This is a genomic window from Pseudoalteromonas arabiensis, from assembly GCF_001550155.1.
Lineage (GTDB): Bacteria > Pseudomonadota > Gammaproteobacteria > Enterobacterales > Alteromonadaceae > Pseudoalteromonas > Pseudoalteromonas arabiensis.
Genome location: NZ_LRUF01000019.1, coordinates 114,681 through 172,351 on the forward strand (window position 1 = coordinate 114,681; position 57,671 = coordinate 172,351).

Below are 57,671 nucleotides of genomic sequence, written 5' to 3' on the forward strand. Positions count from 1 at the left end.
CGTGAAACCTTAGTCGAGGTTTTTCATGGCAAAGTGTCAGTGACTAGTTTAGATGGATTGCAGCATGTTGAATTAGTGAAAGGACAGCGTGCCCGAGTGAGCGATTCTGCAATACAGGTATCGCAATTTAATGCTTTACAACCTGATTGGCAGCAAGGCTGGTTGGACTTAGATAACGTGTCTATCAATGATGCTCTATTTCAATTAAACCGTTATAGCGAAAAACCTGTCGTGTTAAAAAATGTGTCGGCAGATATACAAGTAAGTGGTCGCTTTGCTGTTAACGATATATTTGGGGCCGCAAAGTTAATTGCTCAGCTAAATACACTCGATGTCAAGCAGTATCCTGATAGCATTGAGTTAAGTAAAAAGGCTCGAAATTGACATGATTTTGTCATAAACCTTTCATCGAAAATAGACACAATGTTTTCCTCTAGTAATGAGGATGCAAGTTAATGGGGCGTATTTTCTGCTTTGCTTTGATGCTGTTTGGTGTGTATGCCAAGCAGCTATATGCTGCACAAAGCACCCTAAAAGCAGCGCTTAATGCACTGGCTGAGCAGTACCAAGTTGCAATCATTTACCCAGATAAGTTAGTGAGTGACGTGGTTTTACCGTCAGCTGAAGTTCCTAAAGCTAACAGTATAGAAGCACGCCTTGATACATTATTACTAAAAAATGGCTTTATTTGGCAGCAAACCCCATCGGGAATTGTGGTTTCAAAGTCTGTTAAAATACAAAGTAAAACTCCATCACAGCTTGTGATGGAAGAAGTGACGGTGACGGGCGATAAGCATAGCAAAGCCTATACACGTCTTTATGACCGAAACTATCAACAAAGTGCAGACTATGCACAGCAACAAAAGCAAAATTACTTAGGTGAAGCTGACTTTGCTAATGGCGCAATGCTTTCTTTATTGCCCGCAGAGAATTTAGCTGAGGCATTGCAGGCTATTCCTGGTATGAGTATTTCCCGAGATCGCGGCGAAGCACTTAATATAAGTGCGATGGGACTTGGACCAGAGTATCAATTAACATTGTTGAATGGTCACAGGTTAGCGAATACTGAAAACGTTCGTAACTCGAATCAATACGGTCAGCAGTACCGTTTTGATACATTTAGCGCCGAACTTTTCTCTAATATTGCGGTATACAAATTGGCTGACTCAAGGTTTCCAAGCGGAGCGGCAGTTAACTTGGTGAGTGATGATCCGCTTTCATTTGATGGTGATCATTTAAAGGTAACTCTGACCAGTGCTGCACTTGCAGGTGAGCGTAACTTTCAACCAAGTTTTGGTTTAACAGCGAATACTCTTTCAGCTGATGAGGAGTTAGCTGCGGTTGTTAAATTTAATTATGAGAACCGATTACAAAGGCAATTTCAATTTGAAACGTGGCACTGGGGCAATAATGAGGGAGCTCCCGCAGCTTATTATTGGCAGGGATTAGAAAGTAATAGCTTAGTACCTACCGATACGCTAGCACTGACCATCGAAAATGAAGACAGGACACGAACGAGTTACTATGCAAACCTAGCTTGGCGACCGCACCCGCAGTTCGAGTTAGATACGCTATGGCTTCGTTCGGATACAGATTTTACTTACGATGAGCATCGTCTCTCGATTAATCCTCTAAGTGAACAGGCTAAAGCCACCTTAGATGAAAAGAACAATAGTGTTCAAAATGTGCAGTTTGGCGCTACGCAAAGTAAATCCTCACGAGAAGAATCCGGTCTTTATTACCGTAATCAGACCTTTCAAATCATACCAACATGGTATGCAAAAGACGGTAGCCACTGGCAAATAAGTCCGTTTTATAGCCATAGTGAATCACTTAGTGCTACTAAAGCCCCTATTACTCGAACTCATGTTGATTTAAAGCCTGTGCCAGCAGTGGTTTCGATTTCAGGCAAAAAATTGGCTCAGTATGAATTTGCTACAAATCTAGCACTGGTTAATAGTTACTCGCAGTTGTCGCAGTTGAGTCGACGTATGATAGAGGTCAATGACCAAGTAACAGAGTGGGGAGTCGATAATACATGGCAAGTTTCATCTAGTTGGGGGTTGTCGAGTGTGCAGTTTGGTGCCGTAAAATCAGCACAATCTCATCAATACCTGCGCCAAGATATTAATTTATCTAAAGCACAATTAGCTGCTTTACCTGATCTTGATGGCCGTTGGTTGGAGCCTCTGAATAAGCCATTTAAAGCTGATTTTCTATCGCAGCCAATGCAAGCTTGGTTGATTCCAAAACGTGATCTTTTGCAGCTTTATGATATTGAGCTGCCCTTTTCTGAGCGACACACCAATGATTACTTGAATAGCTATGAAAACAAATTTACTGCCTATGAAAGCTATATTCACAGTTTATGGCAGATACCAGAACTTGAAAGCTTAACGGCTGCTTTTGGACTTAGGTATAGTGATACAAGGAGTAAAACATTAGGGTATCAGCTCAATGAGAATAACCAATTAGAAGAGCTTTATAAGCAAGTTAAATTCTCTATGTGGTTGCCTTCTTTGAATATTAAATGGCAATTGTCTGACCAATGGCTTGGTCGATTAGGCTATAGCCGAGCAGTGAATCGACCTAATTATTCTGACTTAAACCCAAAGCTTCATGTTAATTCTGGAGGATTAGCTTATGCAGAAGTCGGCAATCCAACTCTAAAACCCGTGCTAGCAGATACGACAAGTCTATCGCTCAATTGGTTAACAGAAGAAAATAACCTGCAACTCATGGCCTTTAATCACCAACTCGATAATTTTATTGTTGAACAAATTAAAGCCATTACCTATCAACAGCAACAGTACCCAGCTTTACAGGCAACCAATGATGGCCAAGCAACAATAAATGGGCTGCAATTAAGTGCTGATTTGAGTTTGCCTATGCTATCAAACTCTTTTTTGCAAAGTCGTATGATAACGAGTGTTAGTCAGTTGCTGGACGCTAAATTAACGGCTAAGCAAATTAACAACCCTGAGATTGAAGGGGTCTCTGAACTAACAGCAAATCTGCGCTTCTTATTTAATGCTAAGAGATGGCAAAGTGCTGTTAACGTTAATTATCGAAGCGAGTTTTTAGAGCAACGAGACTTATCGAATAATGCTGATGTATATATTGATGATTTTACCAGTGTTGATCTCAGCTACAGCTGGTTTTTCTCTGATGCGGTAGCATTGCGTTTTGATATTTTTAATGCCACAGACAAAAGTCTTGTTCGAGAGGTGCAAACAAACGATGCTTCATCTCTTATGAAGGTTGAGCAATTTGGTCGCCGTTTTGTACTTAGCCTTTCATTAACTCTGTAAGAAAACTTTCATTGAATTTCTTGTCCACTAAATGGGAAATGTTTCGTCTAAATAGTGGCACTTAAGTGTCACTCATCAACAGAGAATAAGGAACATAATATGGATAAATTAATGGCATTAACCACGGCAAGCCTTTTAATAACGAATGCTGCTTTTGGGCAAGAATTGCCTCGTTTAGATGAAGCAGTGACTTGGTATAATCAAGCAGCAGTACGTAATTTTGCACCGGTATTTGATTTTGACTCGGACGGCTGTTATCCAGCCACACCTTTTGATAAAAATAATAATTTGGCGCAAAACAAAGGCGAAGATGCGGCATGGAAAACGCCTTGGGGAGGATGTAGAGATACTGGCTGGGAGCTATTCGCGAATACTATGCATCGTCAGTTATGCCACCAAACAGATAACCAAGACCAATACTGTGCGCACTTTTATGAGCTCTATTTTGAAAAGGATCAATCAGTTCACTGGTCATTTGCGGGTGGACATCGTCATGACGTTGAAACGGTGATCGTTTGGACTGTGAAAGAAAGTGGTAATGAGTATATTAGTCACGTAAGCACCAGTGCCCATGGTAATTATGATACGCGAGCGTTTAATGAAGTGCTCCAGCAAAACGGTCATCCTATGGTTGTTTATCATAAAGATGGTATTGGTACTCATGCATTTCGCTATGCAAATCAGCAAGACAAAGAAACAGTCGAATTCTTAGGTAACTGGGGAGTGTTCTATACGCCAGTGATTGTTAGTCATTACCGTGGTACAGATGCATTTTATAGCGACAGTTGGGATCGCTATTGGGCAAATAGAACTTACCGTGAAACACTTGAGGCCAGCGATTTTGGTTCAGCAAGTTTTAAAACACGTCAAGAAAATGTGATGATAGATCAAGCAAATACAGCAAAACCAAACTCAGGTGGATGGCAACAAGTCACTTTCAATGCATTTGATGCAGCGCAAACTCGCCACGCTGAGTTTCAAGCAAACTATGCTGATATTGCGTCGCAAATTAACGAATAATTATTATTGATTAGGAAAGCTCGCAGCATACGCTGCGGGCTTTATATTTTAGTTAAGGTGTATTAAGCCACAATCCCCAGAGGCTTGCCTGTTTGCCAAGCGCCACGGGTAAAGTCTGGAATTGTTTTGCTGTTACTTCTATCTGCAACCGATGCCATACTTTGCGGGAAGATTGATGACCATGCTGCGGCATCGTATACATCTTGATCGAGTGGCTCATTATTACGTAAGCAGTAGATCATCCGCCAAAGCATAATGAAGTCCATACCGCCATGGCCACCGTTACGAACCGCTTCTTCACCCATGCGTTTCCACAGTGGATGATCAAATTCAGCACGCCATTTTTCCATATCTTGATCCCAGCTATGGAAGTTTTGTAAATGTGGCTTACGACCTTGCGAACCCGCTTTTTCCCACGCTGCGAGCTCAGCTTCATATTGCTGTTGATAAATTTTTGCAATCGCTGGTGGCACATCTTCAAGGGCAATACGGTTAGGGAAACCGGCAAATGTTCCATTCGTACCTTGAATTAGGTTATGGCGGCTGTACGGGCGCGGGCTTGTGGTGTCGTGCTGCACCATAATGCTACGACCTTTCACTGTTTTAATAATACTGGTGTTCATGTCGCCAGCAGTAAATTTTAGTGAACGACGTTCGTGGCCTACAGGGAATTCACGCTCTGCATAAGCGGCGCGGCCAAGTGCTGGTGAACTGACTGATGTAACAAAGTCAAAGCGATCCCCTCGGTTGATATTCATATACTGAGATACAGGGCCTAAGCCATGGGTTGGGTATAAGTTACCGTTCACTTTTGTATGCCAGTAAGTGCGCCACGAGCCAGTACTGCGATCAATTTCTTTCATTTGCCAACGCAGGTCATGAATATAAGCGGCTTCACCGTGTAGTAATTCGCCAAATACGCCTTTACGAACCATGTTTAATACCATTAACTCGTCACGGCCGTAGTTAACGTTTTCCATCATCATGCAGTTCTTTTGCGTACGCTCAGCAGTGTTCACTAGTTGCCAACACTCTTCCATCGTAGTTGCTGCAGGTACTTCAACAAAGGCATGTTTACCACTTTCCATGGTCTCAACACTCATCGGTGTGTGCCATTTCCAAGGTGTTGAAATGATCACAATGTCGATGTCATCGCGAGCCAGCATGTCTAAATAGGCTTTGTCAGACCCCGTATAAGCAGTAGGTTTAGGTAAGCCTTTTTCAACAACATAGTTAACAGACTTGTCTAGCATCAGCTGATCTGTATCGCAAATCGCTTTAATTTCAACACCTTCAATGTGGCAAAGGTGTTTTACATGGCCGCTACCACGTTGACCAACCCCAATAAAACCAACACGTACCACATCCATTGCTGGCACAGCTAAGCCCATTACGCTTTTACCTTGTGCTGCAAGTGGGGTGCTCTGATTATCACCTTGTTGGCTTTTCGCACAGCCAGTCACGACTGTCGCGGCGGTAATGGCTGCGGCAGATTTTAAAAAACTACGTCTATCTATTGTCATAACGATACCTAAATCACTGAGATTATTTTAATAGTGTGTTTCAGTTGTTTCTGTTATATCGCAACTCAAAGTTAATTACAATTAAATGCTTTCAAATTCTTTCGTAAATTTGGTTTTTACTATTTCAATCCTTGTAAAATAACGTGCTTAGTGTACTTTAAGCTTACTTTGTGCCTTTCATTTTCTTTCATTGTGTTGTGTGTGGTTTCGCTCTGTGCTACTGTAATTTCAAATCAGATATCTAACCATTAGCGTAAGCTGCTTGGAGAAAACCATGAATGCATTAAAAACGATTATAAATAACAATCGAGTAGGGCAAGCGCAGGGTATTTATTCTGTGTGCTGTGCACACCCGCTCGTTATCGAAGCAGCAATGTTGCAAGCTCTCAATGATGACACCGAAATTTTAATTGAAGCTACAGCGAATCAAGTTAACCAGTTTGGTGGTTACACAGGTATGAAGCCCCATGACTTTGTTGAGTTTGTTCATGCAATAGCCGAAGAAGTAGGGTTAGATACCCAGCGCATTATTTTAGGTGGTGATCATTTAGGCCCAGTTTGTTGGGTGAATGAGCCTGCAGACGTTGCGATGATAAAAGCTGTAGAACTAGTAAAAGCCTATGCAAGTGCTGGTTTTAAGAAAATTCACTTAGATGCCAGTATGCCATGTAGTGATGATGGTACGCGTTTAGCTGATGCTGAAATTGCCAAACGTGCAGCATTGATGTGCCAAGCTGCTGAGTTAGTCTCAAAAGATAACGATATTCTTTATGTAGTGGGTACTGAGGTTCCTCCTCCGGGTGGCGCTACAGAAGAGCATGAAGTTATTGAGGTATCGCATGTTGAGGGGGTACAGCAAACAATCGAATTACATCAGGCTGCGTTTGCTAACTTAAACATGAGTGATGTGTGGTCGCGTGTTATTGCTGTTGTTGTGCAGCCAGGCGTTGAATTTGATAACCATCAAGTTTTTGACTATCAACGTAATGAAGCGAAAAAACTGAAAGAGTTTATTACTACTGTCGATAATCTTGTTTATGAGGCTCACTCTACTGATTATCAGCCAGAACATTGCTACCACGAGTTGGTGCAAGATCACTTTGCCATATTAAAAGTGGGTCCACAGCTTACCTACGCACTACGCGAAGGGTTGTTTGCTTTATCTTATATTGAAGATCAATTAGTTGAACCTGCTAAACGCTCTCATTTGCGGGATGTGTGTGAGCGCATCATGCTAGAAAAGCCACATTACTGGAATAAGTTTTATCCAACAGAAGGTGCTGAAGCTAAGCTGTTTAGAGCTTATAGTTATAGCGACCGTATTCGTTACTACTGGCCTGAAGATGAAATAAAACAAACAGTAGAAACCTTATTTGCCAACTTAGAAGCGCAAACTATTCCACAGACTTTGCTTAGCCAATTTATGCCAGCGCAATACAAGGCATTGAATAATGGCAAAATTAACTCATCACCGCGTGAGTTAGTACTTAATAAAATAATGGAAGTAACGAATACCTATTCGCTTGCTTGCAATCAATAAGTGGTGTTGAGAGAGAATTAATTATGACGCAGTATCTATCATTAAACGAAACAGAACTTAAGCAACAAAGCGCTTATTGGACAGCAAAAGAAATTTCACAACAGCCAAGTTCATGGCGTAATACAGCAAAACTGGTTGATAATAATCGCGCTGAAATTAATGACTTTTTAGTGCCGATTTTAGCATTTAAAAACTTAAAAATAGTTTTAACTGGCGCGGGTACATCAGCCTATGTTGGCGAAGTATTAGCACCTCATTTAACGGCCAAAACTGATTTAAATGTGTGCGCAGTTAGCACTACCGACATTGTGTCTAACCCACATGGGTTTTTACAAAAGAGCACACCAACCTTACTTATTTCTTATGCGCGCTCAGGTAACAGCCCTGAAAGTGTTGCTGCGGTCGATATCGTAGAGCAAGTTGTTGAAAAGTGCTATCACTTAGTCATTACCTGTAATGAAAATGGTGAGTTAGCTAAAAGGGCGGCAGCTAAAAAAAATAGTTTTAGTGTACTAATGCCAAAAGAAACCCTAGATGAAAGCTTTGCTATGACCAGTAGTTTCACCTCGATGCTGCTTTCAACATTATGTATTTTTACCCCTGATGTTAATCAGCTTGCACAAGTTGCTACGCAAACAGAGCACTTACTCGACACTCAATTTGAAGAGATCAAGGACTTTGCGCAAACTGATATTGAACGTTTGGTATTTTTAGGCGCTGGTTCGTTACTTGGCTATGCGAAAGAAGCGGCTTTAAAGTGCTTGGAGCTGACCAATGGGGATTTAATAAGTTACTTTGAAACGCCACTTGGCTTTCGTCATGGTCCTAAAACCATCATTAATGATAAAACCGCAGTGTTGTTAATGGCCTCAAGTGATGCTTATAGCAGTTCGTATGATACTGATTTATTTAATGAACTATTAAATGACCAACAATGTTTAGCGGTTAAAAAGCTGGCTTTAAATACTGAACTGGTCGAGCTAGATGATGTTTGGCAAGGTCTGTATTATATTGTCTATTGTCAGATTTTTGCATTTTATAAATCAATGTCACTCGGATTAACACCTGATAACCCTTGCCCTACGGGCGAAGTTAACCGTGTTGTAAAAGGGGTAACTATTTACCCGTTAACTTTTCGCTAAGTCGTGTTGGGTAAAGTATGGCTGTTTACGGACTCGATATTGGTGGTACAAAAATAGAGACCGCCATTTTTAATGATAATTTAGAGCAACAGCAAAGTTGGCGTATTACTACGCCAACTGATGATTATCGGCAGTTTTTACAGGCAATTTATCAGCAAGTGCTCAAAGCGGATGAACTGACAGGTTGCCAAGGTGTGGTTGGTATAGGTATGCCAGGTATTGTTAATGATGCAGGTAAAGTGTTGTCGGCTAATGTGCCCTGTGCCACAGGTAAAGTAATTGCCAACGATCTACAAGTGTTATTACAGCGCCCTGTTGCGATATTAAATGACACCCGTTGTTTTGCTTTATCTGAAGCAAATGGCGGTGCTGGTGAAGGTTATAGCCGAGTATTCGGTGCCATTGTTGGCACAGGTGCGGCGGGTGGTATGTGCATTGATGGAAGCTTGTTTAACCAAGGTTTAGGTATGTCGGGGGAGTATGGTCATTTACCGCTTTCTGCGTATTTACAACAAAAATACCACTTGCCTATTTTGAAATGTGGCTGCGGTTTAAATGGCTGTGTCGAAAGTTATATCGCAGGGCCTGGCGTACAAACCTTGTACCAGCATATTACGCAATCTCCTAAGTCAGCGATTGAATGGGCGAACGATATCAAGCGCTCTGATGAGCAAGCCTTAAAGGTGCTCGCCTGTTACTTAGATATTCTTGGTGAAACCTTTGCTGCCATTAGTAAAAGTTTGCACCCAGAAGTTATCGTGCTTGGGGGCGGGTTGTCGCTCATCGATGCGATCGTAGAAAAACTCCCTGACGCGATTCAAACTCATTTATTTTCAGGTTTTGCCGTACCAGAGGTGAAACGTGCAAAATTTGGTGATTCAAGTGGCGTAAGAGGCGCTGCAATAATAGGAAGTGTTCATGCTAATTCCAGCGCATCTTAATCGTTATTACTTAAAAGCCGCAAACGTGGTGACTGCTGATGCGGTTTTACTCGATCATGCAGTATTGGTCGAGCAAGGTAAAATTAGTGCTATTACCACGCAAATAGAGCCCGAGATCGAGGTAATAGACTTAGGTGAGCACAGTTTATTTCCGGGCTTTATCGATTTGCATATTCATGGCCGTGAAGGCTGCGATATTATGGATGGCACCCCAGAATCACTAGAAACTATTTCTCGTGCTTTAGCAAAGCATGGCGTAACGGGGTTTGTTGGCACCACGGTGACCGCAGACTGGGACGTATCAATTCAAGCTTATAAAAATATGGCGAGTGCCTATCAAAAAGGCTTAGCGGGTGCGCAGTTGTTGGGGGCTTATAACGAAGGTTTATTCTTTGCAGAAGCGCATAAAGGCGCGCATAACGAGTCATTTTTTTTAGAACTGACTAAACAGCGATTTGATGAAATTTATGCCGCATGTGAAGGTTGCTTAAGCTCCTTTGCATTAGCGCCAGAACTACTTAAATCACCTGACATGATCCGCTATATCACTGATAAAGGTGTACGGGTGATGCTGGGCCACACAGATGCTAATTTTGCGCAAACAACACACGCTCTTGCCCATGGTGCCTGCGGTGGTGTGCATATTTTTAATGGTATGCGCGGTATTCATCATCGTGACCCTGGTTGTACTGGCGCACTGTTGATGGACAACGATGCCATGGTTGAGCTTATCCCTGATGGTATTCATTTGCACCCAAGCATCATGAACATGGTTTACCGCTTAAAAGGGGCAGATAAAATTGCTCTAATTACAGACTGTGTAAGTGCCGGAGGCTTACAAGATGGTCGCTACCGCTTAGGAGAGCTTCCTATTGTGGTTGAGCAAGGGGTTGCAAGAACCGAAAGCGGCTCTTTAGCGGGCAGTACATTAACCATGGAAGTGGGCGTTGAACGTTTTTATAACCTAACTGATGCAAGCCTAGTTGAAGCAACTAAAATGGCCAGTTTAGTACCCGCTGAGTTTTTAAATAAAGCGGAGCAAATAGGCAGTATTGCGGTTGGTAAACACGCTAATTTTGCACTGCTCGATAAAGACTTTTCTGTTCAAGCAACGATATGTGCGGGTAAGCAAATCTTTTAAAAGTTAACGATACGAATGCAGGCAAAAGTATTTGATGCCATTGTTATTGGCAGTGGCATTACAGGCGGCTGGGCTGCCAAAGAACTGACTGAAAAAGGGCTCAATGTACTGCTACTTGAACGTGGCAGGCAGGTTGTGCACGGTTCTGACTATTTCACTGCGTTTAAAGACGATTGGCAACTGCCATTTCGCGGCAGAGCTAGCCTGCTAGAAAAGCGGCATCAAGCTAAACAAGCACGCACTGGCTATGCCACCAAACAGTCAATAAAACACTGGTTTGTGAATGATTTGCAGCACCCTTATCTAGAATCGCAACGTTTTGACTGGATCCGAGGGTATCACCTTGGTGGGCGCTCATTAACTTGGGGGCGGCAATGCTTACGCCTCAGTGATATAGATTTTGCAGCCAACAAACAAGATGGTCACGGCGTTGATTGGCCAGTGCGCTATCAAGATATTGCGCCTTGGTACGATAAAGTCGAAGCCTACATCGGGGTTATTGGCGAAGCGCTAAATTTACCTCAGCTACCTGATGGACCTTACTTGCCTCCCTTCGCGCTTAATGCCGTAGAACAGCAACTTAAACACAGTTTATTAACCCACTACACTAATCGGCACCTAACAATCGGGCGAGTGGCGCATTTAACCAAGGCAAAACCTGAGCAAGGTCGTGCCGCATGCACCAAGCGCAACCGCTGTATGCGTGGTTGCCCAACCGGTAGTTACTTTAGTAGTTTAGCCTCGACCTTGCCTGCTGCAATGCGCACTGGGCGACTTACCATTCAGACTCACTCCATTGCCAAAGAGATTATATACAACCCAGAAACTAGGCAAGCCACAGGTGTGACTGTGATTGATGCTGAATCTAAAAAAGAGCGTATTGAACGAGCGAACATTATTTTTTGCTGTGCATCAACGGTGGCAACAACAGCCTTGTTATTAAATTCAACCTCTGCACGTTTTCCTAATGGCTTAGGGAACGACAGTGGAGAGCTTGGCCATAACCTCATGGATCACCATTTTAGGGTTGGCGCAACGGGTGAGCCTAAAGGCTTTGATAATGATCTCAATGATGGCGATAGACCCGTTGGCTTTCATATCCCGCGTTTTCGAAACCTTAATAATAAAGAGCAGCATAGCTTTATTCGTGGCTATGGCTATCAAGGGTATGCAACACGTAAAGATTGGCGGCGCGGTTTTAAAGAACTTAGCTTTGGTAAGTCTTATCGAGAAGAGCTCGCCAAACCAGGGCCTTGGCAAGTTGCATTGATAGGCTTTGGTGAATGCTTGCCTTATCATCGTAATAAAATGAGCTTAGATCCGGTATTAAAAGATCAATGGGGATTACCTTTAGTTAATTTCGATTGCCAATTTGCTGAAAACGAGCAGCGCATGCGCGAGGATATGAAAGCGCAAGCCGTCGAGATGCTGACCAAAGCAGGTTACCAAAATGTGCAAGCGTACGATAAAGGCTCAGCGCCGGGGCAGGCCATCCACGAAATGGGAACTGCGCGAATGGGGCATGATGCGAGAAGCTCTGTGCTTAATCGCTATAACCAAATTCATAGTGTGCGTAACGTCTATGTTACTGATGGCTCGTTTATGTGCTCGTCGGCTTATCAGAACCCTTCGTTAACCTATATGGCATTTACTGCAAGAGCCGCCGATCATGCTGCACGACATTATCAAAATGGGGTGTTCAATGGCTGATTTACAAAGGCGAAATGCGATTAAATGTTTAGCAGCATTATTCGGTGCGGCTATTACGCCAGTGGCTGCGACTCAGCTATTTGATAAAGTGGATGACAATCATTTTGAGGTGCTTAAAACAGCGGCTCACCGGGATGTGGTCACGCAAATGCAGGCGGTTATTTTGGAACTGGAGCCAAATGAACAGCTGTATTTTAATTTAGTCGCTTTTACAGATTTAATGCTAGCAAATACACAAACTACGACTGAGCGTACGGCATGCTTAAAAGGCGCGGAGCTGATTGCAGAAGGTGCTCTTTCATCGTCGCAATTAGCAGATAAACTCACAGGTTTATTTACTATCTCTTCACTGCAGCAACAGCGCATAATAGCGCAGCAAGCCTTACCTCTTTCAGAAGTGAGCCCTGATAAGCGTGACGAGTATTTAATTTATAAGTGTATTTTTACCGTGCGTGAATTTTTGCTACTGGGCTATTTCACATCAGAAAAATTGCAGGCTAGTTAAATAGTAAAACAACTAAGCCTGCCCATGTCGTTACTTACGCCAACTTGTTAGTTTGTGACCAATCAGTGCGTAATAAAGAATAAACGCATAGCAAGGGATCAACAGATAATAAGCTTGTTGTGCATTGCCTGTATATTCTGCAAATACACCGTATACCAAAGGCAATAGAGCGCCACCAGAAATCCCCATAATCAGTAATGCCGCGCCGGTTTGAGTTTTATCGCCAAGATTTGCAAGGGCCATAGGCCAAATGGTCGGCCATACCAGCGCATTCGATAAGCCAAGTAATGCAACAAATAACACGGTATCTGGAAAACTGTTATCAGCAAGCCAAAAGAGCACTAAATTCGAAATCGCAGTTTGTTGCGGTTCAATCAAAATGATACCAAGTGAAAACACACAACCACTTGACGCAGAAAATATCAGCGCCTGTTGCTGACTAAAAAAACGGGGAATTAACACGATACCTAATACATAACCTAGCACCATAAAGCCCATGGTGTAAGATGTGAGATCAGCAAACTGTAATACCCCTTGTTCTTTACCGTAAAGGCCAATGGTGTCGCCGGCAATGACTTCTGCACCTATGTAAAAGAATAGAGCTATCACGCCTAAAACTAAGTGTGGAAATTGCAGTACTGATTTACTCTCACTGTTGTTGCTGGTTTTTGGTTGCTCAATATTAGGTAACGGAGCCAGCATGATTAACGCCGCTAATATCCCTAACGCAATTGCCATTACAAAGTAAGGAGTAATTAAACGATTAGCCAGTTCTTGTAACTGCAATTGTTTTTGAATGCTGTTTAATTGAGCAAGGGCTTCAGGGCTAAAGCTCGCAATATCACTAAACACCATTGCTGAGAAGAGCAGTGGAGCAACCACACCGGCGCTCTTATTGAGAATACCCATAATGCTAATGCGCACCGCAGCCGTGTCTTTAGAGCCAATGAGTACAATGTAAGGATTCGCAGCGGTTTGTAATAAGGTGAGGCCGCTACCGAGAGTAAATAAGGCAACCAAAAACAACCAATACGCTTGAATTTGTGCTGCAGGAATAAACAGCATTGCACCAAATGCCATGGTGCCTAAACCGAATGACATACCCTGTTTATAGCTGAAGATTTGCAAAATCTTCGCGCTTGGCAGTGCCATCACAGTATAGGCGATATAAAACACCAGTGTCACCATGTAAGCTTCAATATGATTGAGATCGCAGACCATTTGTAAAAATGGGATCAAGGAGCCGTTTAGCCAGGTTATAAAGCCAAATAAAAAAAACAAGCCACCTATAATCATCATAGGCAGTAATTGCGTGCGATTGGTGTGTTCTGTTTGCTCTAACAGTGAGCTTTGTGTTGTCATTTTTGTCACCAAAGAAGTTTATTGTGAAATAATCATAAAACATATTCCGTAAGTTTTGAAAGTTTTATTTTATTTCGAAACTAATTTTGGCTTTGGAACTGTAAATTGTGTAATATTGAACTACGAATTTGAAAGCAGCTATTAAAACAACAGGCCAGCTATGTTAACCACAATAGAAAGAAGACAAAAAATCGTTCTGATGACCGAGGAAAATGGCAAAGTAAATGTTAAAGATCTTGCAAAGATCTTTGATATTTCGGAGGTTAGTATTCGCCATGATCTTAACGAGCTCGGTAAACGAGGCTTAGTTGTCCGTTCACGTGGTGGGGCAATTGCCTGCGATAAATTGGCTAAAGAGCTTTCGGTAAAAGATAAGCATAACGAAAACTACGCTGTGAAAGTGTTATTAGCGAAAGCTGTGGCAAGTTTAGTTGATGATGGCGACTCATTAATTATTGATTCTGGCACCACAACAGAAGAAGTTGCTAAAGCATTAACCAATAAACAGGGCCTTACTGTGATGACAAACGGCCTTAATATTGCCCATGTACTGGCTGATATTGATGATGCAAATGTGTTTATGCTGGGTGGACAATTACGAAAGAAATCAATGTCTTTCTACTCAAATGAAGTTGAACAAGCACTCAGTAAGTATAACTTTAAAAAGGTTATTTTAGGGGTTGATGGTATCGACTCAGAAGCAGGGATCACCACCCATTATGAACCCGAGGCAATGTTGAATCGCACTATGTGCACTCGCGCGGATAAAGTCATTGCAGTAACCGATTCAAGTAAATTTGGTAAGCGTGCTTTGTATAATGTATTGCCGCTGAAATCAATTGATGTGCTGGTAACCGATAAAAGTATGCCGGCAGAGTTCGTTGAGTCATTAACAAGCTTAGGTATTGAGGTGATTACCGTTTAATTTTCTAGTTAAATAGGATCATGAAAAGGCAGCGTTAGCTGCCTTTTTTATTATCCTAAAAAACCGTACCAGCTCACTTAAAAGACAACCTTCAAAAAAAATTGTTATCGTAACTTTCGAAATTAAATTCACGTCCATAAAGGCTTTTAAAGCCATTTCTGTCATTTTTAAAACTCATTTCGTAACTATCGAAAGTTTCGGTAGGTGATTTATTGTTGCCAATTTGTTTCGTTTTGTTATAGATTAAATATAAGGCCTTACTCATTACCATTTTAATGGTGAAAAAAACTGAACATTAAAAACAGGAAATCATCATGGCAACAACAACTAGAAAAACATATTTGAGTGTGCTGATAAGCTCGATTCTGGCCTCATCAATCAGTTTTGCTGCAACTGCTCAACAACAAGAAAAAGATAGTAAGGCCGAAGAGGATGTTGAGGTTATTGAAGTTACAGGGATCCGTAGCAGTATTAAAGAATCAAACTTTCGAAAGAAGGAAGCAACGACAGTCGTTGACGTCGTTGTCGCTGATGATATCGGTAAGTTCCCTGATGAAAACTTAGCCGAAGCATTGCAGCGTATACCGGGCATCACCATTACTCGTAATGGCGGTGAAGGGCAAAATATCCTCGTGCGTGGCTTAGGTGGTGGCTACAACATTACCACTTTGAATGGTCGTAAACTGGCGTCTGAAAACTCAGGCCGCGACTTTAACTTTGACACAATTGCCTCAGAATTAGTAGGAGCGCTTCAGGTTTATAAGTCGCCAGAAGCACGTTTAATTGAAGGGGGCATTGGTGCGGTTGTTGATATTGAAACTCGCAAACCATTAGACCAAGACGGCTTTACTTTGAGCGCTTCTGCAAAAGGAATTTATGAATCACGAACAGGCGATGTACATCCGCATGCTTCATTCATCATTGGTGACAACTTTAATGATGATACCTTTGGTGTACTTTTCTCGGGTGCTTATTCAAAGAAAACCTTACGTGCAGACACATACTCTGCTAGCGGCTTTTTTGACGAAGAAGAAGGTTGGGGGGCAGACAGCGCAGGTGTGCCAGTCGATATGAATGGCAACGGAGAAATTGATGGGCAAAGTGAAATATTTGCCTCAAAAATTCCGAGTTACATGTATTTTGCGAACGCGCAGGATGTGCGTGAGCGCGTCGGTGCGACGTTAGCAATGCAATGGCGTCCAACAGATACCCTAGATATAAACTTTGATGCTCTTTATTCACGTTACAATACTGATGGTCATCGCTATCAAATCGGTTTTGTAAACTATGATGAAAGCTGGACGCCAGGCACGCCAGTGTTTACTGATGCAGAATTTGATGACACAGGCCGTGTAGTATCAATGACGCAAACCGGTAATACCATGGTGGAGTTACTCAACTTAACCAACCCTCGTAAAACCGACACTTATCAGTTTGCCCTTAATGCCAAATGGTATCCAATGGATGGTCTAACATTGGCTGTGGATGTTGCACACTCAAAAGCGAAAAACGAAAACGGTGGTGATAATCGCTTCGTGGTAGCGCGTGGTTTTATTGACTCGATTGGTATCGATTACACCACAGGTAATATGCTACCAGATGTGACTTTATCGCCAGGCTTAACTGCGGATCAATCTTACGGTGCTCACTATAGCCGTAACACAGGTACCGGTGTTGAAGACACGGTTAATGACTTTAAGTTTACCGGTACGTTTGTGCCGGAAAGTGATTTAGTTACCCGTGTTGATTTTGGTTTAACTTATCTTGAACAAACTAAGAGTCAACTTGAATATGCATCAAAAAATGCCAGCCAATTTAGCAATGGTGGTCAATACTTAGAGCGTGATGGTTATGAATTTGATGACAGCACCGTGGTGAATGTCGGTGACTTTAACCTATTTGAAATCCCAAGCGATGTGTTCGTTGAGGCCAATTTCGATAACTTCTTAGAAGGCGAAAGCAGCATTACACCTGAGCCTTGGCCAAGTTTTGATTACGATAAGTTACTTGCTTATTATCGTTCAATTAATGCTGAAGCAACTGATAAAAGTATCGTTGCATCGCTTAATTCATCGGGCACTTATGAGGTAACCGAAGAGGTTCTTACTGCGTATGCGCAAGTGACGCTCGAAAGTACCCTTGCAAAAATGCCGTACATGTTAAACGTCGGTATTCGCGGTTCGCAAACGGAAGTGAGCTCTAAAGGGTCGGTGTATGATTTATCGTTAATTGATTTACAAGATGATGGTAAACCACTCGAAAATGGTTGGCGCGATACCGTTGAGCAATCATTTAAAGGTGATTACAGCAATATTTTACCTAGCATGAACTTTAAACTGAGTATTACAGATGATTTTATTTATCGTTTTTCAGCCGCTAAAGTCATTAGCCGCCCATCTTTAGCTTATTTACGCCCATGGCTTGCGCCAAACTTTGATACTTATCGTGAAGGTTTACCACAACTTTCGATGGGGGATTCATCGTTAACACCAGAAGAAGCTAATCAAGCCGACATGACCTTAGAGTGGTACTTTGAAGACAGCAGCTCGTTGAGTGGTGGGGTGTTTGTAAAAGACCTGAAATCATTTATCGATTACGTCGAAAGCCCAGTTGAAATCGAAGGCGTTCGTTACTTTGCATCTTACCCTGGTAAGAGTGAATATGGTGCAACTATTAAAGGAGCTGAGTTTGCTTATCAGCAATCGCTTGAGAACTTATTACCTGAACCCTTCAATGGCTTAGGTTTTCAGCTTAACTACACTTATGTTGACAGCAGCTACGAGGAGCCAGAGCTGAAAGAGTCAGGCTTGCCATTTAGAGGTATGTCGAAAAACTCATACAACGCCGTGGTTTACTATGAGCAATATGGTTTCCAAGCGCGTTTAGCGTATAACTGGCGTAGCAAATTCTTGTCGGATCCTGATGCATGGGGTGGTCCATATTGGATCTCTGATTATGGTCAGTTAGATGCCAGCATGAGCTATAACATCAGTGACCAATTCACTGTGTTTGCCGAAGCAACGAACTTAACAAATGAGCGTTATTGGGGTTACACAAAGCGTACTGACCAAGTGAGTTATCTTGAGCGTTTTGGTACTCAAGTTGCCTTGGGTGTTCGAGCTAGTTTCTAATTTTAGTATTCCTAATGTTAGTGTTGTACAAGCGCCTGCAAGGGCGCTTTTAATTTAAAAAAGGTCGTTATGGCAGGAATTAGTGTTTGGCAATTAGTCATTATTGCCGCAATTGTGGTGCTTTTATTTGGCACAAAAAAACTATCTCGAATAGGTGGCGATTTAGGGACGTCAGTCAAAGGGTTTAAACGCGCTATGCAAGATAAACCTAATGATGAAGCCTAGTTCGCAATTACTTTAAATTATATTACTCCCCTGTTCAGGGTCACGAGATTGATCTGCCTGTTCGCGAATATCATCGGCGTCACTGCTAACGTCATCAAGGCTGTGGTCGTCGAGTGATTTTGTTGCTTTTACAGGCGCACTTTCGGTGTTGCTTGGTTGATCGGTATCGCTATTTAAAATAATTCGCTCGCGAGCATCATCAGGCATGCTTATTTGCTCGGCTAAGTAAGTATTGACCAGCTCTCGCATTAATTGTGAGGCGACTTTTACAGTGCTATGCTCGTTGCTGTTCACCCAAAAATATATTGTTAAGTTGAGAGTGGCAGAGCCAAGCGATTCAATCAAGACCTGACTCGGTGGATCATTAATAACAGCAGGGTTTTGATTAACCACTTTCATCGCTAGTTGCTGAGCGTAGCGAATGTCATTGTCGTAACCAATGCCAACAGTAAAATGGCCTCGCATTTTGGGGTTGGCTGTGAGGTTTTTAATCACGTTTTTATACACGGTCGCATTGGGTATTTGAATGTGATTACCATCAAAATCAACCAAGGTAGTAGCGCGAGCCGTAACCTTTTTAACGACCCCTAAACGACCATCCACTTCGATAACATCATCAATACGAAAAGGGCGTTGTACACTGAGCAGCATGCTTGAGATAAAGTTTTCGGCAATATCGCGAAAGGCAAAACCTAAAATAAGCCCGACTAATCCTGTACCGCTCATAATGGCTACAGCAAAACTGGTGAGCCCTGCAAGACGCAAAAATAAGTACACGCCAAACAAGATTATAATGATGCTAAAAAAACGCCGTGTCACCACATGTAATAGTTTACTTTCACTTACAAAACCAAGCGGCTTTATCAATAGATACGATAAAGGGCGAGCTAATAAGTAGCAGATAATGATGGCTGTAATACCGAGTGTCAGTGCGGGTAACATTTGCCATGCAGTGTGTAAGAACTGCGTAACTTGTGAGTTTAAATCTTGCCAAGATAAACTATCTACGACCGCCTTTGGTACTATAGGTGTGTTCGATATAAGTAGATTAGCTAATTGATTTTTAAAGATTAAATAATAACTCATTGCACCGTTCCCTGGATAATTGCTTTACTCTTATAAGCTTAGCTCAATGCAAATTAGGCGCCATTACGATTGGCAAGTTGTTTGCACCTTTATAATCATCTAAGCAATTTTTTAGGTCACATATGACTAAAGACAATCGCGGTTTTCAGGCTCACTCGCCGGTGGAAATTCCAATGCGAGGTTGGTGGGATATTAGCAAGCGGGTGTACCATAATTTATCACAAGATAACTTATCATTTGTAGCGGCTGGTGTGGCATTTTATGCGTTGTTAGCTATTTTTCCTGCTTTGGCTGCGATTGTATCTGTTTATGCTTACTTTGCCTCACCAACCGATATTCATGATCAGCTTGATAAAGTGATTGCCATTTTACCTGCTAGTAGTCGCGATATTATTCTGATGCAAGTCAGTGAGGTGACACAGCAGTCGCAAAAAGTGTTAAGTATGAGTGCAATAGGTACTTTGTTATTGACTGTTTGGAGTAGCAGTAAAGGCTGCCAAGCGCTAATCACAGCTTGTAACATTACCTATCATCAATATAACAAACGACAGTTTTTTGTGGCATTACTGGTACGTTTTCTATTTTCACTTGGCGCGATAGTTGTTGCGCTGGTGGCATTATTGATCATTGGTATCTTACCGATAGTGCTTAATTTAGTAGGCTTAACTGAGCTTATTGATTTAATGATTAAACTCATTACTTGGCCGTTGCTAGCTATTATTTTTAACTGCGCACTGGCATTCTTATATCGGTACGCACCTCACCGTACCCCCGCAAAGTGGCGTTGGATTACGCCAGGTTCGATTATTGCCACTTTATTGTGGATCCTCGCATCCATTGGCTTTTCATATTATGTCTCGCAATTTGCAAGTTACAACGAAACGTATGGCTCGTTAGGTGGTGTTGTGATCATGTTGATGTGGCTTTATATCAGTGCTTATTTCATTGTTTTTGGTGCGGCCGTTAATGCCAGTATAGAACAGCAAACACTGGTTGATAGTACTGTAGGGCCAGTAAAAGAAGTCGGCGAGCGCGGAGCAACTGTGGCTGATAGATTAACTAGGCAACAAAATGAGCATTCTAATAAAAAGAATGATTAGCGCGAATTTTACGCATGGTTGTTAGTTAAATTAGCGCCTACAATCATTTCATACAATTTACGGGAGTAAAGTTATGAAAGTGATTCAACAGCTAAATAGCCGTGCCACACAAGATGGCGATGGTGTAAATATTAGCCGTATTCCAGGCTTTGATGGTAAATATTTAGACCCCTTCTTAATGATCGATGAGCTTAAGTCAGATGATCACAGTGATTTTATGGGGGGCTTTCCTGCACATCCTCATCGTGGTATCGAAACCTTTACGTATATCATTAAAGGTGGCTTTGAGCATCAAGATCAAATGGGTAACAAAAAAGCCATCCGTGCAGGCGATGTGCAGTGGATGAGTACCGGCTTTGGTGTCATTCACAGTGAAATGCCATTGGCTGATGCTAAAGAGGGCATGCATGGTTTTCAAATTTGGCTAAATATGCCAAGTGCAGAAAAACTCAGAGCGCCACGCTATCAAGATACTACAGAAGCGCCAGCGCCAACGACTCGCAATGAGCAAGGTGTAGAACTTAAAGCACTTGCTGGGAGCTGGCAATTCGCCGGTGAGCAGCAGGTTTCTAGTCTACAAGACTTAGCAGCTGATGGCATGCTCGCTGATGTAACTTTACCGGCTGGTACACAGTTTTACCATGCGCCGCTTACACAAACCAAGGTGATGCTGTATGTCCACACGGGTGAAATTCATACTGAACAGGGCGGTCCAGTTAAAGCAGGCAGCTTACTGATTTTAGAGCCTGGTAGTGACATTGAATTTAACTCACAAACAGGTGCTGGCGTTTTGATACTTGTAGGCTCGCCACTTAAGCAACCAATCGCCCATATGGGCCCGTTTGTAATGACGACTCAAGCAGAATTACATCAAGCAGTACAAGACTATCAACAAGGTAAATTTGGCACACTATAGGAGGTTATTGTGGGATTACTCGTAAATGGCCAATGGCAAGATAAATGGTACGACACAGACAACAACCAAGGTGAATTTAAGCGAGAGGCAGCCCAGTTACGTAACTGGATCACCGCAGATGGCAGTGCAGGACCAAGTGGTGATGCTGGCTTTAAAGCAGAAAAAGATCGCTACCACCTTTATGTCTCTTTAGCCTGTCCTTGGGCGCATCGCACTTTGATTTTTCGCCATTTAAAAGGCCTTGAAGATTATATCAGTGTGTCGGTTGTAAGCCCTGATATGCTAGAGCACGGCTGGACGTTTGATAAAGACAATCACAGCACCGGTGATGCACTTTTCAATAGTGACTTTATGCATCAAATTTATACGCGTAATAAAGCTGATTATTCAGGCCGTGTTACGGTTCCTGTGCTTTGGGATAAAAAAACGCAGCGCATTGTCAGTAATGAGTCTGCTGAAATTATCAGAATGTTTAATAGTGCGTTTAATGCCCTTACAGGTAATGAGCGAGATTTTTATCCACAGTCGCTACGCTCTGAAATTGATGAAATTAACGAGTTTGTTTATCACAACATCAATAACGGTGTGTATCGTGCGGGTTTTGCAACGACACAAGACGCTTATACAGAAGCCTTTGATGATCTGTTTGCCGCTTTAGATAAAATTGAACAGCGTTTAACTGTTAATCGTTATTTAGTGGGCGAAACACTGACAGAAGCAGATTGGCGTTTATTCACCACCTTGATCCGCTTTGACAGTGTGTATGTGGGGCATTTTAAATGTAACTTACGTACTATCGAGAGCTATCCGGCGATCAGCAACTATTTACGTGAGCTATATCAACTTGAAGGTGTGAGTAAGACCGTTGATTTTTATCATATAAAACGTCATTACTATTTTAGCCACACCATGATTAACCCAACTCAAGTTGTGCCAAAAGGTCCTGAAATAGATTACAACCGAGCACATAATCGTGGCTAATTACAGCACGCAATAGCAGCTATTTCAGCTGCTATTGATAACCCTTCATTACGTCTTGAATGGTGTTGATGCCAAACATCACCTTTTGAATAAATGACTCTGAACTTTTCACTAAGTTAAAATTTGGGTGTTGCGACCAGACGGCTTGAAGTTTGTCGTCAAGTATAATTGCTTGGTTGTCTGATTCATTTCTAACAGGGTTATTTGAGTGGATGCTTTGACCTGATTTAGCCGCGGTTTCGAAAAATATAACAGCGTCGTATTGCGCGAGCTCGGTGTTTAAATCGGTGTTCAGGTATTTGAAAAACTCATCAGGGTTATCGGGCCAATAGGCGAGCCCATCTAAACTGCCACGATCGCAAAGCATTAAACGGTCTGGATGTTTGGTGCGTTGGATATGCTCAAGGTGCTTCTGGAGATTATAAATTGCTTGTTGTTGTGCTTTGATTAGACTAGGCGAATCATTACGCTCTATACCACCACTGAATAGCATAGTTGCGGATTCAGGAACAACTACAATTTGAGTTGAAAACTCACGTCGTAATAAATCAATTGCCGTTGTTTTACCACCACCAGGTCCACCTGTTAACACAATCCGTTTTTTCACAATTTACCTATCCTATTAGCCATAATAGCTTTAAGTTAATAGCATAAAGTGAAAATGAGAAGTAGCAAAATAGATTTAGATGATATAAATCATGATTATAGCAATCTTAGCAACCAAGCAAACTGAGTGACTTGCTTAACAGGACCTTTCGAAGGTTCATCACTTTTCATTGCTTGATAACCCATCCCTGCGGTAAAAGCACTTGCGATACCGGCTTTGCTTACTGCAAAGCGTTTTAAACGATAATTAAAAGCTTGATGATGTTGGCGTTTTAATTCATCAGCCAAATCCATTTGTTCGCTAAGTGAGCGTACATTTTTTTGAGGCTTATTAATAAAATAATCAATAATCATGATTCATCCTTATCGATATTAAGAAGCTGTTTAAAACTACGTACTGATTTATCAAACCCAATCTTGCTGCTGACATACCCTATATTCTTCCAAAGCCATACTAAACAAAGTAATTGCAAAGCGATTAATGAAATCGCTGATAATATTAGCGATTGACTTAGGGTGAATATCGCAATGCCGATTGTGGCGAGTAAACCAGCCCATAACAGCACTAGACCACCTGCGAAACAAACCAGCATAATAATAGTGAGTGCCAACGAGCGTGTTGATAAACGCCACTCAGCGGCTGCTAACTCTTTACATATACCCGCTTGTTTTCGGTAGTCGACGTATAGCTGCTTAGAGTAGTCTGAGAGTTTGGCAAGATGATCTTGCCACTGATCAGCGTTTGACTTTTGATCAGTGGCATCTTGCGTTTTCTCATCTGTAGGTTGAGAAGATTGCATAACAATTACTTACGGCGAATAAGTGCAGTTACTAGCATACCCGCTGCAAACGCAATACCTGCTGTTGCAAGTGGGTTTTCTGAGGCAAGCTGACGTGTTTTGCCGCTGTATTCATTAAATTTAGCACGCGCTATAGCTTGCTTTTCAGAAAGCGTTTTAGCAGAGCTTGACGCACCTTGGCGAACACTGTGCTCGGCACTGGCTGCACGAGTCGATAAAGCATCCACAGCGTGATGTGCTGCTTCAGTTGCTTTATCTGTGAATGGCGCTTCAACTTGAGCCGCTTTTGGATCTACATTGCTGTTGCTTGTTGCAGTTGAGTTCGATTTTGTCGTTGCGGTAGTCATAATCATTCCTTAAATATTGCCATTAGTTGGTAAACAACATGTCGCAACCTTCATACCAAATATAAATATCCTTAATTTTTAATGGTTTATGGTTTTTCGAATTGAATGGTTTTTGTTTTAGCACTGTTTTCTCGTAACTCTTGCAGGGTAACTGAGTAAAAATTACAGTGCGGTAGAAATAGTGTAACTATTCATTGCTCATTCATTCATCATTTTTGCCCAATAGCATGCCAATAAAACAGGTAAAAAAAATTTTTTCTTTGTTTGCCACTTTTTCCCACTTAATTCAGTAGCTTTGCTTGAGGCCTTATTTTTTCTGGCTTTAGAAGGCGAGTATGATGATCAGCTTACTTGACAAAATGGCTTGTCAAGCCCTAAACTGGAGCACTGTGGTAAAAAGTGGTTTTTAGTGGATCAAATTGGATCGGAAATAATCGTCAGCGATTAACAACCTAATTTTAAGGCAAGCTATGTTTCGGGGTGCGAGCTCTCTGAGTTTGGATGATAAAGGACGCTTTGCGGTACCAACCAAGTACCGAGATGCGATCTTGTCTGAAGATCAGGGCACGGTTATTTGCACTGTTGCTTTAAACGAGCCTTGTTTGTGGTTGTATCCATTAGCTGAATGGTTAGAAATTGAATCACGATTATTAAAGATCTCTAACATGAATCCACGCGCACGCCGTATGCAACGAATGTTGCTCGGTAATGCTACAGAATATCAACTCGATAAAAATGGCCGAATCTTGCTTGCGCCGTCGTTACGGGCTCATGCAGAACTTGGAAAAAAAATCATGTTGGTTGGCTTGATGAATAAGTTTGAAATTTGGGATGAAGATCGTTGGCATGAGCAAATGCGCCAAGATACTGAAATTGAACGCCTAGGTGATTTTGAGGCGAACCCTGAGTTCGATAACTTTTCACTCTAACCACAATAATAAAAAGGCAAAAAATAGCTAATGACAGCGCAATTTGAACATGTCTCTGTACTGATGGACGAAACCATAGATGCTTTGGACATTAAACCCGAAGGCATTTACATGGATGGCACATTTGGTCGCGGCGGACATTCAGGTCAAATTCTTGCGCGTCTAAGTGACCAAGGTCGCTTACAAGCAATCGATCAAGATCCGCAAGCGATTAAAGCCGCCGAAAAATTTGCCGACGATACGCGATTTTCAATTGCCCATACCCGTTTTTCAAACTTAAAAACGGTTGCTGAAGATAACAATTTAATCGGCAAGGTTGATGGTATTTTGTTAGATATCGGTGTTTCTTCACCACAGCTAGATGATGCTGAGCGCGGCTTTAGTTTTATGAAAGATGGCCCACTTGATATGCGCATGGATCCAACCAGTGGTCGCAGCGCAGCACAATGGCTAGCTGAAGCTGAACTTGAAGACATCACTCATGTGATCAAAACCTATGGCGAAGAAAAGTTTGGTCGCCGTATTGCTCATAAAATTATTGAGACTCGTGAGCACACTGCGATTACTAGTACCAAGCAGCTTGCTGATTTGGTCGATGAAGCAGTCCCTGTAAAAGATAAACATAAGCACCCTGCAACACGCACATTCCAAGCGATCCGTATTTATATCAACAGTGAACTTGAAGAAATTCAAACTGCACTGCAAGCCGCTGTTGACGTTTTAAAACCAGGTGGGCGTTTAGTCGTTATCTCGTTCCACTCGTTAGAAGATCGCATTGTTAAGCAGTTTATTAAAAAACAGAGTAAGGGAGAGGCGATACCCAGAGGTCTGCCTTTAACGGACGCACAAATAAACAAAAACCTGACGTTAAAGGCAGTGGGTAAAGCCATTAAGCCTAGCAAAACGGAGATTGAAATGAATCCTCGTTCGCGTAGTTCGGTACTAAGGGTTGCGCAGAGATTGTAATGAAAGCTAAAGCGACGCATCGCCAACCAAATTTATTTAAAGAAATTTTTAAAGGCCTAGGAGCGAATAAGCTGACCTTGGCCTTGTTGGTTGTGATCCTTGCATCGAGCTTAGCTGTGGTTCAAGTGACACACTTAGCGCGTCAACAGCTAATTGAACAGGATAAATTATTGCAAGAGCGTGATGAACTCGATTTAGAGTGGCGCTACTTGTTGGTAGAGGAAGAGTTTTACTCACAGCATGCACGCATCGAAGAAGTTGCGACCATGCAGCTTGAAATGAAAAGGCCAACTAGCCAAGATGAACAGGTGGTAGTACTGCAATGAGAAGCAGAGGGAAAAAGCCAACAAATACCTTGATCACATGGCGCTTTACGCTCGTGTGTTCAGTTGTTCTACTCGTCTTTATGACGTTAGTTGCTCGTGCTGCCTATTTGCAAGTGATTGAGCCTGATAAAGCCCGTTCAGAAAGTGATAAACGCACAGTACGGGTTGAAAAACAACATGTACAACGAGGTATGATTTTTGACCGCAATGGTAAAGAACTTGCTGTTAGTGTTCCTGTTGTTAGCGTTTATGCAGATCCAAAAGCACTTCATAAATCTTTAGTAAGCAAAGTACTCCGTCAAGCCCGTAAAAATGGTGAAGACCAAAATGCCCTTGCTGAAAACACCAATGAGCTCAATAAACGTATTGCCACGTACTATAACCACGATTTACGTTGGCGAGAGCTGGCTGATGTGCTTCGTATTGAGCCAAAGAAAATTAATGCACGCCTACGCGATAACCCTAAACGCCGCTTTGTTTATTTAAAGCGTCAAGTGACTCCCGCTGTAGCAAATTATATTGGTGATTTACGTTTACCAGGTATCCATTTACTTGATGAATCAAAACGCTATTACCCTGCCGGTGAAGTGACTGCGCATGTTATTGGTTTTACTAACATTGATGGCCACGGTATTGAAGGCATTGAAAAACTTTACGAAAAACAACTTACAGGTGTCGAAGGGCAACGTACTATCCGTAAAGATGCGCAAGGTCGTGAAGTGGAAGTACTTGATGAGCGTGAGCGTGTTGAACCCGAAAATATTCAACTTAGTATTGATCAACGTATTCAGGCAATCGCCTATAAGGCTGTTAAGTCGGCAGTGTTGACATATAAAGCAACCTCAGGATCAGCGATGGTTGTTGATGTAAAAACAGGTGAAGTGTTAGCGATGGTTAATAGCCCTTCGTTTAACCCCAATAACCTTAACGATGCAGCACCTCATAAGCGTCGTAATCGTGCTATTACAGATTTATTCGAGCCAGGTTCAACTGTTAAGCCGCTAGCCATTTTAGCTGGTTTAGACTACGGCTCGATCCAACCGGATGACATCATTGATACTTACCCAGGCTGGATGCGCGTAGGTGGCAGCTTAGTACAAGACACACGAAACCATGGTGAAATGACTTTAAGAGAAATCTTGAAGTATTCAAGTAATATGGGTGTTACAAAAGTGAGCCAAACCGTACCGAAAGACTACTTTGTTGGTCTTTATCAAAAAGTAGGTTTCGGAAGCGATAGTGGAACAGGCATGGTCGGCGAAAGTAGTGGCTTATTTTACCCTAATCGACGTTGGTCAGATCATGAGATAGCAGCGCTTTCATTTGGCTATAACCTAGCGGTTAGCACAGCACAAATGGCCCGTTTCTACGCCATGCTTGGCTCGGGTGGTGTAATGCGTCCGCTAACAGTTTTAAAGCAAGATTCAATCCCTGAGGGTGAGCGTGTTTTTCAACAAAAAGACGTTGAGGCCGTAGTTCACATGATGGAGAGCGTATTTGAAAAAGATGGTACGGCTAGAAGCGTTAAAGTTGATGGCTATCGTGCAGCGGGTAAAACCGGCACCTCTAAAAAAGCTGCTGTGGGTGGCTATGGTGACGAATATGTCGGTTACTTTGCAGGTGTCGCGCCGGCTAGTAACCCTCGTTTAGCTGTTGTAGTAATGATTAATGAACCCGGTGGAGATGTGTATTATGGCGGTGCGACGGCAGGCCCTGCGTTTGCAGAGATTGTCTCCAATGCCTTAAGAATTTTAAACGTCGCACCGGACAAAGATGCGGTTGCGTACGTAGAAGGCAAAGATAACGATGCGTGATTTAAAACCGATTCTTAATCATATTGATGTTGAAGCTAATAGCTTATTGGTTAACCAACTTCGTCTCGATAGCCGAGACGTAAAACCTGGCGATGTATTTGTCGCAATTAAAGGACACCAACTTGATGGTGGCCAGTTTATAGATAAAGCCATTGAAAACGGTGCTGTGGCAATCATTGCTGACCGTTTATGTCAGTTTGAGAGCCATTTTGAAGTACTTTTTTTAATTACTGATTTAGCTAAAAAATTGCCTGCTTTGGCCGCTGCTTTTTATGGTCAGCCTTCTAAACAGCTCGAATTAGTGGGGGTTACGGGTACCAATGGTAAGTCAACAACCACAGCTATGATTGCGCATTTAGCCCAGCAGTGTTACAAGTCAGCTGCGGTTATAGGCACCTTAGGTTATGGTCATCCTGATAATTTAACGCCGCTGATGAATACTACGCCTTCAAGTGTTGACTTACAGCGTATTTTAGCTGAATTAAAACAACAGCACACTGACATTGTGGCAATGGAAGTTTCATCCCATGGCTTAGTGCAACAACGTGTTGATCATTGCCAGTTTAAGGCGGCAGTATTTACTAATCTTTCACGGGATCATTTAGATTATCATGGCTCAATGGAAGCGTATGGTGACGCTAAATTGATGTTAATGCGTGACCATAATCCTGAACTTGTCGTTCTTAATCAAGATGATGCGCAAGTTGAATTGTGGTTAGAAAAATACGACTTTAATAACCTTGTTTGTTATGGACATAAAAACTTAACACCTGAAAATGCACGTTTTGTCTATTTCAGTGACGTAACCTATGACAACACAGGTATTTCCGCTAAGTTCGAAACCAGTTGGGGCGATGTACATATTACATGCGCTTTATTTGGTGAATTCAATCTTTATAACTTGGCTGCTGCACTCGCAACGCTTCTTGGCTTAGGGTATCCACTTAAATTATTAGCTGATGCGTGTAGTACTTTGCAGCCTATTGCAGGGCGTATGCAGGCATTTAGTGCGCCAGGTCAACCAACCTGTATTGTAGATTACGCTCACACTCCTGATGCGCTGGCACTTGCATTACAAGCATTGCAAAAACATGTTCCGGGTGGCGTGAGTTGTGTTTTTGGCTGCGGCGGTGACCGCGATAAAGGCAAACGCCCAATGATGGCAAAAGCTGCAGAAGGGAATGCAGACCGTATTATTGTCACCAGCGATAATCCACGCAGTGAAGATCCTGATGCGATTATTGCTGATGTGATTGCTGGGCTTGAACACCCAGAGCAAGCGCATAGTGAAGCAGATCGCGCGCGTGCAATCAGCTACGCAATAGAACAAGCAAGTGCTGATGATGTCATTCTTATTGCAGGTAAAGGCCACGAAGATTATCAAATTATTGGCGAGCAACGTATCGATTTTTGTGATCGTCAATATGTACAACAACAATTAAAAGAAAAATCGCAAGGGGCGCAGTTATGATCCCTATGGATTTTGATTGGCTAGCAAAGGTTCTAGCAACCGATTACCAAGGTGGTAATCAACAAGTTAAAAATATAAATACAGATACGCGCACACTCTGTGAGGGAGACGTGTTTTTGGCGCTTCAAGGCCCAAATTTTGATGGCCACAAATTTATAGCACAAGCCAAAGAAAAAGGGGCGATTGCAGTAGTAGTGGCACATCCTGTTAATGTCGATATTGTGCAGTTTGTGGTCACTGATACACGCATTGCGCTAGGTGAAATTGGCTCAGCCGTTATGGCACAAGTTGCACCTAAAACTATTGCGATTACAGGCAGTGTTGGTAAGACAACCGTAAAAGAAATGTGTGCGGCAATTTTGTCAGGGCACGGCGAAGTGCTTTCGACGAAAGGCAACTTTAATAATGACATTGGTGTGCCACTGACTTTATTACGCCTTGAACCACAGCATGAATATGCGGTGATTGAATTGGGTGCGAATCACATCGGTGAGATTGCTTACACCGTTGCAATGACTAAACCCGATGTCGCCGTGGTGTGTAATGTAGCAGCTTCTCACTTAGAAGGTTTTGGCTCATTACAAGGTGTAGCAACAGCAAAGGGCGAAATCTATGATGGCTTAAAGCCAGATGGTGTAGCCGTGGTTAACTGTGACAGCGATTTTGCTGATTTTTGGCTCGCCAAACTAAATGCTCGCAACGTAAAACGTTTTTCTACCAGCAAGCAATTAGATTATTGGGCAGAAGATGTGGTGCTTGATGAACAGGCTCGCGCATCTTTTATGCTGTGTAATCAAGATAAAAAAGTACCTGTCACCCTTGCTCTACCTGGTAAGCACAATATTGCTAACGCACTGATTGCCACAGCCTTAACGACTGAGCTTGGCGTAAGCCTTGAAAGCATTGCATCGGCACTGGCAACCATGGGTGAAGTTAAAGGTCGTGTGAATGTGCTTAAAGTCTCTGACACCCTGACTGTGATTGATGACACTTATAATGCCAATGTACAGTCTGTAAAGGCGGCGATTGATTTATTAAGTGATATGCCAGGTCGTCGCATTTTTGCACTAGGTGATATGGGCGAGCTTGGCGAAGAAGCGCGTTTTTATCATCAACAAGTCGGCGAGTACGCACAGCAAAAAGGCATTGATGAGCTATATAGCTTAGGCGTATTGAGCAAGTCAGCCAGTGATGTATTTGAAAAGCCAAACCGCCACTTCTCAAGCCGCGAACAATTACTACAACAATTGCAGAGTGTGCTTGCTCAGTCTCAGCAAAAAACCACGATAGTTGTAAAAGGGTCACGTAGTTCTCGTATGGAACTAGTCGTCGCAGATTTAGTTAATAGCCAGCAAAATGGCAACAATGGAGTATCGTCATGTTAGTTTGGCTGGCAGAGTATTTAACACAATATTACAGTGGTTTTAATGTATTTTCGTACCTAACGCTGCGCGCGATTTTAGGTATTTTAACAGCATTACTGATATCACTTTATTTTGGTCCAATATTAATCCGTGGCTTGCAAAAGATGCAAATTGGTCAAGTTGTTCGTCATGATGGACCAGAGTCTCACCTGTCGAAAAAAGGCACGCCAACCATGGGTGGCATTTTGATTTTAGGTGCGATTTTTACCAGCACACTGTTGTGGGCTGACTTATCTAATAAGTATGTTTGGGCAACCTTATTTGTTGTGGGATCATTGGGTATCGTTGGCTTTATTGATGATTACCGCAAGGTTATTCGTAAGGATCCAAAAGGGCTGATTGCTAAATGGAAGTATTTTTGGCAGTCAGTCATTGCTTTAGTCGTAGCAAGTGCATTGTACGTTACATCCCAGCAAGCAAGTGAAACGTCTTTGGTTGTGCCATTTTTTAAAGATGTACTGCCGCAACTTGGTTTGTTTTATATCGTCATGACTTACTTTGTAATCGTCGGCACATCGAATGCAGTAAACCTGACAGACGGCCTAGATGGTTTAGCGATTGTACCTACTATTTTAGTGGCTTCGGCCCTTGCTATTATTGCTTACCTTACCGGTAATGTGAATTTCTCAAGCTACTTACATATTCCGCATTTACCACTGGCAAGTGAGCTGGTTGTGGTATGTACCGCGATTGTTGGTGCAGGCCTTGGCTTTTTATGGTTTAACACTTACCCAGCACAAGTCTTTATGGGCGATGTCGGCTCATTAGCGCTGGGCGGAGCACTTGGCATTATTGCGGTACTCGTTCGACAAGAACTTATTTTAATTATTATGGGTGGTGTATTTGTAATGGAAGCCTTATCGGTGATTTTACAGGTAGGCTCTTACAAATTACGCGGCCAACGTATTTTTAGAATGGCACCCATTCATCATCACTATGAGTTGAAAGGTTGGCCTGAGCCACGTGTAATTGTGCGCTTTTGGATTATTTCAATCGTGCTAGTTCTTGCTGGCCTTGCTACATTGAAGATCAGGTAAATGACAGTTATTAACGAGATAAAAAATAAAAAAATTACAGTGCTCGGACTCGGTGTAACCGGTCTGGGCATTGTGCGTTTTTTATTATCTCAGAACATCAGCCCTAGGGTAGTTGATAGTCGTCAACAGCCACCAGGTGCAGATTGGTTAAGCGAGCATGCTCGTGATTTAACGACTCACTTTGGTGATTTAGATAATGCACAGCTGAGCAGCAATGACATTATTATCATCAGTCCTGGTTTAAGCTTAGCGACACCGGCTGTCGCAAACGCAATTGATGCTGGTGTTGAAGTGATTGGTGATGTTGAGTTGTTCGCGCGCCTAACAAATAAACCCATTGTGGCAGTGACGGGTTCAAATGGTAAGTCGACCGTTGTTACATTGGCGTTTGAAGTGCTTAAAGCGGCGGGTTATAAAGTAGGCCTTGGCGGTAACATTGGCACTGCGGTGCTTGATTTACTGTCGCAAGACTGCGATGTGTATGTACTTGAGCTGTCGAGCTTTCAGCTTGACACCACGCACAGCTTAAAAGCCAAGAGCGCTTGCGTACTTAATGTGAGCGAAGATCATTTAGATCGTTATTCAAGCTATCAAGCTTATATAGATTCAAAACAAAGTATTTATAACGGATCAGAGCTTGCTGTCGTCAATGCTATTGATGTGGCAACGCACACAGCAAAACAACCACAAGTAAGCTTTGCCCTTGCGCATGCTGACTATGCACTGATCGAGCATCAAGGTGAGCAATATTTTGCAGCTCATGGGAAACCCGTGTTACCCGCAAGCAGCTTGAAAGTGGTGGGCTCGCATAATCAACAAAATGCCTTAGCTGTAATGGCATTGCTCAGTCCTTTTGACATAACAGCGGCGCATTATGAACAAGCATTCGGCGCATTTACAGGACTTGCGCACCGTTGTCAGTTTGTTGCTGAAATTAAGGGTGTAAAGTATTTTAATGACTCAAAGGCGACCAATGTCGGCGCAACCATCGCAGCCATTGAAAGCCTAGCCGATCAAGCAAAGCAGTTAGTTGTTATTGCAGGTGGTGATGCGAAAGGGGCTGATTTAGATGCTCTAAAACCGTATTTAAGCAGCAAAGTCAAAGCCTTGGTATGTTTTGGTAAAGACGCCAAAGCCCTCGTGGCACTTAGTGAAAAAGGTCACTTAACCACGAGCATGCATGAGGCTGTGCAGCTAGCGAAAAACCTCAGTGTTAATGGTGATATCGTACTTTTAGCGCCAGCTTGTGCCAGTATTGATATGTATAACAACTACATGCAACGTGGTGATGACTTTACGCAATGCGTATTGGCGGAGGCAGTATGATTGCATTTGCAGATATCCGTGACGCATTAACGCCTAAGCAGTCCGCACAGCTTTATGACGTCCCCTTATTGTATTGCATGATAATGCTGATTGGTGTTGGTTTTGTCATGGTAACCAGTGCTTCTATGCCTACCGCTGAAAGGTTATTTGACGACCCTTACCATATTATTATTCGCCATGCGATGTTCCTTGTTATGGGGTTTATCTTATTTTGGATCACAACCAATGTACCTATGGATTGGTGGAAACGAAGTAATCCCTATTTGTTATTGCTTGGTCTTGCTTTGCTTTTATTAGTCCTTGTTGTAGGTCGCGAAGTGAATGGAGCAAAACGCTGGATCCCGATTGGGCCTGTGGGTTTTCAGGTTGCAGAAGCCGCTAAATTATACTTTTTTAGTTACATCGCTGGCTACTTGGTTCGTAAGCGAGAAGAAGTGCAAGAAAACTTAAAAGGCTTTGCAAAGCCTATGGTGGTATTCGGTGCATATGCTTTATTAATTTTATTACAACCTGACTTGGGTACCGTAGTAGTACTATTTGTTACGACGGTGGGCTTATTATTTTTAGCCGGTGCGAAGCTATGGCAGTTTTTTGTCTTGATTTTAACTGGCGTTGCTGCCGTTGTTGGGTTGATTATTGCTGAACCTTACCGTATGGCACGTGTTGTAGGCTTTTTAGAGCCGTGGGAAGACCCGTTTGGTAAGGGGTATCAACTCGTGCAGTCACTAATGGCATATAGCCAAGGGGGCTGGTTTGGGCAAGGTTTAGGTAACAGCGTACAAAAATTGCAGTATCTACCAGAAGCGCATAATGACTTTATCTTTGCTGTAATTGGCGAAGAACTCGGCTTTTTTGGGGTTATGAGTATTTTATGTGTGTTGGCTGTTTTGGTATTCAGGGCATTATTAATTGGTCAAAAGGCACTTAAATGCGGAAAAGAGTATGAAGGCTATTTTGCGTTTGCGATAGGTATTTGGTTTGCTTTTCAAACCATGGTAAATGTCGGTGCAAGTGCTGGTATTTTACCAACCAAAGGCTTAACACTGCCATTTATTTCTTATGGTGGTTCGAGTTTATTGGTGATGACGATAGCTACAGGTGTACTTTTACGTATTGACTTTGAAACTAAAATGGCCACCAAGCAAGCGACTTCAGGAGGTAAGCGATGAGTAAAAAATTACTTGTTGTTGCCGGTGGTACTGGTGGACATATTTTTCCGGGCATTGCAGTGGCTGACTTTCTCAAACAGCAAGGCTGGCAGGTTAGCTGGATTGGTACACCTGATCGAATGGAAGCAACTGTGGTTCCTAAGCACAACATTGAAATTGATTTTATCGATGTCAAAGGGGTGCGAGGTAATGGCATTAAACGGTTAATTAAAGCACCATTTATGGTGATGAATGCGATTTTTCAAGCACGTAAAATTTTAAAAGCACAACGCCCTGATGTGGTACTTGCCATGGGTGGTTATGTGACAGGACCAACAGGGATTGCAGCAAAAAGTTTAGGTATCCCGTTAGTGATTCATGAGCAAAATGCAGTCGCTGGTATGAGTAACCGTTGGCTAGCCAAGTTTGCCAGTAAAGTATTGGCGGCTTTTCCTTCAGCATTTGCTAAGGGGCAGTGCGAGGTAGTCGGTAATCCAGTGAGGGCAAGTGTTGCTCAAGTTAGTGCAAAACAAACAAGCACACCCATTAATATATTAGTCGTGGGGGGATCGTTGGGAGCGCAGGTGCTTAATCACACTTTACCTGCTGTATTCAGTGCACTTTCAGCGCAAACAACGCTTAATATATGGCACCAAACCGGAAAAAATAATGAACAAAAAGTCACGGCAGACTATCAACAACTAGGTCTTGCTGAAAATACGAAAGTGGCTGAGTTTATTGATGATATGGATAGTGCGTATCAATGGGCTGATTTGGTAATTTGCCGTGCTGGTGCATTAACGGTTAGTGAGATTGCCGCAGCAGGTCGAATGGCATTATTTGTGCCGTTCCCACATGCAGTGGATGACCATCAAACTGCTAATGCTGCTTATTTAGTTAATTCAGGTGCTGCACTGATGATGCTGCAAAACGCGTTTTCTAAAGAGGCGGTGGTGGATTTGTTGACACCGTACTTAATTGCACCAGAAAAAATTTCCATAATGGCAAGCAAAGCAAAACAGCTTGCTATTTTAGATGCCACAGCCAAGGTTGCAAACCGCTGTGAGCAGCTAGTAGATAGAAGAGATTCGTAGTGAAAGAAAGCATGATAAAAGAAAACAACACGCGCCCTGCGATGCGTCGTATCGACACCATCCACTTTGTCGGAATTGGTGGTGCAGGGATGGGTGGTATTGCCGAAGTACTTGCTTTTGAAGGTTACCGTATTACCGGCTCTGATATTGCGCACAGTGCAATGACTGAGCGCCTAATTCATGTTGGCGCAGAAGTGTTTATTGGCCATGATGAAAACAATGTAAAAGATGCCAGCGTTGTGGTGGTATCAAGTGCCATCAATGAGCAAAATCCCGAAATTAAAGCGGCCAGAGCAGCGCGTATTCCTATTGTTCGCCGTGCAGAAATGCTCGCTGAACTAATGCGTTTTCGCCACGGTATTGCTGTGGCAGGAACGCACGGTAAAACAACTACAACCAGCTTAATCGCGAGCATTTATGCGCAAGCAGGTCTTGATCCAACCTTTATAATTGGTGGTCTCTTAAATAGCGCAGGTAGTAATGCCAAAGTCGGTAAGAGTGATTTCTTGATTGCAGAAGCCGATGAAAGTGATGCATCATTTTTGCATTTACAACCTATGGTATCGGTGATCACGAATGTTGAAGAAGATCATATGGATACCTATGGTGGCAGTTTAGAGAAGATGAAAGATACCTATGTCGATTTCATCCACAACCTGCCATTTTACGGTCTCGCTGTTGTGTGTATCGATTCAGACGTTGCTGCTGAGCTTATTCCACGTTTTGGCCGCCCAGTGATCACCTATGGTGAGTCAACGGATGCAGATTATAGAATGCTTAACTTCAGTCAAACAGCTAACACATGCTCGTTCGATGTTGTGAATAAACAAGGTGAAAGCTTACCTGTAACTTTAAATATGCCTGGTAAGCACAACGCTTTAAATGCAACAGCGGCTATTGCTGTTGCCAAAGATCAGCATATTGCTAACCAAGCGATTTTAGAGGCGCTTGCGCAGTTTGAAGGAGTGGGTCGTCGTTTTCAGCATTACGGCACTTTTGATAATGAACGTGGTAATGTCATGTTGGTGGACGACTATGGTCATCATCCATCAGAAGTTGCAGCAACCATTGCGGCAGTGCGCGAAGGTTGGCCTGATAAGCGTTTAGTGATGGTTTATCAGCCTCACCGTTATAGCCGTACACGTGACTTGTATGAAGATTTCGTGAAGGTATTGGCAGATGTCGATCAACTTTTATTACTTGATGTGTATTCAGCAGGTGAAGAGCCAATAGTCGGAGCAGATAGTAAGAGTTTATGTCGTAGTTTGCGTCAACGAGGCAAAGAGCCTATTCATGTTGCTAATAGCTCTGAGCTTGCAGGCGTTCTTGCTAACCTTCTGCAAGATAACGACTTAGTATTAACTCAAGGTGCTGGTAATATTGGTCAGTTAGTTAAGACGCTCGCGGCTACTAACTTATCTATTGAACAACTGAAGCAGGTAAATGTATGAGCCAGTTAAGCGACAAATTTGGCAAAGTAGCAGTACTTTTTGGCGGCACGTCTGCTGAGCGAGAAGTTTCTCTAAAATCAGGCCAAGCTGTGTTGAACGCTTTGCAAAATGTCGGCGTTGATGTCATTGCTTTTGATCCAAAAGACCAGCCGCTGTGGCAATTAAAAGAGTTAAATGTTGAACGTGTGTTCATTGCTCTACATGGTCGTGGTGGTGAAGACGGTACGATTCAAGGTGCACTTGAATTTATGGGGATTCCTTATACCGGTAGTGATGTTTTAGGCTCAGCACTGGCGATGGATAAAGTACGCTGTAAACACTTATTTAAAGCAATGGGCCTAAGTACCGCTCCTTATGCTGTTGTTAATAGCCGTTATGAGTTTGATAGCCAAGCAATTATTAATCAGTTTGGCAAAGTGATGGTTAAGCCGTCACATGAAGGCTCAAGTATTGGTATGGCAGAAGCAAACAGCGCAGAGCAACTAGATACTGCGCTCAACGCTGCATTTAAGTTTGATAGCCAGGTGCTTGTTGAGCAGTGGATCACGGGGCGTGAGTTTACCGTTGCTGTGCTTGGACACGATGTTCAGCCGGTCATTGAGATGACCACGCCAAATGGATTTTATGACTATCAAGCTAAGTATCAGTCAAGTACAACTCAGTACCATTGCCCTGCGGATATATCTGTGCAAGAAACTGAACTGTTGCAAGATATGGCATTAAAAGCATTTGATTTAGTCGGAGCCAGTGGTTGGGGACGTGTCGATGCGATGCGCGATGAGCAAGGTAATTTTTACTTACTTGAAGTCAATACAGTTCCTGGCATGACTGAAAAATCATTGGTACCAATGGCAGCAAAAGCCAACGGAGCGAGTTTTGAGCAATTAGTTGTTCGCATTTTGGAGCAAACCCTTTAATATGCATCACTTTTTAGAAAAAGCACAACAGTTAAAGCAGCGGCTCAATTGGTCGTTGATCTTTGGCGTGAGCTTTTTTCTTATCGTGATTTTTAGTTTGATTAAAATCACTACCGGTGTGTCAGATTGGTTGGTTGAAAATAAAGATGCGCAAATAAAGCACTTAGCTGTACAAGGTGAGCCTAAGTATACAGATGAAAAGGCTATTATTAGCGCAATAAAAAAAGCCGACTTATCGAGTTTTTTTGAATTGGATGTTAAACATGTGCAACGCTTAGTACAAAGTTTGCCTTGGGTGGCGACGGCATCGGTCAGAAAGCAGTGGCCTGATACTATTCAAGTGTATGTGGTTGAGCATGAAGCGGTTGCACATTGGAATGATGATTTATTGTTAAATCAGTCTGGTGAAGTGTTTCAAGCAAGCAGTGATAAATTACCAAACACATTACCTAAGCTCTATGGCCCTGAAGGGAGTGAGGTAGAAGCATGGACGGCATTTGGTCAATTTAAAGCGATGCTAAAAGTGAATAATTTAGAGCTAACAAGCCTCGCGCTTTCAGAGCGTTTTTCATGGCAGCTGTGGCTTGATAATGGCATTCGCCTCAATTTGGGGCGTAAAGAAAAAGCAAAGCGTGTACAACGTTTTATAGATGTGTATCCGCGCATGGAACAACGTGTAGATGCACAAATTGATGTTGTTGATTTACGGTACGATACCGGTCTTGCAGTGAGCTGGAAGCCATTGCAAGAGGAACAATTAGAAAATAAGAGTAAGGCATGACTAAGTCAGCAGAAAGAAACCTAGTGATTGGATTAGACGTTGGCACCTCAAAGGTAGTGGCCACCGTTGGTGAAATCACCGCAGATAATAAACTCAGCATTGTGGGTGTTGGCAGCCAAGTTTCGCATGGTATGGACAAAGGTGGCGTTAACGACCTTAACCTTGTTTCTGAATCGATTCGTCGCGCTATTGATGAAGCTGAACTAATGGCAGATTGCCGTATCAGTTCTGTTTATTTAGGTATTTCTGGTAAACATATTCAGTGTCAAAACGAAAGCGGCGTGGTTGCGATTAACAACACTGAAGTCACTGATGAAGATATTGAGAATGTGATTCACATTGCACGTTCAGTGCCTATTTCGGCGGAACGAAAAATGCTACATGCGTTACCGCAAGAATACAGTATTGATATGCAAGAGGGGATTAAAAACCCATTAGGCATGAGTGGGGTACGTATGGAAGCGCGTGCGCACATCATTACTTGCTCAAATGACATGGCTAAAAACATAGAAAAATGTGTTGAGCGCTGTGGGTTAGAAGTTGATCAACTGATATTTACTGCATTAGCGTCATGCTATTCCGTTCTGACAGATGATGAAAAAGAGCTGGGCGTGGCTGTTATGGATATCGGTGGCGGAACGATGGATATCACCATTTATATTAATGGTGCGCTTCGTCACTCAGCAGTTATTCCGGTTGCGGGCAATCAGGTGACTGGCGATATTGCAAAAATATTTAGAACACCTATATCGCATGCTGAATCACTCAAAGTACAATATGCGTGTGCAAGCAGCCAAATGGCAAGCAATGAAGACACCATTGAAGTGCCGAGTGTGGGTGGTCGACCTGCACGTATTATGTCGCGTCATACCTTATCTGAGGTTGTTGAGCCACGATTTAGAGAATTATTTGAGTTGGCAATGGAAGAAATACGCCGCTCAGGTTTAGAAGACCAAATTGCTGCCGGTCTTGTCATAACTGGCGGGACGGCAAAAATGACAGGCGCAATGGAAGTGGCAGAAGACATTTTCCAAATGCCTGTAAGAATTGGCAAACCAATTGGGATAGTTGGTTTGACAGATTATGTTGATGATCCTTCGTACGCAACCGCTGTTGGTTTGTTACAATACGGCCGTACAATGCAATCGATGAATGCACAAAAGTCGAAAGCAGAAGGTGATAATAATTGGTGGAACCGTATTACGAAGTGGTTCCAAGGTGAGTTTTAAGACTCAAGTCGGAGAGTAAAGATGTTTGATATAATGGAACAGCACAGCGAAGAAGCTGTCATTAAAGTAATTGGCGTGGGCGGTGGCGGCGGTAACGCTGTTGAGCACATGGTAAAACAACAAATTGAAGGTGTACGCTTCATTGCGGCGAATACCGATGCACAAGCACTGCGTAATTCATCAGCAGATGTCACTGTACAGCTAGGTACGCAAATCACTTCTGGCTTAGGTGCTGGAGCCAACCCTGAAGTGGGTCGTAATTCAGCGGAAGAAGATGCTGAAACAATCCGTGCAAGCCTTGAAGGTGCTGACATGGTGTTCATCGCTGCAGGTATGGGCGGTGGTACAGGTACCGGTGCTGCTCCTGTGGTTGCTAAAATTGCTAAAGAGTTAGGGATCTTAACTGTTGCAGTTGTAACACGCCCGTTTGACTTTGAAGGTAAAAAGCGTGCCGCAGCGGCTGAACAAGGTATTAATGAATTGTCAGAAACTGTTGATTCACTTATTACAATTCCGAACAATAAATTGCTTAAAGTTTTAGGCAAAGGCACGACATTATTAGATGCCTTCGCAAAAGCAAACGATGTGTTATTTGGTGCGGTTCAAGGTATTGCAGAATTAATCACACGCTCTGGTCTAATCAACGTGGATTTCGCCGACGTACGTACTGTTATGTCAGCGATGGGCACTGCGATGATGGGGACTGCGTCAGCGTCTGGCCCAGACCGTGCGCAAGAAGCAGCAGAAGCCGCTATTTCAAGCCCATTACTTGAAGATGTCGATTTAACCGGTGCTAAAGGCATTCTAGTTAATATCACAGCAGGTATGGATATTGCGATTGAAGAGTTTGAGATTGTTGGTAATCACGTTAAAGCGCTTGCGTCAGAAAACGCAACGGTGGTTGTTGGTGCGGTAATTGACCCTGAAATGAGTGATGAGTTACGCGTTACAGTCGTTGCAACTGGTCTAGGTGGCGAGCGTCGTCCACAGTTTGGTATTGTTGATAATGGCTTTAAAAAAGCATCGGGTTCAGATGTGCAAAGCACAACAAGCCAATCGACTAGCAGCATGTACGTGCCAAGCTTTGCAAGCCAAGGTAGTAGCGACGATGTAAGCGTGTCAGCAGGTGTTGATAAGCAAGAATCTGTGAAGCAAAATACAGCAAGTAGTTCAGTATCAAGTAATACTGAAAGCAGCAAAAAGTCTGATAAGTCAGAAGGTGGCGATTATTTCGACATTCCAGCGTTTTTGAGAAAACAAGCTGACTAAGATTTTTTTATGGTATTTTGCCTGAAAAGTAAACAAATTTGGCAGTTGAGTGTATTTATGATACAATCCGCCGTCTAACTGTAACTATAAGTGAGCGAACCTATGATTAAACAGCGTACGATTGCAGAAGTAGTCAAAGCCATAGGAATTGGACTTCATAAAGGTGAGAAGGTCACTATTACTCTCCGACCTGCGAGCGCAAATACTGGGATTGTATTTCGTCGTGTGGACCTTGACCCGGTTGTTGATTTTGAAACAACACCTGAAGCCGTTGGCGATACGCAATTGTGTACCTGTTTAACAAACAAAGATGGTGTTCGTTTATCAACGACTGAGCACCTTATTGCTGCCGTTGCGGCAATGGGGATTGATAATCTAATTGTTGAATTAGATAGCTCAGAAGTGCCGATTATGGATGGTAGTGCATTACCATTTATTTACTTGTTACAAAAAGGCGGCATTAAAGAAGTAAATGCAGCTAAGCGCTTTATTCGTATTAAAGAAAAAGTACGTATTGAAGAAGGCGATAAATGGGCTGAAATAGAACCCTATGATGGTTTTCACATCGACTTTGAAATTGCGTTTGATCACCCAGCAATCAATGAAAGCCGTCAACGTATCGGTTTAGATATTACTACGCAGAGCTTCACTGAAGAAATCAGCCGTGCACGTACTTTTGGCTTTATGAAAGATATCGAGTATATGCATGCTAATAACCTAGCATTAGGTGGTAGCATGGATAACGCAGTTGTTTTGGATGACTTTAAAGTACTAAATCCAAACGGCTTACGTTATAGCGATGAGTTTGTTAAACATAAAATCTTAGACTGTGTCGGCGACATGTTTATGACTGGCCACAACATTCTAGGTAAAATCACGGCTTATAAATCAGGTCATGATTTAAACAATAAACTACTTCGTAAAATTATGGCGACTGAGTCAGCATGGGAATGGGCAACATTTGAGACCCCAGTGACTATGCCTGCACCAGGCCTAGAAGTAGCGACAGCTTAATCGCAAGCATATTACAGTTATAAAAAATGACGCTTTTAGCGTCATTTTTTTTGCCTTGTTTATAATCCAAGAATAGCTTCAAGCTCTACTAGCTGGTTGATTTGATAAGTTGGTTTAATATCTTCAGGTAGTAGAACACCTGGGTGTTGCAACCAGCAAGTATCGATACCCACATTGTAACCCCCTAAAATATCGCTGGCTGCTGTATCACCAACCATTAAGATTTGCTCTTTTGGCGGATTGCCCATTAATTGAAACGTGTGCTGAAAAATTTCAGGAGCAGGCTTTGCTTTACCTACTAACTCTGAAATAACGAGCCAATCAAACATATCTTGTAAACCTGTATGCTCTAGGCGTTTTTGCTGTAATTTAGCAAAGCCATTAGTAATAATGCCCAGCTTTGCATGTGGCTTTAACTTTGCCAACAACTCAACAGCACCAGGCAGTGGCACACAAATTGATGCCATCGCATCTAAAAAGCCATCGTTAAGAGTTTTAGCGGGAACATTGAGCTTGTTAGCCCACTGGGTAAAACGGGTTATTTGTAGCTCACTGGCAGTGATCTCATGCTTTTGATAGGCAATCCAAAGAGGTTTATTAGTGGCTTGGTAATGCTGATAGTCTGCATCAGTAAATTTTACGCCATAATTGGCGAACATCACCTTTAACCCTTCAAATGCATTAAAACTGAATAGGGTTTCATCGGCATCGAATAATACGTGGCTATACTTCATGGTTATCCTAACTACTGATTAAATAAGCTCGGGTGTAAAAATGGCGCCATTGCGAGTGTAAGCGCTTGTATATAGGTGCTTTCGCGGGTAGCAAGGTGATTGGTTAATAAGCCAATAGCGCCCCCTTGTTGTTTGATATTAACGGTGTTGAATGCCTCATCCATGACATCACCCAGTTCTTTACCGGCCAATAAGGCATCGTAAAAAGGTTGCGGTAAGGGGAGGTTACTACTGCGACCAACACTAAATTGTTGTTTATTTGCAATAACCACATATGCAAAGGTTGCTGCGCCATAACTAAACTGTTCTGCACCACCTTCCATTGCTGCATAAAAGTCAGCGTTAAAGTGAGTTTGGCAGTATTTTACGCGGTTTTCAGCACCTATACGGGTCTCATCTTCACCCAATGGCTGATCAGGCACATCGGAAGGGGCGTGTTCACCTTTGCATTCAATGATATGGTCTGGGAAGTAAAGGCTAAAGACATGTTTAGCTGCGTTAATTTTAACAGGGTTCTTTGAACCGACAATAACACGTAATATTTCTTTCAAGCTGACGACTCCATCATTGTTGGTTGAGTCAGCAGTGTACCCGAGTGATTTAAATCGGCAAGTCAACCGGGGCTAAATTTTCCAGTGCACGTTTTTTCAAAATGATGTCTTTGATTAGCGGTGTTAAAACAAGTTCCATCGCTAATCCCATTTTCCCACCTGGTACAACTAGGGTGTTTATACGTGACATAAAACTACCTTCAATCATGCGTAGATAATATGGAAAATCTACATCTTCAATGCCACGAAAACGGATAACAACAAAACTTTCGTCTAGTGACGGAATATCTTTAGCGCTAAATGGGTTTGAAGTATCAACCGTTGGCACGCGCTGGAAGTTAATATGTGTACGTGAGAACTGTGGTGTAATGTGGTTAATGTAATCGTCCATACTGCGCACAATTGAGCCCATGACGGCCTCGCGAGAGTGGCCTCGCTCTGAGGTATCACGGATTAGTTTTTGGATCCATTCAAGGTTGATGATAGGCACCATGCCAATAAGCAAATCCACATGCTTGGCTACATCATGGTCTTGGTCAACTGCGCCACCATGTAAGCCTTCATAAAAGAGGATATCGGTATTGGCTTCTAGGTCTTGCCAAGGAGTAAAGGTTCCAGGCAACTGGTTGTAAGGCACGGCTTCATCAAAAGTGTGTAAGTAGCGTCTAATTTTTCCTTGGCCAGTTTCACCATATTGGTAGAATAATTCTTCAAGTGCACCAAAATCGTTAGCTTCACGACCAAAATAACTTATGTGCTTGCCCTCTTGCTGTGCTTCACGAACTTTTTTATCCATTTCAGGACGCGTATAACGATGAAAGCTATCACCCTCGATAAAGGCCGCATCAATATTTAAGCTTCTAAAGATATGCTTAATGGCATTCGTGGTGGTGGTTGTGCCTGCACCAGATGAGCCGGTAATTGCGATAATTGGGTGTTTAGCTGACATAATTGTTCTCGTTATTAGTGAAGTCGTGTTATTTGCTCAAGCACTTAGTTAAAGTAACAAAAAACAAACACGCCTTAGTTATAAAGGTCGAGTATAGTAAGGTCAAGTGACTGGCCAATTAAATAACGCTATCATGAGCGAATAAAAATTAAAACGAGAGAGCAACATGAAATTAATTTCGCCTTTATTTTTTGTACTGACAAGTACATTTTTATCAAGTGCAGTGGATGCTGCGATGCCGAAAAGCGAAATATTATTAGCTGATCTGGATACACCTTATGGCATGAAGGTGTCTCGTATTACCGATGATACAAGCTATAACAATCAACCATTTTTGATTGACCAAGGTGTTTATTATACCCATGAAGTAATTGCTGAGCAGGGGCAATCACAAACTGACTTGTATTATTTTGATTTTGCCAGTCAAAGTGCCTTTAACCTAACCAATTCTCCTGTTAGTGAATATTCACCTACTTTAATGCCTGACAAACAGGCTTTATCAGCCATCGTAGTGGAAAAGGATGGTAAGCAAAAATTGTGGCAATACCCTCTAAAATCAGACCAACAAGCAAGTCGTATTTTTGAATGGATTGAGCCTGTTGGCTACCATGCATGGGGAGCCGACAATGATCTTGTTATGTTTATTTTAGGCGAACCACATACCTTACAATACACATCACTCGCTGCTGCTAGTCCTCAAATTATTGCCGGTGATATAGGTCGTACACTTATTTTTGATAAACACACAAACAGCTTTTTGTTTAGTTATAAAAAAGATAACCAGCATTGGTTGGCACGCTTTTCAGCTAAGACGAATGAAGTTGCCGATTTATTCCGACTACCTGACGCAGTACAAGATTTTACATTAGTGAATCACAACACAGTGGCGTATGCGGTTCAAAGCCGTATTTATAAACGTGACTTGAATGATGCAGGGGGGGTGTCGCAGTGGCTTGATTTAGGTCGTTATTGTGAAACCTCAATTACACGATTAAGTTATCATAATAGTAAGCTTGCATTTGTGTGCAATAAATAAGTAACGATTTTCAATAGATTACTGTACTGTGTTTATTATTGAACATTTTTAACAAGGCGCGCACTTGTCTTTATCCGCAGCACAACTTAGTGAACAGCTTATAAAATTAGGCTGTCGTAGTAATTTTAAAATAAAAAATATTAACGAGTTCATGCTTGCTCACTCCAAAGAGGCGTTTTATGTGCATGAGCAAAGTGGTCAGGCTAAATTAATTATAAGGCCTGCTTTTGAAGTGTTTAGCGCTGATTTTGAAGCTTTGGAAGGTATCTCTAGAGTTAAAGACTACTTTCATAGTAGTGAAATGACACGCTTCCCTACGCGGATTTATAAAAGTGCTCAGCCCATTCATTATGGTGTTGCTTTTAAAGTGACAACCACCCAAGCCGTTGAATTATTTATTAAGCGGTTAAGTGCTATTTTAGCACAATGAAAAGGGCCACAGATGTGGCCCTAATCTAATGTGGCTGGTTGTTAGCGTTTAAGAAAACTATTCACTGAGCTTAGCTCACGTTTCTTCAGTGCGATACAATCATTCACTCCTTCCTCTAACTTACTCAAAGTGCGAGCATAGCCAGGTTGTTCAGAGATTTTATCAGTAAAGAAGGTTTTGGTTTTTTCTAAACTTTTCGCATCACAGTTTGCGGTTGTGAAGAATGGCAAGTTTGGTATAAAGAACGGCGGTAAGCTCTTAGTGATAGCATCGTAATTATTGTAGATCCAATCAATGAACAATGCTTGGCGTTCTTTACCATAACTTAGGCCACCTAATAAAGTACGCATATCTGAGGCTGTTACTTCATCTGTTAGGCTATAATCTAATACCGCTTTTTGTAGCTCAGGCTTTCCGAAATACCCCATCGCAGCTAGCATTTTAGTACGTACTTGCGGATCTTTGGTTGTTTTAAAGGTTTGCTTGTACTTTTCAAGGAGCTTTGCATCGCCGTGATAGGCTGCCAAATTTAGGTAGGTTGAAGCTAAATATGGGTCAACATTTTCAGGGTTATTCAAATAAAGCGCTGCTTGTGCTTTTGCTGTATCAATCACTTTTTGATCTTCGCCATCAAAACCTAAACGGCTAATAACCTGTGCGCGTAATTGTGATACAGCAGCATCTTCATTTGCTTTTGCTGTTAGGCCGTATTGCTTCGCCGCCGGTGCAATGCTGTTACGGATAAATTTCGGCCATAAATCACGGTTGCTGTCATCTTCAAAGACACGTTTTTGCGACGCTAAATAACCAAGGGCTGTATTAGCAACAAGCGGGTGCGCATCGCTTACGAATGCTTCAAGAGTTTGCATTAGATTTGCAGCGGAAATAACGCCTGCATCTAATAGAGAGTCTACCGCCGAAAGAAGCGCTAGGCGCTCTCGCACGGTTAGCTTATCCGCTGCGTTGTCGAGTAGGGCACTAAACTGTGCGTCATCTAATAGCCAGCGGTAATAACCCATGGCGCCTTGATCTGGATAAATCCACTCTGGTTCAAAATCGAGGGTTAGCTGTTGTGTCTCTTTGTTCAGCAATATATTCGCTGTTTCAACTTTATCGCCTGCACCATATTTAATTGCCACCGGAACATTCCAAAGTTGTGCTGGCGCATCAACACCGGCATTCACAAAGCGGCTTTGGCTAATATTAATTTTCTTTCCGTCTTGGGTTACTTTGATTAGTGGGAAAGATGATTGTTCAATAAACGATTTTAATACACTTGCAACGTCTTTATTCGAGGCTTCGCCTAATGCTTGCCAAAGGTCTGCCGCTTCTGCATTTTTATATGAGAACTTCTTCAAGTAAGCTTGAATACCTTGCTGGAATGCCTCTTCACCAATCCAGTTCTCCACCATTGAAAGCACCGCACTGCCTTTACTGTAAGCAAGGCCAAGGCCATCCATGATGTCAGCTTCGGTTTTTATAGGCTTACGTATAGGCTTAGTACTTAAGCGTGCATCGAGTGCCATTACATGGTTTTGTGGTAAGTCTAAGTGTGACTCAAACTCAGGGTTGATTTGTGCGGTGATTTTCGCAGCCATCCAGCTTGCAAACGCTTCGTTTAACCATAAGTCATTCCACCATTTCATGGTGACTAGGTTACCGTACCATTGGTGAGCTAATTCATGGGCAATGATTGATACATTGCGCTCTTTTTTACTACGTGTTGCAGTGGCAAGGTCGACTAGAAGAATATCTTCACGGTAAGTAACAAGGCCTGCATTTTCCATCGCGCCAAATGGGAATTCTGGTACTGCAACTGAATCAAGTTTTTTATAAACGTAAGGGATGCCAAAGTAATCTTCCAGTGCTTTTAATACGCGTGGCATATTTTCTTTTGCGTAATCAGCAAGATGAATTTTACCTTGCGGCGTCAGTACGCGGCCAGGAATTGGCATGCCTTTAATTTCAAGCTCTTCAAATGGGCCCACAGCCATTGCGACTAAGTAAGAAGGAATAGGCGGCGTTTTATCAAAAAAGTGCGTTGTCATCTCGCCATCAACTTTGGTTTTTAATACTGGTGTGTTGGCATACACTTTTTGAGATGTGGGCGCTGTGATTGTTAGCTGGAATGGAATTTTATAGCTAGGCTCGTCAAATACAGGGAATGCACGACGGGCATCGCTCATTTCAAATTGAGTAAATAGGTAAGGCGTACCCTGATCAAGCGTTTTATATAAACCGACACTTTGACGGTTGTAAGGCGCTGTAAAATCAATTTTTAAAGTGTATTTACCAGGCTGAATTTTTTCATCACAGGTGAATTTAACTTTACCTGTTTTTAGCATTTCAGCACTAAGGTCGCAGTTCTCTGCACCTAAAATTTTGGCCATACTCACAGCGTAATCAATACCGTTTAGTTCGATATAATTCGTTGCTTTAAGTACTTCAAGGGCAATGTCGGTATGACCGGAAAAATTGTCTTTTGCAGGATCAAGCGTAAGTTTTACTTGTTGTGAGCTAGGCTTGGCAAGCTTTTCGATAACATATTCATTGGCGTGGGCTGAGCTAACAGCAAGTGCAACACTCACTGTTAATAGGCTTTTTAAGAACATAAGTATCCCTGATTTTTTGTTGTTAGAAAGGCACCTGCTATGAGGGGCGAAATACCATGCTATCAGGTTTTAATTTGAACAGTAATAAATAGTTAGTAACAAAGTTTGTCAGCTAATGATGGCGGTCGATGAAACGTTGCCAATGCAGTTGCGGGTTGATTTGTCGCACATTTTGTAGCACGGTGTTCAATAGTGGCATATCCGTAAAACGTTGCTCATTGAAATCTTTAAAACCAAGTAAGTAGTTAAAGGCATCTTTGCTGTTTGCTTGCAGTGCATGAATACGAATTTGTTGTTCAAAGTTGAGCCGTAAGCTACTAATCGCCGTTTTCATTCCTTGTTGGTCAACATTGGGAATAGCGCATTTTTGTAAATAACCAGCACGTTCACCTTCACCGGAAAACCAAATGCGTACTTTTTCGCTATAGCGGCCTGATTTAGCAGGTAAATCAAACATCAGCCGTTGTTGGTTTTGTTCGCTTAAAAAGTCTAAGTACTGATCAAGTCCAGCATTAAGTAGTGCATTGTGGATGGGCACATAGCGTGGTTTTATCTTGCCATGAGTGTGAAAATCAAAGCAGCGAACACCATCACACGTGACAATGTTATCAAGAGTTAAATGACCAATTTCATCGCTGTAGGCACCGGTGTAATAAGCGAACAAAGGCAGCCAAAAGTGCCAATGCTTTGCTTGCTCACGAGGAAGACGTTGGTCACTGTAGATGTAACCGTTATACAGGGTATGTAATTCCATGGCCGAAAAGGGCCGGCGACCGAGATGGGACTTCAACCTAATACCTTGATAATAAAGACGCTTTAAGGAGTATACCTGAACAACGTTTAGTTTCCAGCCTAACGACACTACGACATAGAGCATAGTGTCGTGATAAAATTAATCACAAAGTGCTTTTGCAAGTCCTACAGGCTCAATTTCTACACATACTTGGTCATCATTCCAGTTTAAACCAACCAGTGCATCATCTTCGTTTAGGTCTTCAACCCATTCATCAAGAAACTCATCAAGGCCAATTTCAACTGGCGTATAGTCTTGCCATTCGTCTTTGCATTGCGCCTTTGCAGCATCTTCGGTGCCCCAAAGTAATAGGACATCAGTGTCACTAAATTGGTTTGATTCACAGACAACAAAACCACCATCTTCAGCACCCAGTGCCCACATCGTTTCGTTGAGACGAACTTTTTCAACGAAGCTTACTAATTCTGATTCAATTTCGATATCGCTCATTTGCCTAACCCTTACCTTTATTTTCGTGGATCTGTTTGTTGTACCGCCGCTTTATCTGCGAATTGATGGTAAAAGCCAACTAAATTTTCTAGTTGGCTAAAATCAGTTAATTCGCGGAAGCGGATCCAATCTAGCAAGCAGTATAAACTGATGTTGAGGTATTCACAGCTTTTAAATACTGGCTCAGATAAATGATTATTTAAATAGGCTAATGTTTCAGCAATTCGTTCATTCTGTAAATTAAAAAACAGTGTGTCAGTGTGTGTGTCGAATCCTGAGCGTTGACATAGAAGCATTTCTACTAATGAGTCATTACAGGCATTAATGATGGTAAGAAAATTCTCTTGTCGCCAACTCAACAGTGGTTGATTGTTTTTTTCGAGTAGGTAGCGAATAATTGAATTTGAATCGGATAGGCTAAAGCCATTATCAATAAGAATAGGAATTTTTCTTGCGGGGCTATGAGTTATCATCGTCTGCCTATCTTGCTCAGAAAATATATCTAAATTTTTAAATACTAAAGCAAGTCCATTTAAATCAGCCCATATTCGAATACGTCTCACAAAGGGGGAGGTTGTTGAACCGAGTAATTCCATGACGATCTCCTGTCGAAAAAAAAGCCGCTGTGAGCGGCTCATTTGTTGGTATTTGTATCAATCTGTACGGCTGGTGACTTCAAGTAAGTGATAACCGAACTGAGTCTGAACTGGGCCTTGTACTTGGTTTACTGGAGCAGAGAATACCACTTTATCGAATTCTGGCACCATCATACCGGGTCCAAACTCACCTAATGCACCGCCATCTTGGCCTGATGGGCAATTTGAGTGAGCTCGTGCAAGATCTGCAAAGTCTGCACCTTGTTCTATTTGCTGTTTTAAGTCTAAACAGTGTGCTTCACTGTCTACTAAGATATGCCTCGCGCTGGCTACTGCCATAATTACTCCCCACAATGTGTGTTTTTGTGAATTAAATGAATAGTCTAGTTCAATATTTAACGAACGAACAATTAAATTTATTGTGTAGCTAGCGCTGTTTCTATAGCTTTGCGCAATTTCTCTGACTGCGGTTTGGTTTTGCTGTTAAAGCGCGTCACTGTTTTTCTGTCGGCGGAAACAAGATATTTATAAAAATTCCAGTTTGGTGAGCTAGTTACCTTATTTAAATGCTGGAATACAGGGTTTGCGCCGCTGCCTCTCACTTCACTGGTAGCGAACATGTTGAAAGTGACCCCATAGTTTATGAAACATACATCGGCAGTCTCTTTTTCATCATCTTCTTCTTGGAAAAAATCATCAGATGGAAAACCCAATATAACTAAGCCTTGGTCTTTATATTCTTTGTTTAGTGCTTCTAAGCCTTCAAACTGCGGGGTAAAACCACAGTTGCTTGCGGTATTAACGATTAGCAGTGGTTTATTTTTAAATTGGCATAGGTTTATCGTTTCTTTGGAACGAAGCTTCCGTAATTCAACATTAGTGAAATCATCACATTGTGCTTGTGTTGTGTTTGATGATGCGGGCGTTTGAGCTGCAACCTGAGTGGTTAGAAGAGTTGCACTAAGTAACAAAGCAAATTTATACATGGTTATTTCCTGCTAGTTTTTCCAATCGAATATACGCTAATATGCGCAAAAGTGATCACCAAATATTCGTTTTATGACTATTCGTACAGCAACCTATGATGATTTAGCGGCAATCGTCGCAATCTACAATGAAACAATCCCAGGACGTATGGTAACAGCCGATACCGAAGAGGTAACTGTTACAGATAAAGAAGCATGGTTTTTATCCCATTCTATTAATCGGCCTATTTTTGTATATGAACAAGAAGGAAAGGTTTTAGCATGGATAAGTTACAAGTCTTTTTACGGACGGCCCGCTTACGATGGAACTGTTGAAGTGAGCATTTATATTACCGCAAGTGCACAAGGAAAAGGGCTAGGTAAACGATTGCTGACATTCGCGGAGACCCATGCAAGCACACTTAAAATAAAAGTACTTTTAGCATTTATTTTTAGTCATAACCTACCGAGTATTAAGTTATTTAATCTATTTAATTATAAAGTATGGGGTGAATTGCCAAGTGTGGCAATTATGGATGGAAAACCTTACAGCTTAACTATTTTGGGAAAACATTTAGATTCATAGTTTGTTCATAAACTAATAAAAAAATACGGTGTAAATTGTGCTGCATCGATTTTTTTCGACTACGCTAATTAAGTAATATGATTAATTGGGCGTAGCGTAAAGTGCGAAAGATATTAATTGTTGATAGTAATAGTGTTTTAGCAATGCGAGTAAAGGTGTTACTAGAGCTCATAGGGTGTAGGGTTGAGCTGATACACTTTTCAATGGTTGATAATGCTGTTTTAGCGCAGCAATTTGACCTTGTTGCTGCTTCACACGGTGTACCAACAGATACTATCAAAAAGCTAATGGGGGTATTTTCTCAAGAGCATCTTTTACTTTTGGCACCTAAAGCACAGCGCAGTGATTTACTTGAGCATTTTAGTGAAATTAATCGCTTACTACCTAATGCGGTGGTCATATACCCTTTCTTTGCCAACAAAGAGATCAGCGCTCTATTAGAAGGCGTGCTTGAACTTGATTCCGATAATATCTTAAAACTTCCTACGGTTTTACTTGTTGATCACTGCCCTGAGCGATTAAATACGATCGCGCACAATTTAAAAGGTGCACATATTAAAACCTTCACCGCAGAAAATATATTCTCAGCGGTAGAGTTAGTGAACCAGCATGCAATTGATTTATTAATTAGTGACTTTACCTTTGAAGATGGTACAGGTCTTGAGCTATTTAATAAATTCAAAACATTGCAACCTAATTGCCGTTGTTTACTTTATACCTCTAAGCCCGATCAAGTCTCTATGGTTGCAGCCATTCGTCAAGGTGTTGAAGATGTTTTAATTAAGCCAATAGATGACAATAGCTTGCTGCAATCGGTCCATAAGCTTTGGCAAACTGAATTGTTAAAACGCCACAATGCAGAGTTGGTAGAGCGTCTACAAAACACGGTTGATGCATTAATCGAAAAAGACAGCTTATTACGTGTTATTTTTAAGCACACCCCCGATGCGATCATTCTATTTGATCGTAACGGTAAAATTATTGAGGCCAATGATGCCTGTGAGTCATTATTTGAGAAATCGTTAAAAGAGTTTGAAAATTGCTCGGTGTATGACTTTTTTGACTTAGCTTCGACTACACGTATAAAAGACAAGGTCAGTACACTTAATAAAAATCGTCAATTTAGTTGTGATTTAAAGGTACTGAAGGAAAATGGTGCATCGGTTCCATTGGTGGGCTCGTTCAATGAAATTGACCATCACGGTGAAATAGCACTTGCTGTCATCTTTAAAAATGTTACGCACCTGAAAGAGAAAGAAGAGCTACTTCTTGAAGCAAAAGATACCCTAGAAGAAGAAGTTAAAGCACGCACAGCCCAGTTAGAGCACGCAAAAAATGTCGCTGAAGCTGCCAATCACAGTAAGTCAGAGTTTTTAGCTAATATGTCTCACGAGCTTAGAACACCTATGCATTCTATTCTTAGCTTCGCACGGTTTGGCTTAGAAAAAGTAGCCAATGATGACCTCAGTAAAGAGAAGCTTAATAAGTATTTATCACGAATAGAGCAAAGTGGTGAACGGTTACTTTCTTTACTCAATAACTTGCTTGACTTATCTAAGCTTGATGTTGGTAAATTTCCTTTTAACCCGCAGAAGCATAGCCTGATGAATATCATAAAAACCAGTATTGATGATGTCTCGGGTACAGCACTTGAACGTAATATCACCATTAAATTAATTGCGCCTAATACAAACATCACCATTGAGTGTGATGAAGAACAAATTAACCAAATTATGCGTAACTTACTTGGCAATGCGCTTAAATTTAGTGAGCCCAATAGCGATATAGACATAAAGCTGGCGCTAAGCAATGGATCGGCTGAAATTGCAGTTGTTGATCGTGGTATAGGTATACCTGACGACGAATTAGAAAAAGTATTCGCAAAGTTCGAACAAAGCAGTAAAACCAATAGCGGTGCAGGAGGCACCGGACTCGGTTTAGCAATTTGCCGTGAGTTTGTTTTGCTACATCAAGGCACTATTGTGGCAAGTAACAACGAATACGGTGGTGCCACTATTTTAGTGACCCTACCTTTAGAAATTGACTTTCCTCAGCATTTAACAAATGAAGAGCGAGTGCAAAGTAATTATGAAGCTTAATTTAAAATGGAAGAGGGTGAGATGGCCTTAAAACGAATTTTAGCAGTTGATGATGAGCCTTTTAATTTAGAGATCATTGAAGAGATCTTAGAAGAGCTCGATTTTGAATTAAAAATGGTTAATAGTGGTCCAGAATGCTTAGCTGTAGTTGAAGAGTTTGACCCACAAGTTATTTTACTTGATGTGAGTATGCCGCAAATGAGTGGCTATGAGGTATGCCGAAAGCTTAAAGAAAATCCAAACACAGCAAATATTATTGTTATGTTTGTGTCGGCAAGAGGCACAGTTGAAGAGCGTATGGAAGGGTATTCTGTTGGTGCCGAAGATTATATTGTGAAGCCATTTGGGCATGAAGAATTAAAACTGAAGCTTCAGCATCTACACCAAGTACTGATTGAAAAAGAGTCCTTAGAACAACAAGTCGAGGATGCAACATCGACAGCGTTTAACGCGATGGCAAATAGCAGTGAGATGGGGCAAATTGTTAATTATATTGAACATATTGGTTCTATTGATAATGAACAAGAGCTAGGAAAGGCATTGCTCCACTGTTTAAGCTCATTTGATTTACAAAGCAATGTTGAGTTTCGTCTTGATTCGGGGGTAGAGCATTTTTCTGTAACAGGGATATGCTCACCTATTGTGGTTGAACTGTTTGAAATGCTAAAAAATAAAGGCCGCTTACATGAGTTTTCGAGCCGCATTTTAGTGAACTATGAAATGATCAGTTTATTGATTCTCAATATGCCTGAACAAGACCCTGATAAGCATGGCCGAATTCGAGATCATATTTGTTTTTTGGTGAGTGTTACCGAGCAACAGCTTAAAGCGATTATTACTAAAAAAGAGCTTATTCGTCAGCAACAGCAATTAAATGACGCGGTGGGTAAAGTACATAGTAAGTTTCGTGGTTTGATTGAGCTATTAAATGAGAACCGTCTCAATAATGAAGCTGTTTTTAAACAACTACAGGAAGACCTTGAACAGCGAATACCAACAATGGGCCTTGATGAAGACCAAGAGGTTTTCATTTATCAAAAAGTTGATGAAACGATTCAAAACTCAGTTGCACGTGAAGAGTCAGTACAAGGTGTTAAAGCGGCATTTAAAGAAATTGAAGCAGATTTATCCTTGTTACTGAAAAGCTAACATTTATGACGTAACGTACTAGGCGTCTCGTGGTAAGCCTTTTTCTACAATACGAATTAGTCGCGCTGTTTTACGTAACTGTTGTTGGCGCTTATGGGTCTGTTGATCAAGCGCCCATTCAATATGCTCTTTTACAAGTGAAGTTGCGCTTTTAAGCGCATCGCTTAATGTTGCCACTATTTCTTCGTTATATTCAGCATTACCTAAGCCTACAGCGAGATTTCTCTGCCATCGCTGGTGGCCTATTCGTCGGATAGGACTGCCTTCGGTATTTTTAAGAAAGGTTGCTTCATCCCAAGCAAAAAGAGTTAACAGGTCTTGATCTTTTAATTGCTTTCGCGGGTGAAAATCAGCTTCATCCGTTATTTGACCATAACGATTCCAAGGGCAGACGAGCTGGCAATCGTCACAGCCGTAAACCCGATTACCGAGTAAAGGACGGTACTCTTCAGGGATCGCACCCTGTAGCTCGATTGTTAAGTATGAAATACATTTACGAGCATCCACTACATAAGGCTCTACAATCGCGCCTGTAGGGCATAATGTCATGCAAGCGACACATTTACCACAGCCTTCAAAGGTGTTTTCCTCATCGATAGGCAGTGGAATATCAACAAATAACTCACCTAAAAAAAACCAAGAGCCCGCCTCTTTATTGATTAACAAACTATGCTTACCTCGCCAACCTAAGCCTGCTTTTTCAGCAAGTTGCCTTTCAAGTACTGGCGCAGAGTCGACAAATGGGCGAAACCCTAGCTCGCCAACATGCTGCTCAATCTTTTGGCCGAGCTTTTTTAGGCGATTACGAAGTAGCTTATGGTAGTCCCGACCCAAGGCATAGCGGCTGATGTACGCTTTGTTTGTTTGCTTTAAGTTTTTTGCAAAGCTGGCATCGGGGGGCAGGTAATTCATTTTAACTGAAATGACTCTTTGTGTGCCGGGGACTAATTCAGCAGGGCGAGCACGCTTCATACCATGGGCAGCCATGTACTCCATCTCACCATGATAACCTTTATCTAGCCAGCGCTGAAGCTGTGTTTCATGCTTAGTGAGATCGATATCGGTGATCCCCACTTCGGCAAAACCAAGGTCTTTACCCCATTGTTTAATTTGCAAAGCGAGTTGTTGGTAATCGGTAGTAGGAGTTGTCACAGTCAATAAAAAAGTAGCCAAGAAGTGGCTACTTTACCATAAATAGTTAAAACAAAAGAGCTAAAACAGACCTTAAACAAAGCGTTTTAATTGTTGTAGTGTTTGTTGACTTAGTAAATGTGATTGCTCACAATCAGCCAGTGACTCATCTATTTGCTGTTTCGCTTGTTCACCTAATGTCACAATTTGTTCAACACTTTGATGAGTTTGTGTTTGTGTTTGTTCCAGTAAATGTACTGCACTGACTATTTGTTGTAATTGCTGCTGATTTTGCTCAAATTCGCCAAGCATATTACTAAACCCTGCAGAGGTATCACTGATCGCTGTTTCTGCATCGCTAGAATGACTAATTAACTGCTCAGACTCTTTGTTTGTTTCATTAACTAATGTATTCATTTGATTAATGAAGTCACTTATTTGACGAGTCGCATCATTCACTTTTACTGAAAGTGTTCTCACTTCATCTGCAACCACAGCAAAGCCTCGTCCAGCTTCGCCAGCGCGTGCCGCTTCAATGGCTGCATTTAATGCAAGTAAATTAGTTTGATCGGAAAACTCTTCAACCATTTTTAAAATAGCGCGAATATTTTCACTGTTTTCTTTTAAACCTGAAATAGTCGCTGAGAAGTTAGCTAAAATCTGGCTAATCATCGCAACCTTATTTACAAGTGCAGAGAGCTCTGTAGCTGAATTTTTTACAAATGCCAGATGCTCACTATTAATCGTATGTACACTGTCTGTGTTAGCCGAAATATGTTCTAAGCTTGAAGTAATTTGGTTACTTGAATCAGTAATTGTATGGCTAAATTTAATCTGCTGATGGCTAATCTCTGCTGTCTGTTGCATTGATTGAGTCATCTTTGAACTGCTGTCAGCACTGGCTTGCGCACTTTGATAAGTTGTCGCAAGTAGCTCACCTAAGTGTGCCGTAAAGGTATTGTATTGTTCGCTGAGATCTCTGAATTCATCAAATGTGAAGTGTGGTAACTTAGCAGATAAATCAGCATCATGGCGGTTAATGTGCGCTAGTGTGTCACGCATGGCTTGGACTGGGCGTACAA

General features: G+C 42.0%; 53 protein-coding genes and 1 pseudogene (2 of these 54 cut by a window edge). 36 read left to right on the forward strand and 18 right to left on the reverse strand.

Annotated elements, in window-relative coordinates:
• The 3 genes from PAARA_RS08375 to PAARA_RS08385 all read left to right on the forward strand — a co-directional run.
• A protein-coding gene (locus PAARA_RS08375; RefSeq protein ID WP_062568590.1) for a FecR family protein crosses the window boundary here: on the forward strand, window positions 1-384 show its 3' portion. The gene continues 498 nt to the left of window position 1, outside the view; the window shows 384 of its 882 coding nt (coding positions 499-882); its start codon lies off the left edge, out of view; it ends in the stop codon at window positions 382-384.
• Between the two features lie 71 nt (window positions 385-455).
• Window positions 456-3,311 carry a TonB-dependent receptor domain-containing protein gene (locus tag PAARA_RS08380; protein ID WP_062568591.1) on the forward strand — a complete coding sequence of 952 codons (2,856 nt, stop codon included), beginning with the start codon at window positions 456-458 and terminating at the stop codon, window positions 3,309-3,311.
• 99 nt (window positions 3,312-3,410) lie between these two features.
• Complete coding sequence (locus tag PAARA_RS08385; RefSeq protein WP_062568592.1) at window positions 3,411-4,331, forward strand: NPP1 family protein; 921 nt, start codon at window positions 3,411-3,413, stop codon at window positions 4,329-4,331.
• A gap of 62 nt (window positions 4,332-4,393) precedes the next feature.
• Here the strand turns inward: PAARA_RS08385 and PAARA_RS08390 are convergent, their stop codons facing one another.
• The gene (locus tag PAARA_RS08390) at window positions 4,394-5,854 is read right to left on the reverse strand and encodes a Gfo/Idh/MocA family protein (protein WP_062568593.1); all 1,461 of its coding nucleotides are present in this window, start codon (window positions 5,852-5,854) and stop codon (window positions 4,394-4,396) included.
• Window positions 5,855-6,128: 274 nt separating this feature from the next.
• On the opposite strand from PAARA_RS08390, the gene PAARA_RS08395 reads away from it, so the two are divergent.
• The 6 genes from PAARA_RS08395 to PAARA_RS08420 are packed head-to-tail and all read left to right on the forward strand — an operon-like array spanning window position 6,129 to window position 12,833.
• Entirely contained in the window at window positions 6,129-7,394 is a 1,266-nt protein-coding gene (locus tag PAARA_RS08395; RefSeq protein WP_062568594.1) for a D-tagatose-bisphosphate aldolase, class II, non-catalytic subunit, read from the forward strand.
• A gap of 23 nt (window positions 7,395-7,417) precedes the next feature.
• Window positions 7,418-8,536, forward strand: coding sequence for an SIS domain-containing protein (locus PAARA_RS08400; protein WP_062568816.1), 1,119 nt, complete (start codon window positions 7,418-7,420; stop codon window positions 8,534-8,536).
• Between the two features lie 17 nt (window positions 8,537-8,553).
• Window positions 8,554-9,477, forward strand: a complete 924-nt coding sequence (locus tag PAARA_RS08405; protein ID WP_062568595.1) for an ROK family protein — start codon at window positions 8,554-8,556, stop codon at window positions 9,475-9,477.
• Window positions 9,455-10,618: an N-acetylglucosamine-6-phosphate deacetylase gene (nagA, locus tag PAARA_RS08410; protein WP_062568596.1), complete on the forward strand. Its 1,164-nt coding sequence runs from the start codon at window positions 9,455-9,457 to the stop codon at window positions 10,616-10,618. Before PAARA_RS08405 ends, nagA begins: the two co-directional genes overlap by 23 nt.
• Before the next feature lie 15 nt (window positions 10,619-10,633).
• Window positions 10,634-12,328, forward strand: coding sequence for a GMC oxidoreductase (locus PAARA_RS08415; RefSeq protein ID WP_062568597.1), 1,695 nt, complete (start codon window positions 10,634-10,636; stop codon window positions 12,326-12,328).
• Window positions 12,321-12,833 (forward strand): hypothetical protein, encoded by a 513-nt coding sequence (locus PAARA_RS08420; protein ID WP_062568598.1) that lies wholly within the window; start codon window positions 12,321-12,323, stop codon window positions 12,831-12,833. The genes PAARA_RS08415 and PAARA_RS08420 overlap by 8 nt, the downstream gene beginning before the upstream one ends.
• Window positions 12,834-12,863: 30 nt before the next feature.
• Here PAARA_RS08420 and PAARA_RS08425 read toward each other — a convergent pair whose 3' ends face one another.
• Window positions 12,864-14,195: a sugar MFS transporter gene (locus tag PAARA_RS08425; protein WP_062568599.1), complete on the reverse strand. Its 1,332-nt coding sequence runs from the start codon at window positions 14,193-14,195 to the stop codon at window positions 12,864-12,866.
• A 160-nt stretch (window positions 14,196-14,355) separates the two neighbouring features.
• Between PAARA_RS08425 and agaR the strand changes: the two genes are divergently transcribed.
• The 3 genes and pseudogenes from agaR to tatA all read left to right on the forward strand — a co-directional run.
• A complete protein-coding gene (agaR, locus tag PAARA_RS08430) occupies window positions 14,356-15,120 on the forward strand; it encodes a transcriptional repressor AgaR (RefSeq protein WP_062568600.1) in 765 nt (254 codons plus the stop codon).
• 314 nt (window positions 15,121-15,434) lie between these two features.
• Window positions 15,435-18,251 carry a TonB-dependent receptor gene (locus PAARA_RS08435; protein ID WP_062568601.1) on the forward strand — a complete coding sequence of 939 codons (2,817 nt, stop codon included), beginning with the start codon at window positions 15,435-15,437 and terminating at the stop codon, window positions 18,249-18,251.
• Window positions 18,252-18,320: 69 nt separating this feature from the next.
• A pseudogene (tatA, locus tag PAARA_RS08440) lies at window positions 18,321-18,470 on the forward strand (twin-arginine translocase TatA/TatE family subunit); the annotation flags it as partial.
• Between the two features lie 18 nt (window positions 18,471-18,488).
• Here tatA and PAARA_RS08445 read toward each other — a convergent pair.
• Window positions 18,489-19,562: a mechanosensitive ion channel family protein gene (locus PAARA_RS08445; RefSeq protein WP_062568602.1), complete on the reverse strand. Its 1,074-nt coding sequence runs from the start codon at window positions 19,560-19,562 to the stop codon at window positions 18,489-18,491.
• A gap of 122 nt (window positions 19,563-19,684) precedes the next feature.
• On the opposite strand from PAARA_RS08445, the gene PAARA_RS08450 reads away from it, so the two are divergent.
• From PAARA_RS08450 to PAARA_RS08460, 3 genes are all read left to right on the forward strand, one after another.
• A complete protein-coding gene (locus PAARA_RS08450) occupies window positions 19,685-20,662 on the forward strand; it encodes a YihY/virulence factor BrkB family protein (RefSeq protein WP_062568603.1) in 978 nt (325 codons plus the stop codon).
• 73 nt (window positions 20,663-20,735) lie between these two features.
• The gene (locus PAARA_RS08455) at window positions 20,736-21,578 is read left to right on the forward strand and encodes a pirin family protein (protein WP_062568604.1); all 843 of its coding nucleotides are present in this window, start codon (window positions 20,736-20,738) and stop codon (window positions 21,576-21,578) included.
• Between the two features lie 9 nt (window positions 21,579-21,587).
• The gene (locus PAARA_RS08460; protein WP_062568605.1) at window positions 21,588-22,559 is read left to right on the forward strand and encodes a glutathione S-transferase family protein; all 972 of its coding nucleotides are present in this window, start codon (window positions 21,588-21,590) and stop codon (window positions 22,557-22,559) included.
• Between the two features lie 31 nt (window positions 22,560-22,590).
• Here PAARA_RS08460 and PAARA_RS08465 read toward each other — a convergent pair whose 3' ends face one another.
• The 4 genes from PAARA_RS08465 to PAARA_RS08480 form a co-directional block, all read right to left on the reverse strand.
• On the reverse strand, window positions 22,591-23,166 hold the full coding sequence (locus PAARA_RS08465; RefSeq protein WP_062568606.1) for an AAA family ATPase: 576 nt from the start codon (window positions 23,164-23,166) through the stop codon (window positions 22,591-22,593).
• Window positions 23,167-23,261: 95 nt separating this feature from the next.
• Window positions 23,262-23,519, reverse strand: a complete 258-nt coding sequence (locus tag PAARA_RS08470; RefSeq protein ID WP_062568607.1) for a hypothetical protein — start codon at window positions 23,517-23,519, stop codon at window positions 23,262-23,264.
• Window positions 23,516-23,965: a hypothetical protein gene (locus tag PAARA_RS08475; protein WP_062568608.1), complete on the reverse strand. Its 450-nt coding sequence runs from the start codon at window positions 23,963-23,965 to the stop codon at window positions 23,516-23,518. Before PAARA_RS08475 ends, PAARA_RS08470 begins: the two co-directional genes overlap by 4 nt.
• Window positions 23,966-23,970: 5 nt before the next feature.
• Window positions 23,971-24,312, reverse strand: a complete 342-nt coding sequence (locus PAARA_RS08480; RefSeq protein WP_062568609.1) for a hypothetical protein — start codon at window positions 24,310-24,312, stop codon at window positions 23,971-23,973.
• 470 nt (window positions 24,313-24,782) lie between these two features.
• On the opposite strand from PAARA_RS08480, the gene mraZ reads away from it, so the two are divergent.
• The 16 genes from mraZ to lpxC all read left to right on the forward strand — a co-directional run bounded on the left by mraZ (window position 24,783) and on the right by lpxC (window position 42,508).
• The gene (gene mraZ / locus PAARA_RS08485; RefSeq protein ID WP_036971213.1) at window positions 24,783-25,241 is read left to right on the forward strand and encodes a division/cell wall cluster transcriptional repressor MraZ; all 459 of its coding nucleotides are present in this window, start codon (window positions 24,783-24,785) and stop codon (window positions 25,239-25,241) included.
• Between the two features lie 30 nt (window positions 25,242-25,271).
• Window positions 25,272-26,207 (forward strand): 16S rRNA (cytosine(1402)-N(4))-methyltransferase RsmH, encoded by a 936-nt coding sequence (rsmH, locus tag PAARA_RS08490; protein ID WP_062568610.1) that lies wholly within the window; start codon window positions 25,272-25,274, stop codon window positions 26,205-26,207.
• The gene (ftsL, locus tag PAARA_RS08495; protein ID WP_062568611.1) at window positions 26,207-26,533 is read left to right on the forward strand and encodes a cell division protein FtsL; all 327 of its coding nucleotides are present in this window, start codon (window positions 26,207-26,209) and stop codon (window positions 26,531-26,533) included. The genes rsmH and ftsL overlap by 1 nt, the downstream gene beginning before the upstream one ends.
• Window positions 26,530-28,347 (forward strand): penicillin-binding transpeptidase domain-containing protein, encoded by a 1,818-nt coding sequence (locus PAARA_RS08500; RefSeq protein WP_062568612.1) that lies wholly within the window; start codon window positions 26,530-26,532, stop codon window positions 28,345-28,347. Before ftsL ends, PAARA_RS08500 begins: the two co-directional genes overlap by 4 nt.
• Window positions 28,340-29,818, forward strand: coding sequence for a UDP-N-acetylmuramoyl-L-alanyl-D-glutamate--2,6-diaminopimelate ligase (gene murE / locus PAARA_RS08505; protein WP_062568613.1), 1,479 nt, complete (start codon window positions 28,340-28,342; stop codon window positions 29,816-29,818). Before PAARA_RS08500 ends, murE begins: the two co-directional genes overlap by 8 nt.
• Window positions 29,815-31,203 (forward strand): UDP-N-acetylmuramoyl-tripeptide--D-alanyl-D-alanine ligase, encoded by a 1,389-nt coding sequence (locus tag PAARA_RS08510; protein ID WP_062568614.1) that lies wholly within the window; start codon window positions 29,815-29,817, stop codon window positions 31,201-31,203. The genes murE and PAARA_RS08510 overlap by 4 nt, the downstream gene beginning before the upstream one ends.
• Window positions 31,197-32,279: a phospho-N-acetylmuramoyl-pentapeptide-transferase gene (gene mraY, locus PAARA_RS08515; protein WP_062568615.1), complete on the forward strand. Its 1,083-nt coding sequence runs from the start codon at window positions 31,197-31,199 to the stop codon at window positions 32,277-32,279. Before PAARA_RS08510 ends, mraY begins: the two co-directional genes overlap by 7 nt.
• Window positions 32,280-33,605, forward strand: a complete 1,326-nt coding sequence (gene murD, locus PAARA_RS08520) for a UDP-N-acetylmuramoyl-L-alanine--D-glutamate ligase (protein ID WP_062568616.1) — start codon at window positions 32,280-32,282, stop codon at window positions 33,603-33,605.
• Complete coding sequence (gene ftsW, locus PAARA_RS08525; RefSeq protein WP_062568617.1) at window positions 33,602-34,774, forward strand: cell division protein FtsW; 1,173 nt, start codon at window positions 33,602-33,604, stop codon at window positions 34,772-34,774. Before murD ends, ftsW begins: the two co-directional genes overlap by 4 nt.
• Complete coding sequence (murG, locus tag PAARA_RS08530; protein WP_062568618.1) at window positions 34,771-35,847, forward strand: undecaprenyldiphospho-muramoylpentapeptide beta-N-acetylglucosaminyltransferase; 1,077 nt, start codon at window positions 34,771-34,773, stop codon at window positions 35,845-35,847. Before ftsW ends, murG begins: the two co-directional genes overlap by 4 nt.
• 11 nt (window positions 35,848-35,858) lie before the next feature.
• Window positions 35,859-37,298: a UDP-N-acetylmuramate--L-alanine ligase gene (murC, locus tag PAARA_RS08535; protein ID WP_405128735.1), complete on the forward strand. Its 1,440-nt coding sequence runs from the start codon at window positions 35,859-35,861 to the stop codon at window positions 37,296-37,298.
• Window positions 37,295-38,215 (forward strand): D-alanine--D-alanine ligase, encoded by a 921-nt coding sequence (locus PAARA_RS08540; protein WP_062568620.1) that lies wholly within the window; start codon window positions 37,295-37,297, stop codon window positions 38,213-38,215. Before murC ends, PAARA_RS08540 begins: the two co-directional genes overlap by 4 nt.
• Before the next feature lies 1 nt (window position 38,216).
• Window positions 38,217-38,996: a cell division protein FtsQ/DivIB gene (locus PAARA_RS08545; RefSeq protein ID WP_062568621.1), complete on the forward strand. Its 780-nt coding sequence runs from the start codon at window positions 38,217-38,219 to the stop codon at window positions 38,994-38,996.
• Window positions 38,993-40,225: a cell division protein FtsA gene (ftsA, locus tag PAARA_RS08550; RefSeq protein WP_062568622.1), complete on the forward strand. Its 1,233-nt coding sequence runs from the start codon at window positions 38,993-38,995 to the stop codon at window positions 40,223-40,225. The genes PAARA_RS08545 and ftsA overlap by 4 nt, the downstream gene beginning before the upstream one ends.
• Window positions 40,226-40,246: 21 nt before the next feature.
• A complete protein-coding gene (gene ftsZ / locus PAARA_RS08555) occupies window positions 40,247-41,494 on the forward strand; it encodes a cell division protein FtsZ (protein ID WP_062568623.1) in 1,248 nt (415 codons plus the stop codon).
• Window positions 41,495-41,596: 102 nt separating this feature from the next.
• Window positions 41,597-42,508 carry a UDP-3-O-acyl-N-acetylglucosamine deacetylase gene (lpxC, locus tag PAARA_RS08560; RefSeq protein WP_062568624.1) on the forward strand — a complete coding sequence of 304 codons (912 nt, stop codon included), beginning with the start codon at window positions 41,597-41,599 and terminating at the stop codon, window positions 42,506-42,508.
• A 59-nt stretch (window positions 42,509-42,567) separates the two neighbouring features.
• Here the strand turns inward: lpxC and yjjG are convergent, their stop codons facing one another.
• Genes yjjG through PAARA_RS08575 form a run of 3 tightly spaced genes read right to left on the reverse strand, consistent with a single transcriptional unit; the run spans window position 42,568 to window position 44,742 of the window.
• Window positions 42,568-43,242 (reverse strand): pyrimidine 5'-nucleotidase, encoded by a 675-nt coding sequence (yjjG, locus tag PAARA_RS08565; RefSeq protein WP_062568625.1) that lies wholly within the window; start codon window positions 43,240-43,242, stop codon window positions 42,568-42,570.
• 11 nt (window positions 43,243-43,253) lie between these two features.
• Complete coding sequence (yjjX, locus tag PAARA_RS08570; RefSeq protein ID WP_062568626.1) at window positions 43,254-43,793, reverse strand: inosine/xanthosine triphosphatase; 540 nt, start codon at window positions 43,791-43,793, stop codon at window positions 43,254-43,256.
• 49 nt (window positions 43,794-43,842) lie between these two features.
• Window positions 43,843-44,742, reverse strand: a complete 900-nt coding sequence (locus PAARA_RS08575) for a phosphoribulokinase (protein ID WP_062568627.1) — start codon at window positions 44,740-44,742, stop codon at window positions 43,843-43,845.
• 166 nt (window positions 44,743-44,908) lie between these two features.
• On the opposite strand from PAARA_RS08575, the gene PAARA_RS08580 reads away from it, so the two are divergent.
• Window positions 44,909-45,778, forward strand: coding sequence for a hypothetical protein (locus PAARA_RS08580; RefSeq protein ID WP_062568628.1), 870 nt, complete (start codon window positions 44,909-44,911; stop codon window positions 45,776-45,778).
• 64 nt (window positions 45,779-45,842) lie between these two features.
• On the forward strand, window positions 45,843-46,208 hold the full coding sequence (locus tag PAARA_RS08585) for a hypothetical protein (protein WP_062568629.1): 366 nt from the start codon (window positions 45,843-45,845) through the stop codon (window positions 46,206-46,208).
• A gap of 41 nt (window positions 46,209-46,249) precedes the next feature.
• Here PAARA_RS08585 and PAARA_RS08590 read toward each other — a convergent pair whose 3' ends face one another.
• The 6 genes from PAARA_RS08590 to PAARA_RS08615 form a co-directional block, all read right to left on the reverse strand.
• Window positions 46,250-48,820 (reverse strand): M1 family metallopeptidase, encoded by a 2,571-nt coding sequence (locus PAARA_RS08590; protein ID WP_062568630.1) that lies wholly within the window; start codon window positions 48,818-48,820, stop codon window positions 46,250-46,252.
• Window positions 48,821-48,932: 112 nt separating this feature from the next.
• A complete protein-coding gene (locus PAARA_RS08595; RefSeq protein ID WP_062568631.1) occupies window positions 48,933-49,610 on the reverse strand; it encodes a site-specific integrase in 678 nt (225 codons plus the stop codon).
• A 102-nt stretch (window positions 49,611-49,712) separates the two neighbouring features.
• Window positions 49,713-50,063 (reverse strand): DUF2750 domain-containing protein, encoded by a 351-nt coding sequence (locus PAARA_RS08600; protein ID WP_062568632.1) that lies wholly within the window; start codon window positions 50,061-50,063, stop codon window positions 49,713-49,715.
• Window positions 50,064-50,080: 17 nt separating this feature from the next.
• Window positions 50,081-50,659, reverse strand: coding sequence for a glutathione S-transferase family protein (locus PAARA_RS08605; protein WP_062568633.1), 579 nt, complete (start codon window positions 50,657-50,659; stop codon window positions 50,081-50,083).
• A 57-nt stretch (window positions 50,660-50,716) separates the two neighbouring features.
• Window positions 50,717-50,998, reverse strand: a complete 282-nt coding sequence (locus PAARA_RS08610; protein ID WP_062568634.1) for a peptidylprolyl isomerase — start codon at window positions 50,996-50,998, stop codon at window positions 50,717-50,719.
• 77 nt (window positions 50,999-51,075) lie between these two features.
• On the reverse strand, window positions 51,076-51,645 hold the full coding sequence (locus PAARA_RS08615) for a glutathione peroxidase (protein ID WP_062568635.1): 570 nt from the start codon (window positions 51,643-51,645) through the stop codon (window positions 51,076-51,078).
• A gap of 73 nt (window positions 51,646-51,718) precedes the next feature.
• On the opposite strand from PAARA_RS08615, the gene PAARA_RS08620 reads away from it, so the two are divergent.
• From PAARA_RS08620 to PAARA_RS08630, 3 genes are all read left to right on the forward strand, one after another.
• Window positions 51,719-52,210 (forward strand): GNAT family N-acetyltransferase, encoded by a 492-nt coding sequence (locus PAARA_RS08620; protein ID WP_062568636.1) that lies wholly within the window; start codon window positions 51,719-51,721, stop codon window positions 52,208-52,210.
• Window positions 52,211-52,353: 143 nt separating this feature from the next.
• Window positions 52,354-54,309 (forward strand): hybrid sensor histidine kinase/response regulator, encoded by a 1,956-nt coding sequence (locus PAARA_RS08625; RefSeq protein ID WP_062568817.1) that lies wholly within the window; start codon window positions 52,354-52,356, stop codon window positions 54,307-54,309.
• A gap of 21 nt (window positions 54,310-54,330) precedes the next feature.
• Window positions 54,331-55,458, forward strand: coding sequence for a response regulator (locus PAARA_RS08630; RefSeq protein WP_062568818.1), 1,128 nt, complete (start codon window positions 54,331-54,333; stop codon window positions 55,456-55,458).
• A gap of 18 nt (window positions 55,459-55,476) precedes the next feature.
• On the opposite strand, the gene queG is transcribed toward PAARA_RS08630, so the two are convergent.
• Window positions 55,477-56,610, reverse strand: coding sequence for a tRNA epoxyqueuosine(34) reductase QueG (gene queG, locus PAARA_RS08635; RefSeq protein WP_062568819.1), 1,134 nt, complete (start codon window positions 56,608-56,610; stop codon window positions 55,477-55,479).
• Between the two features lie 72 nt (window positions 56,611-56,682).
• Window positions 56,683-57,671, reverse strand: partial view of a methyl-accepting chemotaxis protein gene (locus PAARA_RS08640; protein ID WP_062568820.1) — the 3' portion only. 229 nt of this gene lie beyond the right edge of the window; the window shows 989 of its 1,218 coding nt (coding positions 230-1,218); its start codon lies beyond the right edge, outside the window; it ends in the stop codon at window positions 56,683-56,685.

Coding starts and splice junctions, on each gene's coding strand:
- PAARA_RS08500 (WP_062568612.1), top strand. CDS start 26,530: ATGAGAAGCAGAGGGAAAAAGCCAACAAATACCTTGATCACATGGCGC.
- PAARA_RS08600 (WP_062568632.1), bottom strand. CDS start 50,063: ATGAGCGATATCGAAATTGAATCAGAATTAGTAAGCTTCGTTGAAAAA.
- PAARA_RS08435 (WP_062568601.1), top strand. CDS start 15,435: ATGGCAACAACAACTAGAAAAACATATTTGAGTGTGCTGATAAGCTCG.
- PAARA_RS08395 (WP_062568594.1), top strand. CDS start 6,129: ATGAATGCATTAAAAACGATTATAAATAACAATCGAGTAGGGCAAGCG.
- PAARA_RS08510 (WP_062568614.1), top strand. CDS start 29,815: ATGATCCCTATGGATTTTGATTGGCTAGCAAAGGTTCTAGCAACCGAT.
- PAARA_RS08625 (WP_062568817.1), top strand. CDS start 52,354: ATGCGAGTAAAGGTGTTACTAGAGCTCATAGGGTGTAGGGTTGAGCTG.
- ftsL (WP_062568611.1), top strand. CDS start 26,207: ATGAAAGCTAAAGCGACGCATCGCCAACCAAATTTATTTAAAGAAATT.
- agaR (WP_062568600.1), top strand. CDS start 14,356: ATGTTAACCACAATAGAAAGAAGACAAAAAATCGTTCTGATGACCGAG.
- nagA (WP_062568596.1), top strand. CDS start 9,455: ATGCTAATTCCAGCGCATCTTAATCGTTATTACTTAAAAGCCGCAAAC.
- mraY (WP_062568615.1), top strand. CDS start 31,197: ATGTTAGTTTGGCTGGCAGAGTATTTAACACAATATTACAGTGGTTTT.
- murE (WP_062568613.1), top strand. CDS start 28,340: ATGCGTGATTTAAAACCGATTCTTAATCATATTGATGTTGAAGCTAAT.
- ftsZ (WP_062568623.1), top strand. CDS start 40,247: ATGTTTGATATAATGGAACAGCACAGCGAAGAAGCTGTCATTAAAGTA.
- PAARA_RS08575 (WP_062568627.1), bottom strand. CDS start 44,742: ATGTCAGCTAAACACCCAATTATCGCAATTACCGGCTCATCTGGTGCA.
- PAARA_RS08615 (WP_062568635.1), bottom strand. CDS start 51,645: ATGTATAAATTTGCTTTGTTACTTAGTGCAACTCTTCTAACCACTCAG.
- PAARA_RS08470 (WP_062568607.1), bottom strand. CDS start 23,519: ATGATTATTGATTATTTTATTAATAAGCCTCAAAAAAATGTACGCTCA.
- PAARA_RS08540 (WP_062568620.1), top strand. CDS start 37,295: ATGAGCCAGTTAAGCGACAAATTTGGCAAAGTAGCAGTACTTTTTGGC.
- PAARA_RS08400 (WP_062568816.1), top strand. CDS start 7,418: ATGACGCAGTATCTATCATTAAACGAAACAGAACTTAAGCAACAAAGC.
- PAARA_RS08545 (WP_062568621.1), top strand. CDS start 38,217: ATGCATCACTTTTTAGAAAAAGCACAACAGTTAAAGCAGCGGCTCAAT.
- PAARA_RS08590 (WP_062568630.1), bottom strand. CDS start 48,820: ATGTTCTTAAAAAGCCTATTAACAGTGAGTGTTGCACTTGCTGTTAGC.
- PAARA_RS08475 (WP_062568608.1), bottom strand. CDS start 23,965: ATGCAATCTTCTCAACCTACAGATGAGAAAACGCAAGATGCCACTGAT.
- PAARA_RS08390 (WP_062568593.1), bottom strand. CDS start 5,854: ATGACAATAGATAGACGTAGTTTTTTAAAATCTGCCGCAGCCATTACC.
- lpxC (WP_062568624.1), top strand. CDS start 41,597: ATGATTAAACAGCGTACGATTGCAGAAGTAGTCAAAGCCATAGGAATT.
- PAARA_RS08605 (WP_062568633.1), bottom strand. CDS start 50,659: ATGGAATTACTCGGTTCAACAACCTCCCCCTTTGTGAGACGTATTCGA.
- PAARA_RS08415 (WP_062568597.1), top strand. CDS start 10,634: ATGCAGGCAAAAGTATTTGATGCCATTGTTATTGGCAGTGGCATTACA.
- PAARA_RS08445 (WP_062568602.1), bottom strand. CDS start 19,562: ATGAGTTATTATTTAATCTTTAAAAATCAATTAGCTAATCTACTTATA.
- ftsA (WP_062568622.1), top strand. CDS start 38,993: ATGACTAAGTCAGCAGAAAGAAACCTAGTGATTGGATTAGACGTTGGC.
- PAARA_RS08630 (WP_062568818.1), top strand. CDS start 54,331: ATGGCCTTAAAACGAATTTTAGCAGTTGATGATGAGCCTTTTAATTTA.
- PAARA_RS08385 (WP_062568592.1), top strand. CDS start 3,411: ATGGATAAATTAATGGCATTAACCACGGCAAGCCTTTTAATAACGAAT.
- PAARA_RS08425 (WP_062568599.1), bottom strand. CDS start 14,195: ATGACAACACAAAGCTCACTGTTAGAGCAAACAGAACACACCAATCGC.
- yjjG (WP_062568625.1), bottom strand. CDS start 43,242: ATGAAGTATAGCCACGTATTATTCGATGCCGATGAAACCCTATTCAGT.
- rsmH (WP_062568610.1), top strand. CDS start 25,272: ATGACAGCGCAATTTGAACATGTCTCTGTACTGATGGACGAAACCATA.
- murG (WP_062568618.1), top strand. CDS start 34,771: ATGAGTAAAAAATTACTTGTTGTTGCCGGTGGTACTGGTGGACATATT.
- PAARA_RS08420 (WP_062568598.1), top strand. CDS start 12,321: ATGGCTGATTTACAAAGGCGAAATGCGATTAAATGTTTAGCAGCATTA.
- murD (WP_062568616.1), top strand. CDS start 32,280: ATGACAGTTATTAACGAGATAAAAAATAAAAAAATTACAGTGCTCGGA.
- PAARA_RS08450 (WP_062568603.1), top strand. CDS start 19,685: ATGACTAAAGACAATCGCGGTTTTCAGGCTCACTCGCCGGTGGAAATT.
- ftsW (WP_062568617.1), top strand. CDS start 33,602: ATGATTGCATTTGCAGATATCCGTGACGCATTAACGCCTAAGCAGTCC.
- PAARA_RS08380 (WP_062568591.1), top strand. CDS start 456: ATGGGGCGTATTTTCTGCTTTGCTTTGATGCTGTTTGGTGTGTATGCC.
- mraZ (WP_036971213.1), top strand. CDS start 24,783: ATGTTTCGGGGTGCGAGCTCTCTGAGTTTGGATGATAAAGGACGCTTT.
- PAARA_RS08480 (WP_062568609.1), bottom strand. CDS start 24,312: ATGACTACCGCAACGACAAAATCGAACTCAACTGCAACAAGCAACAGC.
- PAARA_RS08580 (WP_062568628.1), top strand. CDS start 44,909: ATGAAATTAATTTCGCCTTTATTTTTTGTACTGACAAGTACATTTTTA.
- PAARA_RS08455 (WP_062568604.1), top strand. CDS start 20,736: ATGAAAGTGATTCAACAGCTAAATAGCCGTGCCACACAAGATGGCGAT.
- murC (WP_405128735.1), top strand. CDS start 35,859: ATGATAAAAGAAAACAACACGCGCCCTGCGATGCGTCGTATCGACACC.
- PAARA_RS08405 (WP_062568595.1), top strand. CDS start 8,554: ATGGCTGTTTACGGACTCGATATTGGTGGTACAAAAATAGAGACCGCC.
- PAARA_RS08610 (WP_062568634.1), bottom strand. CDS start 50,998: ATGGCAGTAGCCAGCGCGAGGCATATCTTAGTAGACAGTGAAGCACAC.
- PAARA_RS08620 (WP_062568636.1), top strand. CDS start 51,719: ATGACTATTCGTACAGCAACCTATGATGATTTAGCGGCAATCGTCGCA.